54 protein-coding genes, 4 tRNA genes and 1 pseudogene (1 of these 59 running past the window's edge) are annotated in these 55,235 nt (G+C 66.2%); 37 read left to right on the top strand and 22 right to left on the bottom strand.

Features of this window, described 5'->3' with window-relative positions; translation table 11 throughout:
* The 9 genes from WS61_RS16590 to nagZ all read left to right on the top strand — a co-directional run.
* Position 1 carries a 1-nt sliver of a glutaredoxin family protein gene (locus WS61_RS16590; protein WP_006476497.1) on the top strand. The gene continues 236 nt to the left of window position 1, outside the view, so a 1-nt sliver of its 237-nt coding sequence is all that appears in the window; its start codon lies off the left edge, out of view; the stop codon is cut by the window's left edge — 1 of its three bases falls inside, at position 1.
* 196 nt (positions 2-197) lie between these two features.
* Positions 198-1,991 carry a translation elongation factor 4 gene (gene lepA, locus WS61_RS16585; protein WP_059501585.1) on the top strand — a complete coding sequence of 598 codons (1,794 nt, stop codon included), beginning with the start codon at positions 198-200 and terminating at the stop codon, positions 1,989-1,991.
* A gap of 15 nt (positions 1,992-2,006) precedes the next feature.
* Positions 2,007-2,900, top strand: a complete 894-nt coding sequence (gene lepB / locus WS61_RS16580) for a signal peptidase I (protein ID WP_059501582.1) — start codon at positions 2,007-2,009, stop codon at positions 2,898-2,900.
* A gap of 154 nt (positions 2,901-3,054) precedes the next feature.
* Complete coding sequence (rnc, locus tag WS61_RS16575; protein WP_059501580.1) at positions 3,055-4,281, top strand: ribonuclease III; 1,227 nt, start codon at positions 3,055-3,057, stop codon at positions 4,279-4,281.
* A 60-nt stretch (positions 4,282-4,341) separates the two neighbouring features.
* Positions 4,342-5,241: a GTPase Era gene (gene era / locus WS61_RS16570; protein ID WP_034206782.1), complete on the top strand. Its 900-nt coding sequence runs from the start codon at positions 4,342-4,344 to the stop codon at positions 5,239-5,241.
* The gene (recO, locus tag WS61_RS16565) at positions 5,228-6,064 is read left to right on the top strand and encodes a DNA repair protein RecO (RefSeq protein ID WP_059501578.1); all 837 of its coding nucleotides are present in this window, start codon (positions 5,228-5,230) and stop codon (positions 6,062-6,064) included. The genes era and recO overlap by 14 nt, the downstream gene beginning before the upstream one ends.
* On the top strand, positions 6,061-6,837 hold the full coding sequence (gene pdxJ / locus WS61_RS16560; protein WP_059501577.1) for a pyridoxine 5'-phosphate synthase: 777 nt from the start codon (positions 6,061-6,063) through the stop codon (positions 6,835-6,837). Before recO ends, pdxJ begins: the two co-directional genes overlap by 4 nt.
* Before the next feature lie 80 nt (positions 6,838-6,917).
* Positions 6,918-7,352 carry a holo-ACP synthase gene (gene acpS, locus WS61_RS16555; protein ID WP_059501575.1) on the top strand — a complete coding sequence of 145 codons (435 nt, stop codon included), beginning with the start codon at positions 6,918-6,920 and terminating at the stop codon, positions 7,350-7,352.
* A gap of 16 nt (positions 7,353-7,368) precedes the next feature.
* Positions 7,369-8,397, top strand: coding sequence for a beta-N-acetylhexosaminidase (gene nagZ, locus WS61_RS16550; RefSeq protein ID WP_059501573.1), 1,029 nt, complete (start codon positions 7,369-7,371; stop codon positions 8,395-8,397).
* Between the two features lie 176 nt (positions 8,398-8,573).
* On the opposite strand, the gene WS61_RS16545 is transcribed toward nagZ, so the two are convergent.
* From WS61_RS16545 to earP, 3 genes are all read right to left on the bottom strand, one after another.
* Positions 8,574-9,959: a sigma-54 dependent transcriptional regulator gene (locus WS61_RS16545; RefSeq protein ID WP_059501572.1), complete on the bottom strand. Its 1,386-nt coding sequence runs from the start codon at positions 9,957-9,959 to the stop codon at positions 8,574-8,576.
* Between the two features lie 267 nt (positions 9,960-10,226).
* A complete protein-coding gene (efp, locus tag WS61_RS16540) occupies positions 10,227-10,784 on the bottom strand; it encodes an elongation factor P (protein ID WP_034206788.1) in 558 nt (185 codons plus the stop codon).
* A gap of 136 nt (positions 10,785-10,920) precedes the next feature.
* Entirely contained in the window at positions 10,921-12,114 is a 1,194-nt protein-coding gene (gene earP, locus WS61_RS16535; protein WP_059501570.1) for an elongation factor P maturation arginine rhamnosyltransferase EarP, read from the bottom strand.
* Positions 12,115-12,190: 76 nt separating this feature from the next.
* Here earP and uvrC point away from each other — a divergent pair, with 76 nt between their 5' ends.
* The 6 genes from uvrC (at position 12,191) to WS61_RS16505 (ending at position 15,546) form a co-directional block, all read left to right on the top strand.
* On the top strand, positions 12,191-14,224 hold the full coding sequence (uvrC, locus tag WS61_RS16530; RefSeq protein WP_059501568.1) for an excinuclease ABC subunit UvrC: 2,034 nt from the start codon (positions 12,191-12,193) through the stop codon (positions 14,222-14,224).
* 91 nt (positions 14,225-14,315) lie between these two features.
* Complete coding sequence (gene pgsA / locus WS61_RS16525) at positions 14,316-14,903, top strand: CDP-diacylglycerol--glycerol-3-phosphate 3-phosphatidyltransferase (RefSeq protein ID WP_059501566.1); 588 nt, start codon at positions 14,316-14,318, stop codon at positions 14,901-14,903.
* Positions 14,904-15,041: 138 nt separating this feature from the next.
* Positions 15,042-15,117: transfer RNA gene (locus WS61_RS16520), tRNA-Gly, on the top strand.
* A 53-nt stretch (positions 15,118-15,170) separates the two neighbouring features.
* A tRNA-Gly gene (locus tag WS61_RS16515) sits at positions 15,171-15,246 on the top strand.
* Positions 15,247-15,297: 51 nt separating this feature from the next.
* A tRNA-Gly gene (locus WS61_RS16510) sits at positions 15,298-15,373 on the top strand.
* Between the two features lie 99 nt (positions 15,374-15,472).
* Positions 15,473-15,546: transfer RNA gene (locus WS61_RS16505), tRNA-Cys, on the top strand.
* A 51-nt stretch (positions 15,547-15,597) separates the two neighbouring features.
* Here WS61_RS16505 and WS61_RS16500 read toward each other — a convergent pair.
* Positions 15,598-16,218 carry an NADPH-dependent F420 reductase gene (locus WS61_RS16500; RefSeq protein WP_059501565.1) on the bottom strand — a complete coding sequence of 207 codons (621 nt, stop codon included), beginning with the start codon at positions 16,216-16,218 and terminating at the stop codon, positions 15,598-15,600.
* 112 nt (positions 16,219-16,330) lie between these two features.
* Between WS61_RS16500 and WS61_RS16495 the strand changes: the two genes are divergently transcribed.
* A complete protein-coding gene (locus WS61_RS16495; RefSeq protein ID WP_059501563.1) occupies positions 16,331-17,257 on the top strand; it encodes a LysR family transcriptional regulator in 927 nt (308 codons plus the stop codon).
* A 243-nt stretch (positions 17,258-17,500) separates the two neighbouring features.
* Here WS61_RS16495 and WS61_RS16490 read toward each other — a convergent pair whose 3' ends face one another.
* Entirely contained in the window at positions 17,501-18,049 is a 549-nt protein-coding gene (locus WS61_RS16490; protein ID WP_034206794.1) for a GNAT family N-acetyltransferase, read from the bottom strand.
* Between the two features lie 50 nt (positions 18,050-18,099).
* Complete coding sequence (locus WS61_RS16485; protein WP_059501561.1) at positions 18,100-18,717, bottom strand: helix-turn-helix domain-containing protein; 618 nt, start codon at positions 18,715-18,717, stop codon at positions 18,100-18,102.
* 146 nt (positions 18,718-18,863) lie between these two features.
* On the opposite strand from WS61_RS16485, the gene WS61_RS16480 reads away from it, so the two are divergent.
* Complete coding sequence (locus WS61_RS16480; protein ID WP_059501559.1) at positions 18,864-19,100, top strand: ParD-like family protein; 237 nt, start codon at positions 18,864-18,866, stop codon at positions 19,098-19,100.
* Positions 19,100-19,906, top strand: a complete 807-nt coding sequence (gene map, locus WS61_RS16475; RefSeq protein WP_059501557.1) for a type I methionyl aminopeptidase — start codon at positions 19,100-19,102, stop codon at positions 19,904-19,906. Before WS61_RS16480 ends, map begins: the two co-directional genes overlap by 1 nt.
* Before the next feature lie 103 nt (positions 19,907-20,009).
* On the opposite strand, the gene WS61_RS16470 is transcribed toward map, so the two are convergent.
* Positions 20,010-20,513 (bottom strand): GAF domain-containing protein, encoded by a 504-nt coding sequence (locus WS61_RS16470; protein WP_059501555.1) that lies wholly within the window; start codon positions 20,511-20,513, stop codon positions 20,010-20,012.
* A gap of 102 nt (positions 20,514-20,615) precedes the next feature.
* On the bottom strand, positions 20,616-21,533 hold the full coding sequence (locus WS61_RS16465) for a LysR family transcriptional regulator (protein ID WP_034206799.1): 918 nt from the start codon (positions 21,531-21,533) through the stop codon (positions 20,616-20,618).
* A gap of 110 nt (positions 21,534-21,643) precedes the next feature.
* Between WS61_RS16465 and WS61_RS16460 the strand changes: the two genes are divergently transcribed.
* Together WS61_RS16460 and WS61_RS16455 are read left to right on the top strand one after the other, a co-directional pair.
* The gene (locus WS61_RS16460; protein ID WP_059501715.1) at positions 21,644-22,510 is read left to right on the top strand and encodes a pirin family protein; all 867 of its coding nucleotides are present in this window, start codon (positions 21,644-21,646) and stop codon (positions 22,508-22,510) included.
* Between the two features lie 133 nt (positions 22,511-22,643).
* A complete protein-coding gene (locus tag WS61_RS16455; protein ID WP_034206801.1) occupies positions 22,644-23,135 on the top strand; it encodes a GNAT family N-acetyltransferase in 492 nt (163 codons plus the stop codon).
* Positions 23,136-23,160: 25 nt separating this feature from the next.
* Here WS61_RS16455 and WS61_RS16450 read toward each other — a convergent pair whose 3' ends face one another.
* Genes WS61_RS16450 through WS61_RS16440 form a run of 3 tightly spaced genes read right to left on the bottom strand, consistent with a single transcriptional unit; the run spans position 23,161 to position 25,131 of the window.
* Entirely contained in the window at positions 23,161-24,030 is an 870-nt protein-coding gene (locus tag WS61_RS16450; RefSeq protein ID WP_059501553.1) for a cytochrome c oxidase assembly protein, read from the bottom strand.
* Positions 24,031-24,040: 10 nt separating this feature from the next.
* Positions 24,041-24,487: a copper chaperone PCu(A)C gene (locus tag WS61_RS16445; protein ID WP_059501551.1), complete on the bottom strand. Its 447-nt coding sequence runs from the start codon at positions 24,485-24,487 to the stop codon at positions 24,041-24,043.
* A gap of 8 nt (positions 24,488-24,495) precedes the next feature.
* The gene (locus WS61_RS16440) at positions 24,496-25,131 is read right to left on the bottom strand and encodes an SCO family protein (protein ID WP_059501549.1); all 636 of its coding nucleotides are present in this window, start codon (positions 25,129-25,131) and stop codon (positions 24,496-24,498) included.
* A 408-nt stretch (positions 25,132-25,539) separates the two neighbouring features.
* On the opposite strand from WS61_RS16440, the gene otsB reads away from it, so the two are divergent.
* Both otsB and otsA read left to right on the top strand, forming a co-directional pair.
* A complete protein-coding gene (gene otsB / locus WS61_RS16435; RefSeq protein ID WP_034206805.1) occupies positions 25,540-26,292 on the top strand; it encodes a trehalose-phosphatase in 753 nt (250 codons plus the stop codon).
* Positions 26,289-27,674: an alpha,alpha-trehalose-phosphate synthase (UDP-forming) gene (otsA, locus tag WS61_RS16430; protein WP_059501547.1), complete on the top strand. Its 1,386-nt coding sequence runs from the start codon at positions 26,289-26,291 to the stop codon at positions 27,672-27,674. The genes otsB and otsA overlap by 4 nt, the downstream gene beginning before the upstream one ends.
* A gap of 83 nt (positions 27,675-27,757) precedes the next feature.
* On the opposite strand, the gene WS61_RS16425 is transcribed toward otsA, so the two are convergent.
* Positions 27,758-29,590: an ABC transporter ATP-binding protein gene (locus WS61_RS16425; protein ID WP_059501546.1), complete on the bottom strand. Its 1,833-nt coding sequence runs from the start codon at positions 29,588-29,590 to the stop codon at positions 27,758-27,760.
* A gap of 567 nt (positions 29,591-30,157) precedes the next feature.
* Here WS61_RS16425 and WS61_RS16420 point away from each other — a divergent pair.
* The 3 genes from WS61_RS16420 (at position 30,158) to WS61_RS16410 (ending at position 32,752) form a co-directional block, all read left to right on the top strand.
* A complete protein-coding gene (locus WS61_RS16420; protein WP_034186533.1) occupies positions 30,158-31,222 on the top strand; it encodes a glycosyltransferase family 4 protein in 1,065 nt (354 codons plus the stop codon).
* Positions 31,223-31,447: 225 nt separating this feature from the next.
* Positions 31,448-32,248: a hypothetical protein gene (locus WS61_RS16415; RefSeq protein WP_059501544.1), complete on the top strand. Its 801-nt coding sequence runs from the start codon at positions 31,448-31,450 to the stop codon at positions 32,246-32,248.
* A gap of 39 nt (positions 32,249-32,287) precedes the next feature.
* Positions 32,288-32,752 carry a DUF2214 family protein gene (locus tag WS61_RS16410; RefSeq protein ID WP_059501542.1) on the top strand — a complete coding sequence of 155 codons (465 nt, stop codon included), beginning with the start codon at positions 32,288-32,290 and terminating at the stop codon, positions 32,750-32,752.
* Between the two features lie 224 nt (positions 32,753-32,976).
* On the opposite strand, the gene gudD is transcribed toward WS61_RS16410, so the two are convergent.
* Entirely contained in the window at positions 32,977-34,329 is a 1,353-nt protein-coding gene (gene gudD / locus WS61_RS16405; RefSeq protein WP_059501540.1) for a glucarate dehydratase, read from the bottom strand.
* A 355-nt stretch (positions 34,330-34,684) separates the two neighbouring features.
* Between gudD and WS61_RS16400 the strand changes: the two genes are divergently transcribed.
* The gene (locus WS61_RS16400; RefSeq protein WP_034206811.1) at positions 34,685-35,434 is read left to right on the top strand and encodes a FadR/GntR family transcriptional regulator; all 750 of its coding nucleotides are present in this window, start codon (positions 34,685-34,687) and stop codon (positions 35,432-35,434) included.
* 138 nt (positions 35,435-35,572) lie between these two features.
* Here the strand turns inward: WS61_RS16400 and WS61_RS16395 are convergent, their stop codons facing one another.
* The 3 genes from WS61_RS16395 to pdxY form a co-directional block, all read right to left on the bottom strand.
* Positions 35,573-36,721, bottom strand: a complete 1,149-nt coding sequence (locus WS61_RS16395; protein WP_059501713.1) for a branched-chain amino acid ABC transporter substrate-binding protein — start codon at positions 36,719-36,721, stop codon at positions 35,573-35,575.
* 367 nt (positions 36,722-37,088) lie between these two features.
* The gene (locus tag WS61_RS16390) at positions 37,089-39,233 is read right to left on the bottom strand and encodes a phosphocholine-specific phospholipase C (protein WP_059501538.1); all 2,145 of its coding nucleotides are present in this window, start codon (positions 39,231-39,233) and stop codon (positions 37,089-37,091) included.
* 373 nt (positions 39,234-39,606) lie between these two features.
* Positions 39,607-40,467 carry a pyridoxal kinase PdxY gene (gene pdxY / locus WS61_RS16385; protein ID WP_059501536.1) on the bottom strand — a complete coding sequence of 287 codons (861 nt, stop codon included), beginning with the start codon at positions 40,465-40,467 and terminating at the stop codon, positions 39,607-39,609.
* A gap of 184 nt (positions 40,468-40,651) precedes the next feature.
* Here pdxY and WS61_RS16380 point away from each other — a divergent pair, with 184 nt between their 5' ends.
* Positions 40,652-41,713: an alpha/beta fold hydrolase gene (locus WS61_RS16380; protein WP_059501534.1), complete on the top strand. Its 1,062-nt coding sequence runs from the start codon at positions 40,652-40,654 to the stop codon at positions 41,711-41,713.
* Positions 41,714-41,749: 36 nt separating this feature from the next.
* Here the strand turns inward: WS61_RS16380 and WS61_RS16375 are convergent, their stop codons facing one another.
* Positions 41,750-42,748 carry an LLM class flavin-dependent oxidoreductase gene (locus WS61_RS16375; RefSeq protein ID WP_059501532.1) on the bottom strand — a complete coding sequence of 333 codons (999 nt, stop codon included), beginning with the start codon at positions 42,746-42,748 and terminating at the stop codon, positions 41,750-41,752.
* Between the two features lie 637 nt (positions 42,749-43,385).
* Here WS61_RS16375 and hpnI point away from each other — a divergent pair.
* The 5 genes from hpnI (at position 43,386) to WS61_RS16350 (ending at position 48,714) form a co-directional block, all read left to right on the top strand.
* Positions 43,386-44,561 carry a bacteriohopanetetrol glucosamine biosynthesis glycosyltransferase HpnI gene (hpnI, locus tag WS61_RS16370; RefSeq protein WP_059501530.1) on the top strand — a complete coding sequence of 392 codons (1,176 nt, stop codon included), beginning with the start codon at positions 43,386-43,388 and terminating at the stop codon, positions 44,559-44,561.
* Positions 44,562-44,694: 133 nt separating this feature from the next.
* On the top strand, positions 44,695-46,137 hold the full coding sequence (gene hpnJ, locus WS61_RS16365; RefSeq protein WP_306453344.1) for a hopanoid biosynthesis associated radical SAM protein HpnJ: 1,443 nt from the start codon (positions 44,695-44,697) through the stop codon (positions 46,135-46,137).
* Between the two features lie 3 nt (positions 46,138-46,140).
* Positions 46,141-47,025, top strand: coding sequence for a hopanoid biosynthesis-associated protein HpnK (gene hpnK, locus WS61_RS16360; protein WP_059501528.1), 885 nt, complete (start codon positions 46,141-46,143; stop codon positions 47,023-47,025).
* A complete protein-coding gene (locus tag WS61_RS16355) occupies positions 47,022-48,071 on the top strand; it encodes a lysylphosphatidylglycerol synthase domain-containing protein (RefSeq protein WP_059501527.1) in 1,050 nt (349 codons plus the stop codon). Before hpnK ends, WS61_RS16355 begins: the two co-directional genes overlap by 4 nt.
* Positions 48,072-48,159: 88 nt before the next feature.
* Positions 48,160-48,714: a lipoprotein gene (locus WS61_RS16350; RefSeq protein ID WP_034206821.1), complete on the top strand. Its 555-nt coding sequence runs from the start codon at positions 48,160-48,162 to the stop codon at positions 48,712-48,714.
* Between the two features lie 3 nt (positions 48,715-48,717).
* On the opposite strand, the gene WS61_RS16345 is transcribed toward WS61_RS16350, so the two are convergent.
* A complete protein-coding gene (locus WS61_RS16345) occupies positions 48,718-49,014 on the bottom strand; it encodes a BrnA antitoxin family protein (RefSeq protein WP_059501524.1) in 297 nt (98 codons plus the stop codon).
* Positions 48,998-49,609 (bottom strand): BrnT family toxin, encoded by a 612-nt coding sequence (locus tag WS61_RS35665; RefSeq protein WP_257127277.1) that lies wholly within the window; start codon positions 49,607-49,609, stop codon positions 48,998-49,000. The genes WS61_RS16345 and WS61_RS35665 overlap by 17 nt, the downstream gene beginning before the upstream one ends.
* Before the next feature lie 82 nt (positions 49,610-49,691).
* On the opposite strand from WS61_RS35665, the gene WS61_RS16335 reads away from it, so the two are divergent.
* The 5 genes and pseudogenes from WS61_RS16335 to WS61_RS36085 form a co-directional block, all read left to right on the top strand.
* Positions 49,692-50,381: an ABC transporter permease gene (locus WS61_RS16335; RefSeq protein ID WP_006488734.1), complete on the top strand. Its 690-nt coding sequence runs from the start codon at positions 49,692-49,694 to the stop codon at positions 50,379-50,381.
* Positions 50,378-51,091, top strand: coding sequence for an ABC transporter permease (locus WS61_RS16330; RefSeq protein WP_034206823.1), 714 nt, complete (start codon positions 50,378-50,380; stop codon positions 51,089-51,091). The genes WS61_RS16335 and WS61_RS16330 overlap by 4 nt, the downstream gene beginning before the upstream one ends.
* 20 nt (positions 51,092-51,111) lie before the next feature.
* Positions 51,112-51,912: an ABC transporter ATP-binding protein gene (locus WS61_RS16325; protein WP_034206824.1), complete on the top strand. Its 801-nt coding sequence runs from the start codon at positions 51,112-51,114 to the stop codon at positions 51,910-51,912.
* Positions 51,913-51,934: 22 nt separating this feature from the next.
* Entirely contained in the window at positions 51,935-52,975 is a 1,041-nt protein-coding gene (locus tag WS61_RS16320) for a GlxA family transcriptional regulator (protein ID WP_059501520.1), read from the top strand.
* Between the two features lie 71 nt (positions 52,976-53,046).
* Positions 53,047-53,118 (top strand): annotated as a pseudogene (locus WS61_RS36085) (ion transporter); the annotation flags it as partial.
* Between the two features lie 59 nt (positions 53,119-53,177).
* On the opposite strand, the gene WS61_RS16315 reads toward WS61_RS36085, so the two are convergent.
* From WS61_RS16315 to WS61_RS33555, 3 genes are read right to left on the bottom strand one after another with little or no spacing between them, the layout of a single operon-like run.
* A complete protein-coding gene (locus tag WS61_RS16315; protein WP_059501518.1) occupies positions 53,178-53,516 on the bottom strand; it encodes a hypothetical protein in 339 nt (112 codons plus the stop codon).
* A complete protein-coding gene (locus WS61_RS16310) occupies positions 53,513-54,145 on the bottom strand; it encodes a type VI secretion system amidase effector protein Tae4 (protein WP_059501516.1) in 633 nt (210 codons plus the stop codon). Before WS61_RS16310 ends, WS61_RS16315 begins: the two co-directional genes overlap by 4 nt.
* 3 nt (positions 54,146-54,148) lie before the next feature.
* Positions 54,149-54,718 (bottom strand): PAAR domain-containing protein, encoded by a 570-nt coding sequence (locus WS61_RS33555; protein ID WP_095211756.1) that lies wholly within the window; start codon positions 54,716-54,718, stop codon positions 54,149-54,151.
* Between the last annotated feature and the right edge of the window lie 517 nt (positions 54,719-55,235).

Genomic DNA, 55,235 nt, shown 5'->3' with positions numbered 1-55,235 from the left:
AACCGGGCCCGCCGCGGGCCGGCGCCGCTTCGCACGGGGCACGATCCGGCGGTCGGCTCGGCCGGGCTCCCGCGTGGCAGGGCGTCCGAAATCCCGCCCGGCGTAAGCCTTTTCGGCTAAAATAAGCCGTTTTTTCACCGACTTACAAGGCGTGCTCCGCAGTCGTGAGCGCGCCTTTTTCGCTTGATCGGCACTGAATGGATCATATTCGCAATTTCTCGATCATCGCCCACATCGACCATGGCAAGTCGACGCTCGCGGATCGCATCATCCAGGTATGCGGCGGCCTCGCCGACCGTGAAATGGAAGCGCAGGTGCTCGACTCGATGGATATCGAGCGCGAGCGCGGCATCACGATCAAGGCGCAGACTGCCGCGTTGTCCTATCGCGCACGCGACGGCAAGGTCTACAACCTGAACCTGATCGACACGCCGGGGCACGTCGACTTCTCGTACGAGGTCAGCCGTTCGCTGTCCGCGTGCGAAGGCGCGCTGCTGGTCGTCGACGCGAGTCAAGGCGTCGAGGCGCAGACGGTCGCGAACTGCTACACGGCGATCGAGCTCGGCGTCGAGGTCGTGCCCGTGCTGAACAAGATCGACCTGCCGGCCGCGAACCCCGAGAACGCGATCGAGGAAATCGAGGACGTGATCGGCATCGACGCGACCGACGCGACGCGCTGCAGCGCGAAGACGGGCCTCGGCGTCGAGGACGTGCTCGAGTCGCTGATCGCGAAGGTGCCCCCGCCGAAGGGCGATCCGGCCGCGCCGCTGCAGGCGCTGATCATCGATTCGTGGTTCGACAACTACGTCGGCGTCGTGATGCTCGTGCGCATCGTCAACGGCACGCTGCGTCCGAAGGACAAGATCAAGATGATGGCGACCGGCGCGCAGTATCCGGTCGAGCACGTTGGCGTATTCACGCCGAAGTCGCGCAATCTCGAGTCGCTGTCGGCCGGGCAGGTGGGCTTCATCATCGCGGGCATCAAGGAACTGACGGCCGCGAAAGTCGGCGATACCGTCACGCACGCGACCAAGGCCGCTGCCGAGCCGCTGCCGGGCTTCAAGGAAGTGAAGCCGCAGGTGTTCGCGGGGCTGTATCCGGTCGAGGCGAACCAGTACGACGCGCTGCGCGAATCGCTCGAGAAGCTCAAGCTGAACGACGCATCGCTGCAGTACGAGCCGGAAGTGTCGCAGGCGCTCGGTTTCGGGTTCCGTTGCGGCTTCCTCGGGCTGCTGCACATGGAAATCGTACAGGAGCGGCTCGAGCGCGAGTTCGACATGGATCTCATCACGACCGCGCCGACGGTCGTCTACGAGGTCGTGCAGAGCGACGGCTCGACGATCATGGTCGAGAATCCGGCGAAGATGCCGGAGCCCGGCCGCATCGCCGAAGTGCGCGAGCCGATCGTCACCGTGAACCTGTACATGCCGCAGGATTACGTCGGCTCGGTGATCACGCTGTGCGAGCAGAAGCGCGGCTCGCAGATCAACATGCAGTATCACGGCCGCCAGGTGCAGCTCACGTACGAGATCCCGATGGCCGAGATCGTGCTCGACTTCTTCGATCGCCTGAAGTCGGTATCGCGCGGCTATGCGTCGATGGATTACGAGTTCAAGGAGTACCGTTCGTCGGACGTCGTGAAGGTCGACATGCTGATCAACGGCGACAAGGTCGACGCGCTGTCGATCATCGTGCACCGGTCGCAATCGCAATATCGCGGCCGCGAAGTCGCCGCGAAGATGCGCGAGATCATCCCGCGCCAGATGTACGACGTGGCGATCCAGGCCGCGATCGGTGCGCACATCGTCGCGCGCGAGAACATCAAGGCGCTCCGCAAGAACGTGCTCGCGAAGTGCTACGGCGGCGACATCACGCGGAAGAAGAAACTGCTCGAGAAGCAGAAAGAAGGTAAGAAACGCATGAAGCAGGTGGGTTCGGTCGAGATCCCGCAGGAGGCGTTCCTCGCGATCTTGCGCGTCGAAGACAAATAACAGGACTGATCCTTTATGAATTTTGCGCTGATTCTTTTTGTGCTCGTCGTCGTGACGGGCGTAGCGTGGGTGCTGGACAAACTGGTGTTCCTGCCGCGGCGTCGCAAGGCGGCCGACTCGGCGATCGAGGAGTTCGATCGCCAGCAGTCGCGCATCGACAAGCGTTTCGCGGACGAAAATGCAGCGCAGACGCGTTCGAAGCTGCGTGACGAAAAGCTGCGCCAGCCGTGGTGGCTCGAGTACACGGCGAGCTTCTTCCCGGTGATCCTGGCCGTGTTCGTCGTGCGTTCGTTCGTCGTCGAGCCGTTCAAGATTCCGTCGGGCTCGATGGTGCCGACGCTGCTCGTCGGCGACTTCATCCTCGTCAACAAGTTCGAGTACGGGCTGCGCCTGCCGGTCACGAACACGAAGATCACGCAGGGCAGCCCGCTGTCGCGCGGCGACGTCGTCGTGTTCCGCTATCCGAAGGACGAGTCGGTCGATTACATCAAGCGCGTGATCGGCCTGCCGGGCGACACGATCGCGTATCAGGACAAGCAGCTCACGATCAACGGCCAGCCGGTGCCCGAAACGCCGCTGCCCGATTTCTTCGACGACGAGCGCCAGAATTACGCGAAGCAGTTCGAGGAAACGATCGGCAACAAGAAGAACGCGATCCTCAACAACCCGGCCGTGCCGCCGTTCGTGATGGGCGCATACGACTATCCGTATCGCGACAACTGCACGTACAACAGCCGCGGCGTGATCTGCAAGGTGCCGCCCGGTCACTACTTCATGATGGGCGACAACCGCGACAACAGCGCGGACAGCCGCTACTGGGGTTTCGTGCCGGACCGGAACATCGTCGGCCGCGCGTTCTTCATCTGGATGAACTTCGGCGACCTGAAGCGCATCGGTTCCTTCAACTGATCGCATTCGATTCACACGCAATACACGACGCACGGGCCGCGTCGCGTATTGCCGAACTACTTTAAGAACCGGCGGTAACACCGCCTCGACACGCCTTTTCGCGTCCGGCCGTGCCGTTTCGGCCCGACCGGGCGCCCGCGTTATACTCCTGCACATGCCCCTATCCCAGTTGGAAAGCCGGCTGCGCTACGAATTTCGCAATGCGGAATTGTTGCGCCAGGCTTTGACCCATCGCAGTCACAGCGCCACGCACAACGAACGGCTCGAGTTTCTCGGCGATTCCGTTCTGAATTGCGCGGTGGCCGCCCTTTTGTTCCAGCGTTTCGGCAAGCTGGACGAAGGTGATCTGTCGCGCGTACGCGCCAACCTCGTCAAGCAGCAGTCGTTGTACGAAATCGCTCAGGCCCTGAATATCTCGGACGGCCTGCGGCTCGGCGAGGGCGAGCTGCGCAGCGGCGGATTCCGCCGCCCGTCGATCCTCGCGGACGCGTTCGAAGCCATCATCGGGGCCGTATTCCTCGATGGCGGCTTCGAAGCCGCCCAAGGGGTCATCAAGCGGCTCTACATCCCGATTCTCGACCACATCGATCCGCGCACGCTCGGCAAGGACGCGAAGACGCTGCTGCAGGAATACTTGCAGGGGCACAAGATCGCGCTGCCGACCTATACGGTCGTCGCGACGCATGGTGCGGCGCACAATCAGCAGTTCGAGGTCGAGTGCACGGTGCCGAAGCTCGACGTGAAGGTATCGGGTTCCGGCGCGAGCCGGCGCGCGGCCGAGCAGGCCGCTGCGAAGAAGGCGCTCGACGAAGTGATGGCGGCCGCGCCGATGCTGGCCGCGAAGCCGAAGCGCTCGAAAAACGCACGCGGGTCCAAGCATGTCGAACCCGAGATCGTGCCGGGCGTGAAGGGCGTGCAGGAAGCGCTCGACCTGCGCTCGCCGGAGCGCAAGGAACGTGCGGCGGCGCGCGAGGCCAGGGCGGCCGGCGCGGCGCCGGCTGCAACCGCTGCGGCTGCGGCCACGGGCGAGCCGGCCGTCGCGCCGATGGCGGCGATTCGCGCGGCGCATGTCGAGCCTGCCACGGACAAGGGCGAGCGGGCGGCGAAGCCGGCGACCGACAAGGTGGCCGACAAACCGGCCGAGCGGCCCGACAAGGCTGCAGAAAAACCTGCCGAAGCCGCGTCGCGCGCAGCCGACAAGCCGGCCGGTCACGCAGCCGATTCGGCAGCGTCGTCGGCTGACAAGGCTTCCGCGAGTGCCGACTCCGCCGCGCGCACGCCGGCGCGCGCACGCGATGCCGCGGCGCCCGACGCCGATGCGCCGCCTGGCGGCGCGAGTCTTGCTGCCGCGCAGGCGCGCGTGGCCGATGCCGGCCACTGAATTGCCCATCGATCGTGCCGCGCGCCGCGCGGCCGTTTCCGAACCTGTCTCCCAAACGATATGAACACTCCCGCTCCTACCGGTTTCCGTTGCGGCATGATCGCGATCGTGGGCCGCCCGAACGTCGGCAAGTCGACGTTGATGAACGCACTCGTCGGCCAGAAGATCAGCATCACGTCGCGCAAGGCGCAGACGACCCGTCACCGCATCACCGGCATCAACACGTTCGACGACGCGCAATTCGTGTTCGTCGACACGCCTGGCTTCCAGACGCGTCACAGCACCGCGCTGAACCGTTCGCTGAACCGCGCGGTCACGTCGACGCTGACGTCGGTCGACGTGATCCTGTTCGTGATCGAGGCCGGCCGCTTCGGGCCCGACGACCAGAAGGTGCTCGACCTGATCCCGCCCGGCATGCCGACGCTGTTGATCGCGAACAAGATCGACCGCGTGAACGACAAGGCGTCGCTGTTCCCGTTCATGCAGAAGGTGAGCGAACTGCGCGAATTCACCGAGCTCGTGCCGCTGTCGGCGCAGCGGCCGGAAGACATCAAGCGCCTGCTGGATACGATCAAGCCGTACCTGCCGGAAGGCGAGCCGATCTACGGCGAGGACGAGCTGACCGACCGTAGCTCGCGTTTTCTCGCGGCCGAAATCCTGCGCGAGAAGGTATTCCGCTGGACCGGCGACGAACTGCCGTACACGAGCACCGTGCTGATCGACAAGTTCGAGGAAGAGGGCCGCCTGAAGCGCATCTTCGCGACGATCCTCGTCGAGCGCGATTCGCACAAGGCGATGGTGATCGGCAAGAAGGGCGAGAAGCTCAAGCAGATCAGCACCGAGGCGCGGATGGACATGGAGAAGCTGTTCGACGGCCCCGTCTACCTCGAAACCTTCGTGAAGGTGAAGAGCGGTTGGGCCGACAACGAGGCGGGGCTGCGTGCCTATGGGTACGAATGACGCGCTGACGTCGACCGAAGACGCGGTGAGCGCCGGCGCGAACGACGCGCCGTTGCCGGCACCGCCCGAACCGCCGCGCAAGGTGCGGCGCGCGGCGTCTCGCACGTCCGATTTCCGCGTCGCCGAGCAGCCGGCGTTCGTGCTGCACAGCTATCCGTATCGGGAAACGAGCCTGATCGTCGATGTGCTGACGCGCGACCACGGCCGGCTCGCGCTCGTCGCAAAGGGCGCGAAGCGCCCGCACTCGGCGTTGCGCGGCGTATTGCAGACCTTCCAGCCGTTGCTGCTGTCGTGGTCCGGCAAATCCGAGGTGCGCACGCTGACGGGCGCCGAGTGGGTTGGCGGGATGCTGCCGCTAAGCGGCGACGGGCTGTTGTGCGGTTTCTACGCGAACGAGCTGCTCGTGAAATTCTGCGCGCGCGAGGATCCCCAGCCGCCGCTGTTCAATCATTACGTGCTGACCCTCACGCGCCTCGCGCACGGCGAGCCCGCGGTGCAGGTGCTGCGCTCGTTCGAGCGTGTGCTGCTGCGCGAGACCGGGTATGCGATGGCGCTGAACCGCACGGTCGCGCGCCGCGCGGTCGAGCCCGAGCGCCGCTACGTGTTCGATCCCGAGCGCGGCGTGCGCAATGCGGACGACGACGTGCCGTCGCACTGGCCGGTCATCACCGGACAGACGTTGCTCGACATGGAGCAGGACGATTACCATCGAGCCCAGACGGTTGCGCAAAGCAAGACGCTGATGCGCTTCCTGCTGAACACCTATCTCGGCGGCACGCCGCTCGCCACGCGTCAGATCCTGATCGACCTGCAAAACCTATGAGCTTCTTCCTGACAACGCCCACCGCCATCGACCTCGGCGTGAACATCGACCACGTCGCGACGCTGCGCAATGCGCGCGGCACGCGCTATCCCGATCCGGTCCGCGCGGCGCTCGCCGCCGAAGAGGCGGGCGCGGACGCGATCACGCTGCACCTGCGCGAGGATCGTCGTCACATCGTCGACGCCGACGTGCGCGAACTGCGCCCGCTGCTGAAGACGCGCATGAACCTCGAATGCGCGGTGACGGCGGAGATGCTCGACATCGCGTGCGAAGTGCGTCCCCACGATGCGTGCCTCGTACCGGAGAAGCGCGCGGAACTGACGACCGAAGGCGGTCTCGATGTCGCCGGCCATTTCGAGGCCGTGCGCGCGGCGTGCAAGCAGCTCGCCGACGTGGGCGTGCGCGTGTCGCTGTTCATCGACCCGGACGACACGCAGATCCGCGCCGCGCACGAAGCGGGCGCGCCGGTGATCGAGCTGCATACGGGCCGCTACGCCGAAGCGCACGACCAGGCCGAGCAGCAGCGCGAATACGAGCGTATCGTCGCGGGCGTGCAGGCCGGCGCGCAGCTCGGCCTGAAGGTCAATGCGGGCCACGGGCTGCACTACACGAACGTGCAGCAGATTGCCGCGATCGACGGTATCGTCGAGTTGAACATCGGTCACGCGATCGTCGCGCACGCGATCTTCGCGGGCTGGGACAACGCGGTGCGCGAGATGAAGGCGATCATGGTCGCCGCACGCGTCGCCGCGCTGCACGGCGGCGCGCGCTGAGATGCGAGGCCGCCGCGCCCCGCACGCCGTTTGCGACGCACTTGACCCGGCCTCGCCGGGCCACCCCGGCGGAGACTGACATGGCGATCTACGGCATCGGTACCGACATCGCGCAGGTGAGCCGCGTCGCGGCGGTGCTCGAACGCACGGGCGGCCGGTTTGCCGAGAAGGTGCTCGGCCCCGACGAGCTGCGCATGTTCCACGCGCGGCGCGCCCGCTCCGAGGCGCGCGGCATCGCGTTTCTCGCGACGCGCTTCTCCGCGAAGGAAGCGTTTTCGAAGGCAATCGGACTCGGCATGCACTGGCCGATGACGTGGCGCGCACTGCAGACGCTCAACCATCCGAGCGGCGAGCCGTACGTGGTCGCTTCGGGCGAGCTGGCCGACTGGCTGGTCGCTCGCGGCATCACGGCGCGCGTGACGGTCAGTGACGAACGCGACTACGCGGTGTCGTTCGTGATCGCCGAAACGGACGCCGCGCCTGCTCCCGGACCTGTTTCCCGAACCCCCTCCTGACGGAATTCCCGATTCGATGAAAACGACTCCCGGCCCGGTCATGCTCGACGTCGTCGGCACGACCCTGTCGCGCGACGATGCGCGGCGCCTCGCGCATCCGAATACCGGCGGCGTGATCCTGTTCGCGCGGCACTTCCAGAATCGTGCGCAACTGACCGCGCTGACCGATTCGATCCGCGCGGTGCGCGAAGACATCCTGATCGCGGTTGATCACGAAGGCGGGCGCGTGCAGCGGTTCCGCACCGACGGCTTCACGGTGCTGCCCGCGATGCGCCGCCTCGGCGAACTGTGGGATCGCGACGTGCTGCTCGCGACGAAGGTCGCGACCGCTGTCGGCTACATCCTGGCTGCCGAATTGCGCGCGTGCGGGATCGACATGAGCTTCACGCCGGTGCTCGATCTCGACTACGGGCACTCGAAGGTGATCGGCGATCGTGCGTTCCATCGCGACCCGCGCGTCGTCACGCTGCTCGCGAAGAGCCTGAACCACGGGCTGTCGCTCGCCGGCATGGCGAACTGCGGCAAGCATTTCCCCGGGCACGGCTTCGCGGAGGCCGATTCGCACGTCGCGCTGCCGACCGACGATCGCACGCTCGATGCGATCGTCGAGCAGGACGTCGCGCCGTACGACTGGCTCGGGCTGTCGCTGTCCGCGGTGATTCCGGCGCACGTGATCTACACGCAGGTCGACAAGCGGCCGGCCGGGTTTTCGCGCGTGTGGTTGCAGGACATCCTGCGCGGGAAGCTCGGCTTCACGGGCGCGATCTTCAGCGACGACCTGTCGATGGAGGCGGCGCGCGAAGGCGGCACGCTCACGCAGGCAGCCGACGCCGCGCTCGCCGCCGGTTGCGACATGGTGCTCGTCTGCAACCAGCCGGACGCGGCCGAAGTCGTGCTGAACGGATTGAAGGCGCGGGCCTCGGCCGAGTCGGTGCGGCGCATCAAGCGGATGCGTGCGCGCGGCAAGGCGCTCAAGTGGGAGAAGCTGGTCGCGCAGCCCGAGTATCTGCAGGCGCAGGCGCTGTTGAGCAGCGCGCTGGCGTAAGCGGCCACGGACGGCGCGCATCGCGCCGTTTGGGTCGCCTCAAACAGAAAGCCGCGCAATAGCGCGGCTTTTTTTGCGGGTCGCGACCGCCCGATCAGGGCAGTCGCCGGGACGAGCTTAGGCGATACGCAACTAACGGTCAGATCCCGTCAGCGCCCGCATTCAGGGCCGCCCGCTCAGTTCACCTTCATCCGCTGCAGCTTGTTGTACAGCGTCTTCGGGCTGATGCCGAGCAGCGTAGCCGCGCGGTGGCGCGTACCGCCGACCGCGTCGAGCGTCGCGCGGATCAGCAGATCCTCGACGTCGGACAGCGGCGTGCCGACCTTGATCTGCACGCTGCTGCCATTCAGCGCGGCGCCGGCGGAGAAGCTGGCTTCGCCCGCGCGCAGCGTCTCGATGAAGTCGCCCGATGCGTCGTACGCGAAGCGCACGCGCTCCTGCAACTCGCGCACGTTGCCCGGCCATTCGTAGGACAGGCATTCGCGCACGAAACCCGGCGCCGCCCGCTTGTCGGTCGTGCTGCGGCCGGTTGCGCGCGCTTCGCGGTTCAGTTCGTCGATCTGCGCGTCCGCGATCGCGAGCGCGTCGCCGTCGCGCTCGCGTAGCGGCGGCATCGTGATCGACGCCGCGTCGAGGCGCAGCCACAGATCCTCGCGCAGCGTGCCGTTCGCCACCGCTTCGCGCGCCGGGCGGCGCGTGGCCGCGATCAGCCGGAAATCGCTGGTGATCGGGCTCGTGCCGCCGATCCGCATGAAGTTCTGCGAATCGAGCGCGTGCAGCAGCGCTTCCTGCAGCACGAGCGGCAGCGCGGTGATTTCGTCGAGGAACAGCGTGCCGCCGCCGGCCTGCTCGAACAGGCCCGATTCGCGGCGCTCGGCGCCGTCGAACGCGCCGCGTTCATGGCCGAACAGCACGCTGTCGAGCGACGCGCCGTGCCGGCCGGCCTGCGCGAGCATGCGGCAGTCGAACGAGACGAACGGCCCCTTGCGGCGCCGGCTCAGTTCGTGCAGCGTGCGCGCCGCCAGCTTCTTGCCGGTGCCGGCTTCGCCCGAGAACAGCACGGCCGTTTCGGTGCGGGCGTTGTGCTCGATCATGTCGTACACGTGCTGCATCGCATCGCTGCGGCCCACCAGTGCGCCGAAGCGGCCGAGATGGCGCAGCGACGCACGCAGCGACTGCACTTCGTCGATCAGTTCGTACGGGCGGGGGATCCGCGCGAGCAGGCTGCGCAGGCGCGGAATGTTGATCGGCTTCAGCAGATAGTCCCAGATGCCGTGGCGCAGGCCCTCGATGGCGCTCTCGACCGTCGCGTTGCCCGTCAGCACGATCACCGGCAGCGAGCCGTTCGGCTGTTGCTGCGGCAGGTGCTGGAGCAGGTCGAACCCGCTGCCGTCCGGCAGGTTCAGGTCGACGAGCACGACGTCGGGAATCGAGCGGCCGAGCGCCGTGCGCGCTTCGGCGAGCGACGTGGCCGTGTCGACCGAGAAGCCGTCTGCGGCGAGCAGTGCGGTGAGGCCTGACAGGCTGTTGGGATCGTCTTCGACAATCAGGGCGTGTGGCATGGTGGACGCGAGTCGAGTCAAGAGAGGCGGGCTGTCGGCCAGCGGGCCGCAGCCGCATGTCGGATTAAAGATTGATTTTATGCCCCGCCGAACGCATCACGCGCATTATTTCTCCGGCGCTATAAAACAGTTACCGATGATACAAATTGAATATCTTTACCGGTGGCTTTTGTGCTGCTTATGGCTCTGGCTCGTGGTAGCTGTTGGCGCCAGACAAACAAAAAGCGCCCCGAAGGGCGCTTTGTTCGATGCGGGTATCGCTGACGATTACGCGCGGCTGCGGTATTCGTTCGTGCGCGTATCGATTTCGATCTTGTCGCCGGTGTTGCAGAACAGCGGCACTTGCAGTTCGAAGCCGGTCGCCAGCTTCGCGTTCTTCAGCACCTTGCCCGACGACGTGTCGCCCTTGACGGCCGGTTCCGTGTAGGTGATTTCGCGAACGAGGATCGTCGGCAGTTCGACCGAGATCGCCTTCTCGTTGTAGAACACGACTTCGCAAGCCATGCCGTCTTCGAGGTAGTTCAGCGCTTCGCCCATCATTTCGGCTTCGACTTCGTACTGGTTGTAGTCGGCGTCCATGAACACGTACATCGGGTCGGCGAAGTACGAGTACGTCACTTCCTTGCGATCGAGCACGACGACGTCGAACTTGTCGTCGGCCTTGTAGACCGATTCCTGGCCTGCGTTCGTCAGCAGGTTCTTCATCTTCATCTTGACGACGGCGGCGTTACGGCCCGACTTGTTGTATTCCGTCTTGGCGATGACCCATGCGTCGCTGCCGATCTGCACGACGTTGCCTACGCGGAGTTCCTGTGCGGTCTTCATAAAAAACTGTCCTGATCCAATCGAATAAATAGGTGCCTGAGCGTTGCACAACGGGTGAGGCGCCAAGCAGATGCGTTCCGGTGGGCCCCCCAAGCTCAAACGCGAGCGCTTGCATGGTCAGCCGTCGGATAACCGCTTATTTTAACTGAGATTTTGCGTATTCCGCCAGCTTTCCGGCGAGATCGCCGACGGTCGCGAGCGCGTCGGCCCAGCGGGCTGCATTGGCGTCGAGTGCGGCGCGGTGCTGCCATAAATCGGCCCAGTCGGGTATGCCGGCGCCGTTCCAGGCATGCCAGAACCGCTCGAGCGCTGCGCGCGGCGCATCGGCGAGACCGGCCGACAGGTGCGCGAGCGCGGCGTCGAGCTTCGGCAGGTGCGCGTCGTCGGCTTGCGGGTAGATGTGCCACGCAAACGGCTTGCGCGCCCACTGTGCGCGGACGAACGAATCCTCGCCGCGGACGAAATTGAAATCGGCGACCCACAGCAGCGGGTCGTAGTCGGCCTGCGGAACGAACGCGAGACCATGGGCGGTCAGGTTGCCGCTGCGCACCCGTGTGCCCGCCGCGAACGATTCGACCCCGAAAAAATGGGCGACGGCGGGCGACAGACGTCCGGCCGGCACGAGCGCGACGACCGGCGACGGGCCGTCGCGCCATTGCGCAAGCAGCGCGTCGACGGCCGGGTTTTCGTAGGCGAACAGGCTGACGACCGTCGTGCCGGGCGCCGGCGGCGCGCCGCCGGTCGCGCGCTGCCACCACGCGGCGCGTGCTGCCGGATCGGTGTCGAAGGCCGTGCGGCGCGCGTCGAGGTCGCGCTCTTTCGGCACGCCGCCCGTGCCGGCCGACAGGCCCGGGAAGAAGAACGTCTTCAGCAGCGGGTAGCGTGGATGCGGCGATGGCCGCAAATGGAAATCGGCGACCCAGTCCTCGGCGCTCAGGTATTCGAGGTTGATCCACACGGGGCGCCGCGCGCGCCGCGCCATCGCCGCGAGATACGCGCCGGGCAGCTCGCACGCGAACGCCTCGATCACGACGTCGGCGATTTCCAGCGCATCGCCGACTTCCGCATGCCAGTGCTCGATCACGATCGTGTCGACCGTCTGCCGCGTCGCGCCGGGATCGACCTGCGGCAGCAGGCGTGCGAACGTGTGCAGGTCGTCGACGAACAGGCGAACCTGCCAGCCGTGCTCGTGCGCGAGCTGGCGCGCGACGCGCCAGCACACGCCGATGTCGCCGAAATTGTCGATCACCGTGCAGAAGAGGTCGCAGGCGATCGGTTCGCCCGGCGCGAGCGGCACGGCGGAGAGGGGGGCAGCGGAGGAGCGTGGCATCGAAGCAAGCCGGTGAATGCTCTAAACTGACGATTCTAATAGACCCGTTCCGCGTTACAAGGCGCCCGGATCACGCATGACATCCCCAGAAGCCTCCGATACCCCGTTCGAACCGAAGAAGATCCTTGCGCAGTTGCCGCACATGCCGGGTGTCTATCGCTATTACGACACGGCGGGCGCCGTCCTCTACGTCGGCAAGGCGCGCGACCTGAAAAAGCGCGTGTCGAGCTATTTCACGAAGACGCAACTGTCGCCGCGCATCGCGATGATGGTCACGCGCATCGCGCGCATCGAAACCACCGTCACGCGCTCGGAAGCCGAAGCGCTGCTGCTCGAGAACAACCTGATCAAGGCGCTCGCGCCGCGTTACAACATCCTGTTTCGCGACGACAAGTCGTATCCGTACCTCAAGCTCACCGCGCACCGCTTTCCGCGGATGGCCTACTACCGCGGCTCGGTCGACAAGCAGAACCAGTATTTCGGGCCGTTCCCGAGCGCGTGGGCGGTGCGCGAGAGCATCCAGATCCTGCAGCGTGTGTTTCAGTTGCGCACCTGCGAGGATTCGGTCTTCAACAACCGCACGCGGCCGTGCCTGCTGCACCAGATCGGGCGCTGCACGGCGCCGTGCGTCGGCGCGATCTCCGACGAGGATTACGCGGTCGACGTGTCGAACGCCGCGCGGTTCCTGCTTGGCAGGCAGTCCGAAGTGATGAAGGAGCTCGAGCAGAAGATGCACGCGTTCGCGGCCGAGCTGAAATTCGAGCAGGCGGCAGCCGTGCGCAATCAGATGAGCTCACTTGCGACGGTGCTGCACCAGCAGGCGATCGAGGTCGGCAGCGACCGCGACGTCGACGTCCTGGCCGTCGTCGCGCAGGGCGGACGCGTGTGCGTGAACCTCGCGATGGTCCGCGGTGGCCGGCACCTCGGGGACAAGGCGTATTTTCCGACACACGTCGAAAGTGCGCTGACGCTCGCCGAAGGCGGTCTCGGTGACGAGGCCGAGCCGGCGGAAGCGGTCGATGCGCCGCTCGACACGGTGCCTGACCAGCCTGTGGAAGAGGCCGGCAGCGCGCGCGGCACGGCGGCGGCGTCGGTCGAGGCCGAGGTACTCGATGCGTTCATCGCGCAGCACTATCTCGGCAATCGCGTGCCGCCCGTGCTCGTCGTCAGTCATGCGCCCGCGAGCCGCGACCTGCTGGAGCTGCTGTCCGAGCAGGCTGGCCACAAGGTGTCGCTGGTGCGGCAGCCACAGGGGCAGCGGCGCGCGTGGCTGTCGATGGCCGAGCAGAACGCGCGGCTCGCGCTCGCGCGGCTGCTGTCCGAGCAGGGCTCGCAGCAGGCGCGCACGCGTGCGCTGGCCGACACGCTCAGCTACGACAGCGACGATCTCGCGACGCTGCGGATCGAATGCTTCGACATCAGCCATACGATGGGCGAGGCGACGCAGGCGTCGTGCGTTGTCTATCACCATCACAAGATGCAATCGAGCGAATATCGCCGCTACAACATCACCGGCATCACGCCGGGCGACGATTACGCGGCGATGCGGCAGGTGCTCACGCGCCGCTACGAGAAGATGGTGGAACAGGCCGCGCAGGCGGCGGCCGCCGACGAAGCGGCCGGCATCGACGGCGAGTCGACGCGCCAGGCCGAGGCGTCGAGCCTGCTGCCGAACATCGTGCTGATCGACGGCGGCAAGGGTCAGGTCGAGATCGCACGGCAGGTGTTCACCGAGCTCGGCCTCGACACGTCGATGCTGGTTGGCGTCGCGAAAGGCGAGGGGCGCAAGGTCGGCCTCGAGACGCTGGTGTTCGCGGACGGTCGCGCGCCGCTCGAACTCGGCAAGGAGAGCGCCGCGCTGATGCTCGTCGCGCAGATCCGCGACGAGGCGCACCGTTTCGCGATCACCGGCATGCGGGCGAAGCGGGCGAAGGCGCGGCAGACGTCGCGGCTCGAGGAGCTCGAGGGCGTCGGCGCGAAGCGCCGGCAGCGGCTGCTCGCGCGTTTTGGCGGATTGCGCGGCGTGGTGGCCGCGAGTGTCGAGGAGCTGGCGAGCGTCGAGGGCATTTCGCACGCGCTCGCCGAGCAGATCTACAAGCAGCTTCACTGACGCGGCCGTGCGGCCGGCGGCATTTGCCAGCATTCTTGTGGCAGGCCGGTCGACACGGCACAATTGCGAATCCTTTACTGTCCCGCATGCCATGCCGTTCAATTTCCCGATTTTCCTGACGTGGGTACGGATCGTGCTGATTCCGCTCGTCGTCGGCGTGTTCTATCTGCCGGACACGGTGATGGACGGCGCGCACCGCAATCTCGCGGCGGCGGCGATCTTCATCCTCGCCGCGCTGACCGACTGGTTCGACGGCTTTCTCGCCCGCAAGTGGAACCAGACGTCGTCGTTCGGCGCGTTTCTCGACCCGGTGGCGGACAAGCTGATGGTGACGGCCGCGCTGCTGATCCTCGTGCAGATTTCGCGGGTCGACGCGGCGATCGCGCTCGTGATCGTCGGTCGCGAGATCGCGATTTCGGCGCTGCGCGAATGGATGGCGCAGATCGGCGCGTCGAAGAGCGTCGCGGTGAATCAACTCGGCAAGTTCAAGACCGCATGCCAGATGGTCGCGATTCCGATGCTGCTGTTCTACGGGCCGCTGCCGCTCGGCGTCGTGACGATCGATACGCGCGTGTGGGGCGAGTGGCTGATGTATCTCGCCGCGGTGCTGACCATCTGGTCGATGCTGTACTACATGAAGCTCGCATGGCCGCAGATCCGCGAGCGCGGCGGCGCGTGATCCGCGCCGCATGGGCGGCGGTTTTTGTAAAAAGGGCTGGAAAAGCCCTTGACACACGAATGTGCCTTCGACATAATCTCGCTTCTCCGCTGCACGACGAAGTAAGTGTGTGACGGGGAAGCAGTAGCGTAGCGATACGCGGGAGTAGCTCAGTTGGTAGAGCGCAACCTTGCCAAGGTTGAGGTCGCGAGTTCGAGACTCGTCTCCCGCTCCAGATTTTCTCTGGCAGCGTGTAGTACGGCGAAGCGCTGCAGATGCAGGACACATGCGGGAGTAGCTCAGTTGGTAGAGCGCAACCTTGCCAAGGTTGAGGTCGCGAGTTCGAGACTCGTCTCCCGCTCCAGATTTTTCTGGCAGCGTGTAGTACGGCGAAGCGCTGCAGATGCAGGACAATGCGGGAGTAGCTCAGTTGGTAGAGCGCAACCTTGCCAAGGTTGAGGTCGCGAGTTCGAGACTCGTCTCCCGCTCCAGGTAACGGGGAAGCCACGCTTCCCTTTTTATTTGATGGACTTCCGGTCCTCGAATAAAAATCTGTCGCTTGCCTCACGGCATCCGGACAGTCCGCTTTTGGCGCGATAGCAAAGCGGTTATGCAGCGGCCTGCAAAGCCGTTTAGGCCGGTTCGACTCCGGCTCGCGCCTCCAGAAAAAGCCCCGCTTCGGCGGGGCTTTTCTTTTTTCTGCGTCGCTTCGTCGTTACTGATCCAGCTGGGTGAGGTTAATCACTGCGAGCGGCCCACCCGGAAACTGGATAAGCCGACCTTCGTCCACACCACCGAGATCGACCGGCGCGAAACCGAGGCGAACGATCAGGTCGCTGACGGATTTCTTTGCATCAGCATCTTGTCCGGCCAAGAACAGCACGCGTCGACCACCGTCAACCTTGGGGCCAGAGGCCAGCGGCCCGGCACTCAAATGGTTGAACGCCTTCACAACCCTTGCTCCAGGCGCCCACTGCGCGACTAGCTCGCTGGAAGCGCGACCGCCAAAATCGATAGCATGGAACGACGGTACGTTGTCGACACCGATTCGTACTTCTACCGCGTTGTTTGCGTCGACCAGAACGCGGGCGTTCCACGGGCCGAGATCCTTCAAGACAGTCGCCACCTGATCCCAAGGCACCGCGAGAAACACGATGTCGGCGCGTGCGGCCTCTTTTACGCTCACGGCTCTGATATAGGGGCCGAGTTCATTGGACAGTGCCTGTAGTGATTGCGGTCCACGGCTGTTGGCAATGGAAGCCGAGATGCCACTACGAGCGAGATTGCGCGCGATGGCCGAGCCGATGGCGCCGGCCCCAATGATTGCGATACTCATACTGGTTCCCTCTGGTTGAAAGTCATTTCGTAGAGGGACTTTATGCTCGTTGAGCCTTTACAGGTAGTTGAATGCAAGTAGAATCAGTTTCAATCAATATTTGAAGCCCATCATGGAAAGCCTTGCCAACCTGGAATGCTTCGTCCGGAGCGCAGAGTCAGGAAGCTTTTCGGCGGCTGCACGCAGGCTCGCGCTTACGCCTGCAGCGGTCAGCCGCAACGTTGCGCACCTTGAGCGCAACCTGGGCGTCCAACTGTTTCAACGTAGCACGCGCGGCCTGACCCCCACCGAAGCGGGCGACCGCTTTCTGCTGTCGGTGCGGAGCGGTCTCGACAGTATCCAGGGTGCGATTGCGGATCTCATGGTCAATGCCACCAAACCCTCGGGCGTTCTGAAGCTGAGCGTTCCAGCGGGTTTCGGAATGGACTATCTGTTACCGCTGATGCCTGCTTTCCTGGAACGCTATCCTGAGGTGAGGCCGGATTGGTTTTTCGATAACCGGCCGGTGGATCTCATCGGGGAAGGATTCGACGTGGCAATTGGGGGCGGTTTCGAGCTACCTGCCGGTATGGTGGCTCGCGAGTTGGGCCGGATTCATTTGATTGCGGTGGCATCACCGGCATTCATGGTCGGTAAACGTCCCCCGAAAGATCCCGCTGATCTCGCGAGACTGGGAAGCGTGACGATGCGTTCGCCTCTAAGCAGTCGTCAGCGCGCGTGGGTCATGCGCGACTCGGTCGGCACCGAGATGGCCGTAGCAGAAAAGCCAGTGATGCTGGTCAACGACCCCGATGCGGTATGTCGGTCGGCTCTACTGGGTATTGGCGTCGGTGTGGTTTCGCTACTACATGCAGCGCCACACCTCGCCAGCGGCGCCCTGGTGCGAGTGCTGGAAGATTGGCATGTCGATGCTGGGCCATTGTCGTTGTATTTTTCGAACCAAAAACTCTTGCCGGCCAAAACACGCGCGTTCGTGGATTTCATCACCGAGTCATTTCGGGCGCAGAAGTTGCCGAGGATTGAGCGCAATCGGAGGTAGCGTAGAAGATGGTGAAGCCGCCATGCAAAGACTCGCATTCAGGAAGCGGCTGCCTTGGCGGTTAAACCGTATAAGTAATTGAAGTAAAGGAACTCATCGCGGCCTGCAAACCGTTTAGGTCGGTTCGATTCCGCCTCGCGCCTCCAGGTAAAACGAGATAATGCCTCGCTTCGGCGAGGCTTTTCTTTTTTTCGCGTCGCTTTGAAACAATCGCGCACGATGCATACGACGGCCGCCAACCAATCACCCATCCACCGGCTGCACCGGCGTCTCGAGCTTCAACTGATAGAACGCCGCATCGAGCCAGCGGCCGAACTTGAATCCCGCCTCGGCGATCGTGCCCGCGTGCACGAATCCCAGTTTCGTATGCAGCGCGATGCTTCCGGCATTGGTCGCGTCGATGCAGCCGACCAGCACGTGCACCTGCGCTTCGCGCGCACGGCGCACGACTTCGCGCAGCAGCAGTTCGCCGAGCCCGCGACCGCGCTGATCGTTGCGCACGTACACACTGTGTTCGACCGTGTACTTGAACGCCGGGAACGCGCGAAACGTCCCCCAGCTCGCGAAGCCGAGCAGCGTGCCCGCTGCGTCGACGGCGCCGAAGACCGGAAAGCCGCCCGCGCGCTTCGTCGCGAACCACGCGACCATTGCTTCCGGCGGCCGCGGCCGGTAGTCGTACAGTGCGGTCGAGTTCACGATCGCGTCGTTCAGGATCTCGAGAATCGCCGCTGCGTGTTCGGCCTCGCTGCAATCGATCAGGCGCACGTCGTCGCGCTGTGACGGGGAGTTCATATGGATTCCTTCCTGTTGGCTCTAAATCGGTTGCGCACACGCCGTGCGCATCACGCGCTCCGCACGGCGGCGGATGCGTCGCAGATCGCGACGACATAGCGCGCGGCATGCGACGACGGATTGCTGAAGATGAGCGGCCGGTCGAGCCGCATGGCCAGGCAGTCGCCTTCGCGAAGCTCGTGAAGCGCATCGCCCAGCGTGACGTCGACGCGGCCGCTGATGATCCACACCTGCTGATGCAGCGCGCTTTCGCGCCCGCCGCTGTCGTACGCGACGCGCGCGCCGGGCGGGAAATCGACCTCGACGAGCTGGAGCGGCGACGGCCAGCCGGCCGGCGACAGGTTGCGTCGCACATAGCCGGACGCCGGGTCGCGCCATTCGGCCTGCTGCGCGCGGCGGGCCAGCGGCTGCGCGGGCGCGTCGTCCCGGTCGCCACCGAACAGCCCGGCGAGCGACACGCCGAGGCCGGCGGCGAGCTTGTCGAGCACGACGGCCGTCGGGCTGGCCGACGCGCGTTCGATAAGCGAGATCATCGAACGGCTGACGCCGGAACGCGCGGCCAGCGCGTCGAGCGTGTAGCCTCGAACGGCGCGCAGGTCTCGCACGCGCCGGGCAATGCGCTCGTTGATACCGGCGTCGTCGGCCGTAGGGATCGCTGATTCTTTCATGATGGATTTATTTTCCAGCAAGATGGAATTCGATGTCAACGGCATTCCCCGAGGAGGTTGAAGAGGGGCGGAAGCCAAACGGCTTGCCCGGTCACCATGCGCGGCGTAATATACGAAACAGCTACGTTTCGTTTAATTGGGGATATATGGGCATCATCAAGATTTCCGAGCACATGCATGAACGGCTGCGCTCGACGAGCACGGCGCTGAGCCGTTCGATCAACGCGCAGGCCGAACACTGGCTGCGCGTCGGAATGCTGGCGGAACTCAATCCGGCGCTGTCCTATGGCGACATCTGCAAGATGCTGATCGAGGCAGAGGCGCGTGGCGGCGACATGGGGCCGGCGGAACCGGTCGCGCAGCACATCGAGCAGGTGGCGTAATGGCGAAACGCGAAATCCCGATCCGCGGTGCCGCGGAAATCGCCAAGTCGCGCGAAGCCGCGAAGCTCGCGTCGCAGGTGCTGACGATGATCACCGAGCACGTGAAGCCGGGCGTCACCACCGACGAGCTGGACGCGCGCTGCCGCGAATACATCGTCGACGAATTGGGCGCGATTCCCGCGAACATCGGCTACCACGGCTATCCGAAGACGCTGTGCACGTCGGTCAACCATGTGGTCTGTCACGGCATTCCGACGTCGCGGCCGATGCGCGACGGCGACATCGTGAACCTCGACATCGCGGTGATCAAGGACGGCTGGTTCGGCGATACGAGCCGCATGTATTTCGTCGGCGAACCGAACGCGCTCGCGCGGCGGCTCGTCGCGGCGACCTACGAGGCGATGCATGCCGGCATCCGCGCGGTGCGCCCCGGCGCGACGCTCGGCGACGTCGGCTATGCGATTCAGCAGGTCGCCCATCGCGAGGGGTTCAGCGTGGTGCGCGAATATTGCGGGCATGGCATCGGCGACGTCTATCACGACGAACCGCAGGTGCTGCACTACGGTCGCCCGGGCACCGGCCTGCCGCTGCGGCCGGGGATGATCTTCACGATCGAGCCGATGCTGAATGCGGGCAAGCGCGATACGCAGGTGCTGGCCGACGGCTGGACGGTCGTCACGAAGGACCATTCGCTGTCCGCGCAATGGGAGCACATGGTCGTGGTGACGGACACGGGCGTCGAGGTGCTGACCGAGGATGCGAAGCCGCAGGCGTTCGCGGCGCTTTCCGGCACGCACGCGGCCTGACGGCGACCGTGCGCCGCATACGGCGGCGCGGCGTTGCAATGAAACGGGCTCCTTCGCGGAGCCCGTTTCGCTTGCCGCGGCCAGCGCCGCGGCGCCGCCGAGCTTAACCGCGCGCCTTCTGCCACGCGTGTTCGACGAACACGCGGCACAGCGCTTCCATGCCACGGCGGTCTTCGTCGTCGAAGCGCGCGGCGACCGGGCTGTCGACGTCCCATACGCCGATCAGCGTGCCGTCGCCGGCCACCAGCGGCACGACGATTTCCGATTCCGACGCCGCATCGCAAGCGATATGGCCGGGGAAGTCGTGCACGTCGCGCACGACCTGCGTTTCGCGCGTCTGCGCGGCGGTGCCGCACACACCCTTGCCGAGCGCGATCCGTACGCACGCGGGCTTGCCCTGGAACGGGCCGACCACGAGTTCGGCGCCGTCGAAGAAGTAGAAGCCCGCCCAGTTCAGGCGATCGAGCGAGTGATAGACGAGCGCGGAGAAATTCGCCGCGTTCGCGGTCAGGTCGCGTTCGGATTCGACGAGCGCGCGTGCCTGCTCGACGAGCGTCGCGTATTGATCGGCCTTGGAGGCGGTAGGGTCGTTGGACAGCGTGAACATGGCGGGAAAGCGATAAGGGTTGTGAAATGCGCATTGCGCGTACCGCAGTCTACGGCACCCGCGCGCGGTCTGCAGCGCTGGGTCGTGCGCGATGCGGCGTGCTCAGTCGGGTTCGAGTTCGGCGAACCGTTCGGCCAGAAAGTCGAGCAGCGCCCGTACCGCGGGCAGCAGCCCGCGGCGCGACGCGAACACCGCGTGCACGATTTCGCGGCGGGGCGCCCAGTCGGGCAGCACCGTGACCAGTTCACCGCGCGACACCTCGTCGCGCACCATCATCGTCGGCAATTGCACGACGCCGACGCCTGCGGCGGCCGCCGCGCGCAGCGCGAGCATGCCGCCCGTCACGAAGCGCGGCTGGTGATGGATTTCCGCGTGCGCGCCGTCGGGGCCGCGCAGCCGCCACACGTGCGTGGACTGCGGCACGCCGTGATCGAGGCTCGGCAGGCGCGCAAGGTCGGCGGGAACGACCGGTACGCCGTGCTCGCGCAGCAGCGCGGGGCTCGCGACGAGACACTGGCCGCGCTCGGCGAGCACGCGCAGCGCGAGATCGCTGTCCTCGAGCGGCGGCGGGCGCACGCGGATCGCGACGTCGATTCCTTCGCCGACCACGTCGACGCGCCGATTCGTGGCTTCCAGGTGGATCTCGACGCGCGGGCACGCGGCCATGAACGCGGCGATCATCGTGCCGACCAGCGAATCGAGCAGCACGATCGGGCAACTGACGCGCACGATGCCGCGCGGCTCCTCGTGCAGCAGCGCAATCGCCTCGTCGGCGGCATCGGCCTCGACGAGCATCGCGCGGCAATGTGCGTAATAGGTCTGGCCGACGTCGGTGACCGTGAAGCGGCGCGTCGAACGCTGGATCAGCCGCATCCCGAGCCGCGCCTCGAGCAGCGCGATGCGGCGGCTCAGCTTCGATTTCGGCATGTCCAGCGCGCGCCCGGCCGGCGCGAAGCCGCCGTGTTCGACGACCTGCACGAAGTAGTAGAGATCGTTCAGATCCCGCGCTTTATCGTTCATGAAATGGAACGCTGAGTGCGATTTTGGCAGTCTACCGGATCGATCGTTCCATCTCTATATTGTCATCCATGGATGCGAAACACGGGTTTCGCCGCAATACGGAGAAGGCAATGAAGAAGATCCAGGGTGTGTACAGTGCGCCGCGCGGTCATTGGGTCGGCGACGGTTTCCCGGTGCGTTCGATGTTCAGCTATCAGTCTCACGGCACGCACCTGAGCCCGTTCCTGCTGCTCGATTACGCGGGCCCGGCGACGTTCGAACCGACGAGCACGCCGCGCGGTGTCGGCCAGCATCCGCACCGCGGGTTCGAAACGGTGACGATCGTCTATGACGGCGAAGTCGCGCACCGCGACTCGACCGGCGCGGGCGGCACGATCGGCCCGGGCGACGTGCAGTGGATGACGGCCGCGAGCGGGATCCTGCACGAGGAATTCCACTCGGAGGCGTTCACGAAGCGGGGCGGCCCGCTCGAGATGGTGCAGCTGTGGGTGAACCTGCCCGCCGCGGACAAGATGGGCGCGCCCGGCTATCAGACGCTGCTGAACGCCGATATCCCGGTGGTCGAGTTGCCGGACGGCGCGGGACGGGCGCGGATCATCGCCGGTGAGCTCGACGGGCGACGCGGCCCGGCCCGCACGCACACGCCGATCGACGTGTGGGACGTGCGGCTCGTCGCAGGCGGTCATGCGCGGTTCCCGGTCGCCGAAGGGCGTACGCTCGCGGTGGTCGTGCTGAGCGGCACCGTGCAGGTGAACGGCGAGACGGTGGCCCGCGAAGCGCAGTTCGTGCAACTGGGCCGCGACGGCAGCGACGTCGAGATCGAAGCGAACGGCGACGCGAAGCTGCTGATCCTGAGCGGCGAGCCGATCGACGAGCCGGTTGTCGGCTACGGTCCGTTCGTGATGAACTCGCAAGCGGAGATTCGTACCGCGATCGAGGATTTCAACAGCGGCCGCTTCGGCCAGATGCCGGTATGACGGCATGACGAGCAGGCCCCGCGATGCGGGGCCTTTTTTTCGGGCGCGGGCAGGCGGTCGCGCGCGAGGCGCGCTTCGAGGCATAATCGACGGTTGCCGCGCGCCGGTCGGCGCGCCCGACTCAGGACCGCACATGAACGCATCCGCACCTGCCGCATCCCCGAGCACCGCCGATCTCGACTGGCGCTGGAAATCCTTCGACGCGCTGACGGCGCGCGAAATCTATTCGATCCTCGAAGCGCGCAGCGCCGTATTCGTCGTCGAACAGAACTGCGTGTATCGCGACATCGACGATGCGGACCAGGCCGCGTGGCACCTGGCGGCCTTCGATCCGGCCGGCCGTCTGGCCGGCTATCTGCGCGTGCTGCTGCCGGACGCGCAGCACACCGACGTGCGCATCGGCCGCGTGCTGACGACCGCCGCGTTTCGCGGCGCGGGGCTCGGCAACGGGCTGCTGTCGCGCGCGCTCGAGCATATCCGCGCGCAGTGGCCGGATACGCCGGTGAGCCTGCATGCACAGGCTCACTTGCAACGTTTCTACGGAGCATTCGGCTTCACGCCGAGTTCGGACGTGCACGACGAGGACGGCATCCCGCACGTCTGGATGAGCAGCGCGCGCGCGTGATGACGCGCGCCGCGCTGCGCGGCAGTCAGTGCGCGCCGCGTGCGACGCGCGGTTCGTCCGTGCGCCGCGCGGCCCGTTCGCCGATCAGGCGCCCGCGCGCGGACAGCCGTAGCCAGTGCCGCAGCGCGATCAGTGCGCCGATCACGCTCATCATCGAACCGGGAATCCACAGCAGCAGGCCGCCGATCTGCTGGTCGCGCAGCGGGCTCAGCCACGTGAACGCGCGGCCGCAGATCGAATAGATCGGATACAGCTCGTGCGGCGTGAAGAAGATCAGCGCGCCGAGCGCGATCTGCGGCGGGATCGCCGCGACGACGATCAGGATCCGGCGGCCCGGCGACAGCCGCGCGGGCGGCGCGGGACGTGGATCGACGACGAGCCACCAGAACAGCAGCCCGTCGATCACCATGCTCCAGTTCATCACGCGATAGAGACGCCAGTCGAGCATCGCGATGAAGTGGATCGGCGACAGCAGCCAGAAATAGATCAGCCCGACGAACAGCACGACCGCGACGACCGGATGGAATACCACGTCGAGCGTCGCGCGCACCGGCACCCACGCGAGCGCGGGGCGCACGAAGCGCTGTCGCCAGCGGAACGGAATGCCTGCGCGGATCGCCGCGCCCGGATAGGACAGCGCGATGAAGAACGGCCCGAGGTGATGCAGCACCAGGTGCTGCGCGCGGTGCATGAAGAATTCGTGCTCGAAGAAGTAGTCGAGCCGCGTATGCAGCGCGATATAGAGCGCCGTCAGCCCGAACCAGAACGAGAACTGCCGCAGCGGCGACACCTTCGCCTTCTTCGCACCGCGTGCGAACAGCACGGCGGCCGCCAGCACCGCGACGACCACGGTCGGCGACGGTTCCCACGGATCGAGCCAGTACAGGAGGTTCATCGTGCGTGCATCACTTCGCCCGGGCCGGCGATTTCACGGCGAACGGCGCATCGACCGTTTCGCCGTCGGAGAACTTCAGGCGCAGATGCACGGTGTCGCCCGGCTTGATCGCGTGCTTCGGCTCCTCGAGCATGAAGTGATAGCCGCCCGGCGCGATGTCGACCTTGCCGCGCGCGGGGATCGTCAGCTTGTCGACCATCTCCATCTTCTGCGTCGAGCCGTTCGATACCGTCTGGTGCAGCATGGCCATTCCGTAGTCGGGGCTGTCGACGTCGACGAGGTCGATCGGCTTGTCGCCGGTGTTCACGAGCGTCACGTAGCCGCCCGCGGGCAGCTTGTTCGGCAGCCAGCGCACCCAGGCGTTCTGCGCGCTGATCGCGCCGGCGGCATAGGCGTGAGCGCCGGCGCACAGCGCGGCGAGGAGGGCGAACGTCTTGAGGGTCGTTTTCGTGTTCATCGCGGAATTCAGGTCGTGGAGGCAGGGTCGATGATCCGGCGCACATCGGCGGCGATGGCGTCGGGCGAATCGCGATCGGTCGCGAGCAGGCGCGCGCGGCCGGTCGCGTCGAAGATGTAGACGGCCGAGCTGTGCGTCACTTCGTAGCCGCCGGACGGATCGCGCTTTTCCATCTGGTACGCGACGCGATAGCGCTTCGCGAGCGATTCGATCTGGCTGTCGGTGCCGGTCAGGCCGCGCGCGTGCGCGGCGTCGAACGCGGCGACATAGGACTGCATCGCCTGCGGCGTGTCGCGCGCCGGATCGACCGAGACGAACAGGATGCGCACGTGGTCCGCCTGCGGGCCGAGCTTCGCCAGCACTTCCATCAGCCGCGCCAGGGTTTCGGGGCAGACATCGGGGCAGTGCGTGTAGCCGAAGTAGACGAGCGCGACGCGGCCGCGGAACGCATCGGCATCGACGGGATGGCCGTCGCCGCCAGTCAGCTCGAACGACAGGTCGGGCAGGTGGCCGGTGACGTTGGTGAGGTTCCAGCGTGGCTCGTCGTGCGTGCACGCGGCGAGCGCCAGGGCGGCGGCGAGGGCCGCGGCCGTGTGGATGAGGCGGGAGAAGCGCCGGCGCGGCGCGGGACAGGCAGACGGCATCTCAGGGACTGTTTCCATATGGAACGCGCATGCGCTGCCACGAGAACGGCCGCTCGCGAGGCGCGTGACGCTGACCGTATCCGCAAGGGGCGCAACGCGGCGAGCGGACGTTGTCGTGGCAACCCCAAATTAAAAAACATTCTACGGGAATGTCCGAAATTGCCCGTATGGCGGCGTCGCGCGGCAGGCGGTTGCGACTGTAGCGCAATTCGCGCGCCTGCGTCCTTTCGAAACCCGTACGGCGCGGGCGAGCGGGGCAATATGTCGCAGTTGGCGCAGCGGGCGGCGCGATGTCCGTGCTGCCCGCGGTTTCGCCCATCTGGACGCGCAGGCGCGGTAAGATGCGCACAACTCCATTCGCGCAGCGGCGGCCGGCATGTGCCGGCCGCCCCTCAGACTATCGAATCGATGCAATCCGTTCCGGCTTCCCTGTCCCTGACCGATACCGCGTTCTTCTTCGACTTCGACGGCACGCTCGTCGAACTGGCGCCGACGCCCGACAGCATTCGCGTTCCGCCGTCGTTGCTGACGCTGCTCGACGAGTTGTCGCGCCGCTCGCACGGCGCGGTCGCGATCGTGTCCGGGCGCGGCATCGACAACCTCGACACGTTCCTGAAGATGCCCGGCCTGCCGATCGCCGGCCTGCACGGCGCGGAGCGCCGCGATGCGAACGGCGACACGCAGCGCATCGGCTTCAACGACGAACGCCTGCTGCGCATCGAGCGCGAGCTCGCGGACGTCGTCGACCGCCATCCGGGCATGCTGCTCGAGATCAAGGGCGCGGCCGTCGCGCTGCACTTTCGCAATGCGCCCGAGCGCGAGGCGGTGGCGCGCGAAGCGGCCGAGCGCCTCGTCGCCGACTATGCGGATGCGTACGTGCTGCAACCCGGCAAGATGGTGTTCGAGATCAAGCCGAAGGGCGTCGACAAGGGCCGCGCGCTGGCCGCGTTCCTCGACGAGCCGCCCTTTGCGGGCCGCGTGCCGCTGTTCGCGGGCGACGATCTGACCGACGAGAAGGGCTTCGCGGTGGTCAACGCGCGCGGCGGCCTGTCGATCAAGGTCGGTGCGGGCGAGACGTCCGCGCGCATGCGGCTCGATTCGGTCGACGCATTGCATGAGCAGATCGCCTGCTGGCTCGGCGCGGGGCAGCCGCACGCATGAGCCGGCTCATCATCGTTTCAAACCGCGTCGCGCCGATTTCGGAAGGCGAACCGGCGGCGGGCGGCCTCGCGATCGGTGTCTATGACGCGCTGAAGGAAACCGGCGGCATGTGGTTCGGCTGGAGCGGCGAAGTGGTCGCGTCCGGCGCACCGCAGCCGCAGATCCGCATCGAGGAGCGCGGGCCCGTGACGTTCGCGACGGTCGGGCTGTCGCGCCGCGATTACGACCAGTATTACCGCGGGTTTTCCAACGCGACGCTATGGCCCGCGTTCCATTACCGCGCGGACCTGATCCAGTACGATCGCCACGAATTCGACGGCTATCGCCGCGTCAACGTCTGGCTCGCGCAGCAGCTCGTGCCGCTGCTGCAGGACGACGACGTGATCTGGGTGCACGACTATCACCTGATTCCGTTCGCGCGCGCGTTGCGCGACGCCGGCGTGAAGAACCGCATCGGCTTCTTCCTGCACATCCCGTTTCCGGCCGCGCAGGTGCTCGTCAACGTGCCGCCGCACCGCGAGCTCGTCGAGTCGCTGTGCGCATTCGATCTGCTGGGCTTCCAGACCGGGCCCGATCTGCGCGCGTTCTGCGATTACGTCGAATTCGAGGCGGACGGCGAGGTCGAGCACGACGGGCACACGGTGCGCGTACGCGCGTTCGGCCAGACGCTGCGCGCGGCCGCCTATCCGATCGGCGTGTACCCGGACGAGATCGCGTCGCTCGCGCAGGCGGGCGAGCACGGCAAGGCGGTGCGCACGCTCGCGACGTCGCTGCGCGGGCGGCAACTGATCATGAGCGTCGACCGGCTCGATTATTCGAAGGGGCTCGTCGAACGATTCCGTGCGTTCGAGAAGCTGCTCGAGCACCAGGCGTCGATCCGCAACCGCGTGTCGTTCCTGCAGATCGCGCCGTCGACGCGTGCGGACCTGCGTGCGTACCAGGACATCCGCCTGCAGCTTGAAGCGGAGTCGGGACGTATCAACGGGCGCTACGCGGAGCTCGACTGGGCGCCGATCCTCTACATTCACCGTCAGTACGACCGTCAGGTGCTGGCCGCGCTGTACCGGCTCGCGCGCGTGGGTTTCGTGACGCCGCTGCGCGACGGGATGAACCTCGTGGCGAAGGAATACGTGTCCGCGCAGAATCCGGACGATCCGGGCGTGCTGGTGCTGTCGCGCTTCGCGGGCGCCGCGCGCGAGCTCACGGGCGCGCTGATCGTCAATCCGATCGATATCGACGGAATGGCCGATGCGCTGTCGCAGGCGCTGACGATGCCGCTCGCCGAGCGGCGTGCGCGCTATGCGGACATGATCGCGCAGCTTCGCGAGAACAACGTGTCGGTGTGGCGGGACAATTTCCTGCGCGATCTGCAGCAGGTCTGATCCGATTCGTTGCTGTCGGCGCAAATGAAAAAGCCGCCGTGCGGGAAGCGCGGCGGCTTTTTCGTCGGCGCGATGCCGGCGCGTCAGGCCACGCGTTCGCCGGTCGGCGTGTTGCCGTCGGGGGCCGCATGATGGCGGCCGTGCTGCTTCGCGAGCAGGTCGCGATACAGGCCGGGGCGGTTGCGCAGCACGTCGGGCGGGCCGTCGTCGATCACCTTGCCGTTGTTCATCACGATGATGCGGTCGAAGTTGCGCAGCGTCGACAGGCGGTGCGCGATCGCGATCACCGTGCGGCCGACCATCAGGCGGTCGAGCGCGCTCTGGATCGCTTCCTCGGACGCGCTGTCGAGCGCCGACGTCGCTTCGTCGAGCAGCAGGATCGGCGCATCCTTCAGGATCGCGCGCGCGATCGCGATGCGCTGGCGCTGGCCGCCCGACAGCTTCACGCCGCGGTCGCCGACGATCGTGTCATAGCCTTCCGGCATCGCTTCGATGAACTCCGCGCAGCGCGCGTCGCGCGCGGCGGCGAGCACTTCGTCGCGGGTCGCGTCGGGGCGGCCGTACGCGATGTTGTCGTAGATCGTCCGGTGCAGCAGCGAGATGTCCTGCGGCACCAGCGCGATCGCGTGGCGCAGGCTGTCCTGCGTGATGCCCTTCACGTCCTGGCCGTCGACCTTCACCGCGCCGTCCTGCGTGTCGTAGAAGCGCTGCAGCAGCGCGAGCACGGTCGACTTGCCGGCGCCCGACTTGCCGATCAGGCCGACGCGCTGGCCCGGCTCGATATGAAGGTCGAAGTGGTCGAGGATCGCGCGGCGGTGCGGGTACGCGAACGTCACGCGCTCGAAGTCGACGCGACCGCCCTTGGCCGACAGCGGCTGCGCGTCCGAGCGGTCCGGCATGCCGTGCGGTTCGAGCAGCGTCTTCACGGCTTCGGACAGGCGTGCGACGTGCTGGGTGACGTCGACGAGCGCGACCGCGAGATCGCGCGTGCCGTGCAGGATCGTGAAGCCGAGCGAGCTGACGAGCACGATGTCGCCCGACGTCGCGCGGCCTTGATCCCACAGCCACAGCGCCCAGCCGAGCAGGCCGGCGGACAGCATCGCGGTGATCACTGCGTGCAGCAGGCGCAGCTTTTCGAGATAGAGCAGGCTCTGCTGGCGCGCATCCATCTCGGCCTTCACCGTCGCGCTGAAGCGCTTCTGTTCGCGCAGCGTCATCCCGAACGCGCGCACGAGGCCCATGTTGCCGATCACGTCGACGAGCTCGCCGTCGACCGCCGCGGCCTTCGCCGCGAACGCATGGTGGCGCGCGGAGCCGCGGCCGGCGAGCTTGAACAGGATGACGGACAGCACGGCCGAGCAGCCGAGCAGGCCGGCCGCCATCAGCGGATTGACGACGATGATCATCAGGATCGCGCCCATCACCGCGATGCACGGCGGCAGCACGTTCCACGCCATCGTGTTCTCCGACGTGTAGACCGCGTTCGACGTGGCCGTGATGCGGCTGGCGAGCGTGCCCGGCTGCTTCTCCGAGTAATACGTCGGCGAATGGCCGATCAGGTACTGGAACAGGTCGCGCCGCAGGTCGCCCGTGACCGCGACGAACGTGTGCGCGGCGACCCAGCCGCCGACGCGCCACAGCAGGTTGTCGGCCGCGATCAGCCCGACGAGCAGCGCGAACGCACTCCACAGCGGGCCCGGATGATGGCGTCCGGTCGCCAGCACGTCGATCAGGTGCTTGATCGCATATTGCGAGCCGAGCGCGCAGCCCACGGCGGCCAACACGCTGCAGAGCACGACCAGGTGCGCGACGGGGTGGAGGCGGATGTAGCGGAACAGGAACGCGATCGGCCGATGCGCGTAGCTCGACAGCTTCGCGTTGTGGGCGTTGCGCTGGGCGGGGGTGAGAGATTCCAAAATATGCGTGCGGTGATTCGGTGAGTGAGCGTGGCGGCTGGGTCGCAGGCCGGCGTTCGCCCGGACTGAATAATCCGGCATTGTAAACAACGCCGCGCGTCGCGCTGCGCGAATCTTGCCTTGGCCAGGGGCTCGCGCTCGATTTTGAGATAAAATCCGGCATCCCGTCCTGCGTCGTATGCCGGAATCGCGCTGCCGGCAGCTGCGGGTTAACAAGGATCGCCAAAACGGCCTTCCACTCTAGAACGGACGCCCGAGTCCGCGGGTTGCAAAGTGTTGCGCCTTTGTAACAAAGTAAAGTGTTTGAAATGTCGTGCGCCGTATCGGGATTAACCCTAGATAATCGGCTCCGGGTTCGATTCCAGGTTTTTTTACGAACCCCTGTCAACGGGTCTTCGTTTCAAACGTTCTATGCCTGTCGCGTCGCCGACGCTCCTTGAGCAGCGCGGGTTTCGACGCTCCCGGCAGGCCGATTCGTCCGATGTTCGGGCGACGCGCAGCCAGCCCGGACCGCCGGCAGGTTGCCGACCCATACCTGGTTTTTTGCCGATTTTTTAGGAGTTACGCATGCGAATCGCCCAAATCGCTCCGTTGCACGAAGCGGTGCCCCCGAAACTGTACGGTGGTACCGAGCGAGTGGTGTCCTACCTCACCGAAGCACTTGTCGAGATGGGGCACGACGTCACGCTCTTCGCGAGCGGCGATTCGCAAACGTCCGCGAAGCTCGAAGCGTGCTGGCCGCAGGCGCTGCGCCTCGACCCGACGATCCGCGACGTGATGGCCCCGCACATGCTGCTCCTCGAGCAGGTGCGCCGCCGCGCGGAAGAGTTCGATGTCCTGCACTGCCACATCGACTACTACCCGTTCTCGCTGTTCTCGCGCCAGCCGGTCCCGCATCTGACGACGATGCACGGCCGTCTCGACCTGCCGGAACTGCAGCCGATCTTCAATGCATTCAGCGACGTGCCGGTCGTGTCGATCTCCGACAACCAGCGCATCCCGCTGCCGCAGGCGAACTGGCTGTCGACCGTCTACCACGGCCTGCCGGAAAACCTGCTGACGCCGATCCCGAACGTGAAGCCGAGCTACCTCGCGTTCCTCGGCCGTATCTCGCCGGAGAAGCGCGTCGACACGGCGATCCGCATTGCCGAGCAGGCCGGCCTGCCGATCAAGATCGCCGCGAAGCTCGACAAGGCCGACCGCGCGTACTACGAAGAGAAGATCAAGCCGCTGTTCGCGCTGCCGCACGTCGAGTACATCGGCGAAATCAGCGAGGCCGAGAAGACCGAATTCCTCGGTAACGCGCATGCGCTGCTGTTCCCGATCGACTGGCCGGAGCCCTTCGGCCTGGTGATGATCGAGGCGATGGCCTGCGGCACGCCGGTGATCGCGTTCAAGCGCGGCTCGGTGCCGGAAGTGATCGACAACGGCGTGTCGGGCTTCGTCGTCGAAGACGAACTGTCGGCCGTCGCCGCACTCAAGCGCCTCGATACGCTGCCGCGCGAGAAGGTTCGCGCCGCGTTCGAAGCCCGTTTCTCGTCGAAGGTGATGGCGCAGAATTACGTGAAGGGCTACGAGGAACTGCTGCGCCAGAAGCGCCGCACGGTGCTCCGCGAAGTCAACGCGAGCTGATTGCGGGCCGTCGCCGCGCGGCCTTCATGACGCCCCGTCCGGGTTTGCCGGCGGGGCGTTGTCACATCCGCGGCGCGGATCTGTTGTATTCTCGCCGCGCCCGGCGCCGCGAACGGCCCCCGAAGCGGCCCGCCACGCCATCCGGCCATCTGTCCAGACGGTAATGTCCCTATAATGGCCGTGCCGTGAAATCCGGCCGGTACGAATATCCAGAGGAGAGCAGTCTTGGCGAGAACGAAAACCACGCGCGCAGCGCCGGCCCCCGGCGCCGGCGTGATCTTCGCGTTGCGCGCGATCGGTCTCGTGCTGCTCGCGCGCTGGCTGTTCTCGATGTCCCAGATGGGCTATCGCTCGTCGCTGTCGGCGATGGTGTCGTCGCCGTGGGCGTTCATCTACCTCATCCTGATCTTCCTGCTGCTCGCGCTGCCGGGCGCCGCTGCACGGGCCGAGCGGCCGTTCCATCCGCTGCCGCAGTGGTTGCGCCAGGCGCTGCGCGTGTTCGCGCTGATCGGTCTTCTGTTCGCCGTGTGGTCGATCGGTGCATTCACGTGGGCGGCCGGCTGGCGCCGCGCGCTGCATGCGGTGACGGCGACCAACGGCTGGCTCGTCGCCGCGCCGGCGCTGTACGCGGCGATCGTATGGATCTGCCGGCCGCGGCCGCTGTGGCGGACCAACGTGGCCGCGCGCCGCTTCGCGGTTGGCCGGTATGCGATTTCGCTCGACGTGCTGACGCGTACCGCGATCGTCTGGATGGAAAGTCGCAAGGTCGGCCAGTACGACGCGCGCGAACTGTCGGTGCGCTGGCCCGGCCACGCGGCGCCCGCCGCGGGCGAGCAGGGCGCGCAGCCGGCGGTCGTGCCGCCGCGCCGCGGCAGCCTGTTCAATCGACCGAAGGTCGAGCTGCTGTGGGATTCGCCGGCGGCTGTCGGTCACAACCGGCAGACCGTGATGCGCACGCCGCTCGCGACCGAAGGCGACCGCGTCGCGGTGCTCGCGCTCGACGCGGCGCTCAAGCAGATCGTCTGACAGGGCTCGCGCACCGGGTGCGGGCGACAAGGAGGCGCGATGATCGTCCATTGGTTGCTGGCCGCCATTCACCTGAGTGCGTTCGGCGTCGCGTTCGCCGCGATCGCGGGGCGCAACCGCGCGTTGCGCCGGCTCGTCGCTTCGTCGCAGGCGGCCGATTTGCCCGGCGTGTTCAAGGCCGATGCGGTCTGGGGGCTGTCCGCGCTCGTGCTGATCGCGACGGGGCTTGTACGAGCGTTCGGCGGTTTCGAGAAAGGGACCGCGTACTACCTGCACGAACCGTTCTTTCACCTGAAGATGACCGCGCTCGCACTGATCCTGCTGCTCGAGATCGCGCCGATGCTGGGGCTGATCCGCTGGCGTGTCGCCGCGCGGCGGCAGCAGATGCCCGATATCGGCCGTGCGCGCACTTATGTGCGGATCGGCCACTGGCAGGCGGTGCTGGTGATCGTCATCGTCTTCGCCGCGTCGGGGATGGCGCGGGGGATAGGGGCGCCCGGTTAGGGGCGCCCGGCTAGGGACGCCCGGTTAGGGGCGTCCGGCCGGACACCCGGCTAGGACTGACCGGCTAGGCGCGGCCCGCCTGTCCGGCACGGCGGCAGCCATCCGGATCTCGTCCCACTCGCGAGGCGTTTCGAGCCCGACGCCAGCCGGCCCGGCCACGCACGGCGTCGTGCCTGCCGATCCCCGTCCGACCGGGCGGTTCCGCCGCCCGGCTTGCCCCATGCTCAGCGCACGAGGCAGGGGCGCTTGTTGTCGAACGTCCAGCCCGGGATCAGATACTGCATCGCCGCCGCGTCGTCGCGGGCGCCGAGGCCGTGCTGCTTGTACAGCTCGTGTGCGCGTGCGACCGCGTCCATGTCGACGTCGATGCCGAGCCCCGGCCGCTTCGGCACTTCCACCAGCCCGTTCTCGATCTTCAGCGGCTCGCGCGTCAGCCGTTCGCCGTCCTGCCAGATCCAGTGCGTATCGATCGCGGTGACCTGGCCCGGCGCCGCGGCCGCGACGTGCGTGAACATCGCGAGCGACACGTCGAAGTGGTTGTTCGAATGCGAACCCCACGTGAGGCCCCAGTCGCGGCACATCTGCGCGACCCGCACCGACCCCTGCATCGTCCAGAAGTGCGGATCGGCGAGCGGGATGTCGACGGCGTGCAACTGCACCGCATGGCCCATCTGCCGCCAGTCGGTCGCGATCATGTTGGTCGCCGTCGGCAGCCCCGTCGCGCGGCGGAATTCGGCCATCACCTCGCGACCCGAGTAACCGTTCTCCGCGCCGCAAGGATCTTCCGCATACGCGAGCACGTGATGCTGGTCGCGGCACAGCCGCACGGCCTCGTCGAGCGACCATGCGCCGTTCGGATCGAGCGTCACGCGCGCGTCGGGGAAGCGCTCGGCGAGCGCCGTCACGGCTTCGATCTCGCGTGCCCCCTCGAATACGCCACCCTTCAGCTTGAAGTCGTTGAAGCCGTAGCGCGCATGCGCGGCTTCGGCGAGCCGCACGACGGCTTCGGGCGTCAGCGCGGCTTCGTCGCGCACGCGCGTCCAGTCGTCGGTCGCGCCGCGGCCGTCGCGGTAGGGCAGTGCGGTCTTCGTGCGGTCGCCGATGTAGAACAGGTAGCCGAGCATTTCGACGCGCTCGCGCTGCTGGCCCTCGCCGAGCAGCGCGGCGACCGGCACGCCCAGATGCTGGCCGAGCAGGTCGAGCAGTGCGGCTTCGAGCGCGGTGACCGCGTGGATCGTCGTGCGCAGGTCGAAGGTCTGCAGTCCGCGGCCGCTCGCGTCGCGGTCGGCAAAGGTGCGCCGCACGTCGTTGAGCACCGCTTGATGGTTGCCGACCGGCTGGCCGACGACCAGTGCGCGCGCGTCGTCGAGCGTACGGCGGATGCTTTCGCCACCGGGCACTTCGCCGACGCCCGTGCGGCCCGCGCTGTCCTTCAGGATCACGAGGTTGCGGGTGAAGAACGGGCCGTGCGCGCCGCTCAGGTTGAGCAGCATGCTGTCGTGGCCGGCGACCGGAATCGCTTGCAGGTCGACGATGCGCGGCGTGTCGTGGGAGGGCGAGGCAGTGACGGCGTTCATGGGCGGCGATGGCGAAAGAGTGGGCGATGCCGTGCGGCAAAAGCTTTGCCGCGCGCGGCGGGAGGTGCGATCATTCGACAACCGACGTGCGCGGCGCGCAAGCCCGCATGCCGACGCAACCCGAAACGGGGTGGGAGCGACAGCCGGCCAGCGGAGCGCAGAACGCGAACGCGGGTCGATCGTCGCGCATGGGACCAGATGTGCTGAACAGCCGATCTGAGTCGACAGGAGATCCATGCGCCGATCATCAGTCGTCGGATGACTTGTGACGCAGTATAATGAATCATCGGCTTTCGCTCAAACCCCGCGTAAACCCTCGGCTCACATTACGATCATTCAAAAAGGAACCGGCCACATGTCCGTGCCTACGCTTCCCGCAGCGCCGCGCCGTCGCGCACGCAGCCTCGCACAAGATGTCGTCGACGCGCTGACCGCGCAGATCGAAAACGGCACGCTGCGTCCCGGCGACAAGCTGCCGACCGAAACCGAAGTCATGGCGGCACAGGGCGTGAGCCGCACGGTCGTGCGCGAGGCGATCTCGCGGATGCAGGCGAGCGGCCTCGTCGAGACGCGCCACGGCATCGGCAGCTTCGTGCTGGAGCCGTCGCGCCGCCAGACGCTCGGCATCGATCCCGCGACGATCACGACGCTGCGCGACGTGCTCGCGGTGCTGGAGTTGCGCATCAGCCTCGAAAGCGAGTGCGCGAGCCTCGCCGCGCAGCGTGCGAACGATACCGACCTCGCCGCACTGCGGCGCGCGCTCGACGCGATCGCGACGGGCGCGGGCAGCGGCCGCGACACCGCGCAGCTCGATTTCCAGTTCCACCTGCAGATCGCCCAATCCACCGGCAACCGCTATTTCGTCGACATCATGACGCAGCTCGGCACGTCGATCATCCCGCGCACGCGCGTGAATTCGGCGCGCTTTGCCGGCGACGACCTCGAGCGCTACGTCGGCCGGCTGAACCACGAGCACGAGGACATCTACGAGGCGATCGCGCGCCACGATCCGGAAGCCGCCCGCGCCGCGATGCGCACGCACCTCACGAACAGCCGCGAGCGGCTGCGCCGCGCGCACGAGGCAGCCGAGGCCGAGGCAGGTTGACCGTCAAGTCTCGCGGGACTCGCATGGATGCGTGTCCCGCCGCATGGCATTAACATCAGTCGTCATATAAGGTCGGCATGACCGCCTCGATGTCGGCGGCCACGCGGCATTTCCGCCGCCGGCCGCTTCCCTCGCCGCTCAGCCCCCCTTCGTCACGATCGTCTTCCACGCGCCGTTCTTCACCTGGTACAGCGTCGACATCCCGCTCTTCAGCGAGCCGTCGTTCGAGAACGAGATACGGCCGGTCACGCCTTCGAAGTCGATTTTCTTGAGTGCCGGGCGATAGGCCTTCGGGTCGGTCGAACCGGCCGCCTGCATCGCCTTGATCGCCGCCCATGCGGCGTCGTAGCCGAACTGCGCGTACGACAGCACGTCGACGCCGAAGCGCTTCTTGAAGCGCGCCTCGAAATCCTTCCCCTGCGGCAGCTCGTCGAGCGGCCGGCCATATTCCCACGCCATCGCGCCTTCGGCGGCCGGCCCCGCGATCTTGATGAACTCGTTGTCCTTCACGCCGCCGCCGCCGACGAACTGCGCATTCAGCCCGAGCTGCCGCATCTGCTTGATGAAGTTCGCGGCGAGCGAGTCGAGGCCGCCGAAGAAGATCAGGTCGGGATTCTTGGCCTTCAGGCTCGTGATCTGCGCGCGGAAATCGACCGCCTGGTTGCTGGTGAACTCGCGCCCGATGAGGTTGCCGCCGGCGGCTTTCACCGCCTTCTCGAATTCGTCGGCCTCGCCCTGGCCGAACGCCGTGCGGTCGTCGATGATCGCGATGCGCTTCGCCTTCGTCACGTCGACCGCGTACTTGCCCGCGTTGCCGGCATTCTGGCCGTCGGTCGCGATCACCATGAACATGTTCGCGAGCCCGCGCGACGTGAGCGTCGGATTGGTCGCGGCCGGGTCGATCACCGGAATGCCGGCCTTGTCGTAGACCACCGATGCCGGGATCGTCGTCCCCGAGTTGAAGTGACCGACCACGACCGACACGTTCTGGTCGACCAGCGCCTGCGCGGCCTGCACGCCGATGCGCGGGTCGGCCTGGTCGTCCTGCACGACGAGATTGAAACGGGCAGGCTTGCCGGCGATCAGCACCTTCTGCGCGACCGCATCGTCGAGCGCGAGTTGTACGCCGTTTTGCAGATCCTTGCCGTAGCCGGCATTCACGCCCGTGAGCGGCGCGGCGAAGCCGACTTTCACGTCGGTTGCGTCGGCGGCCTGGGCGGCCTGTTGCGAGAGGAGGGCAAGCGCGGATGCAATCGACACCGACAGCAGGGAATGACGGAATTTCATGTTGTTCCTCTTGTTCGACACCTGCGAGTAGGTACCGCACGCGTTCGGCGGGCAGGCGCGTGCGACGGGCGGGCGGTTCGACCGCTTCTCGGAATCGGGCGGGGAGGTCGGCATCGTGATTCTCGGAAACATCTCCCGTCAGGCTCCGCGAAGAGCCCCGATTGCCTCGATATATAGGTCGCCGATATGCACGGGTCTTGGAAATTTGTCGCGCATTCGATGCGGATTTGCGCATAGCTTCCGCGCGTGCGCGGGCGGCCGGTATCGGGAATTTCCCGTCGCGAACGGAATGGCCGGGGGAGGAAGGGGGCGGAGCGGGGCAACGCAGCGGCGCGGCCCGCCGGGGCCGCGCCGCGTTGGGTCGACGTCAGTCGGACAAGGCGTCCGATGCGGCTTCGGCGTCGTCGTGCGACGCGGTCGTGCGGATCAGCGGGTCGCTGGTGCTTGGGCGGCCCGTTTCGACGTGACCCGCGAAGCGGCGCAGGAAGCCGAGCAGCCGGCCGTCGCTGACGGTCAGGTCGTACCAGCCGTGGCTGCCGCGCAGGTCCCAGTAATCGTCGACGTGCGCGCCCGGCGCGAGGTCGAACGTGCGCGCTTGACCGTGGCCGTACGCGTTCGTGACCTTGAGCCGCACGGCCTTGTGGCCGCGGTTCATCAGGCGCAGCGTGATGTTGCCGTTCGCGACGTCGTAGCCGTAGATCACCTCGGGGTTCACGTTCGCGCTGCCGACACCGGTCGCGAACGGGCCGCGGAAATGGCAGTAGAAGCCGTTCGGGCCGTACACGTCGAGGTCGTACAAGCCGAGCGACGCGGCGGCGCTCCACGTGTCGGCGACGCGCTTGCCGGCTTCGACCGTGTACGCCCACGGGCCGTCGACGCGATTGCGCGACTGGACCTGGAACGCCGCGCCTGCCCGGCCCGTGTTCGCGAAGGTCAGCCGGAACTGGCCGTTCGCGGCTTCGACGCGGCCGTGCACGAACAGCTCGTACGGCAGCGCACGCGCCGGACGCAGCCCGGCCTCCTGTTTCGGCAGCTTCTGCAGCACCGGCGGCACCGGGATGTAGTCGGGATGGCGCGCGCGGTCGGGCGGCGCGTAGCCGCTCGTGTCGGGCAGCGTCGGCCAGGCGGCGTCCGCGGTCGCGAAGTCGAACGCCGACGTCAGGTCGCCGCACACCGCGCGACGCCACGGCGACACGTTGGCGGCCGTGACCGGATACTGCGCGCCGAACCGCGCCTCGATGAATTGCAGCAGCGACGTGTGATCGAAGGTCTGCGAGCAGACCCAGCCGCCCTTGGTCCACGGCGACACGACCAGCATCGGCACGCGCGGCCCCAGGCCGTACGGGCCGGCCATGTGCGATGCGTCGCCGGCGTATACCTCGTTGGTCGTCGCGACCGTCGACAGCCCGTTGTCGCGCGACTGCGGCGCGAACGGCGGCGGCACGTGATCGAAGAAGCCGTCGTTTTCGTCGTACGTGATGAAGAGCGCGGTCTTGCTCCACACGTCGGGATTCGACACGAGCACCTTCAGCACCTGCTCGATGTACCACGCGCCGTAGTTGGCGGGCCAGTTCGGATGCTCGGAATATGCTTCCGGCGCGCAGATCCACGACACCTGCGGCAGCGTGCCGTTCTTCACGTCCTGCTGCAGCACGTCGAACAGCGTGCCGCCGGCGCTGATGTTGGTGCCGGTGCGCGCCTTGTCGTACAGCGGCGTGCCGGGCAGCGCGGTGCGGTACTGGTTGAAGTAGAGCAGCGAGTTGTCGCCGTAGTTGCCGATGTACGGGTTTTGCGTCCAGCCCCACGAGCCGTTCGCGTCGAGCCCGGTGCCGATGTCCTGGTAAATCTTCCATGACACGCCGGCCTGTTCGAGCACTTCCGGATAGGTCGTCCAGCCGTAGCCCTTTTCGTCGTTGCCGAGCACCGGGCCGCCGCCCGTGCCGTCGTTGCCGACGTAACCCGTCCACATGTAGTAGCGGTTCGGGTCGGTCGAGCTCGGGATCGCGCAGTGGTACGCGTCGCAGATCGTGAACGCGTCGGCGAGCTGGTAGTGGAACGGGATGTCGTCGCGCTTCAGGTACGCCATCGTCGTGGTGCCCTTGTTCGGCACCCACTGGTCGTAGCGGCCCTTGTTCCAGGCGGCGTGCATGTCCTGCCAGCCGTGCGGCAGGTCCTGCAGGAACTGCAGGCCGAGCTTGTCGGCGCCCGGGTGGAACGGCAGCAGTTCGGCCGGGCCGACCGGCTGGTGAAACACCGATTTGCCGTTCGCGAGGCGCAGCGGGCGCGGGTCGCCGAAGCCGCGGACACCGCGCATCGTGCCGAAGTAGTGGTCGAACGAACGGTTCTCCTGCATCAGGATCACGATGTGTTCGATATCGCGGATCGTGCCGGTGCGGCGGTTCGCGGGAATCGCGAGCGCATCTCGGATCACGGGCGGGAACAGGTTCAGCGCGGCGGCGCCGGCAGTGCCGGCGGCGACGCGCAGGAAGTCACGACGGTTCGATCGGGTCATGGTCGTTATCGTGCGGAAAAGGGGGAGCCGATTGGCGGGACCTGCGGGAACGGCGCGCGCCGGGTCGCAGGATGCGGCTGCGCCGGTTCGTGCCGCCGCGAGCATAGCGAGGAATCGGTGTCATTCATGTGAAGTCCGGAAACGTTTGCACGCGCGGATCGGATAGCGGGCGACGGCACGCCGCCGTACGAACCGCGAGGAAGCGGCGACGGTCGAGGCGGGCGGCGCGTGGCACGCCGGAGGAGTGGGGAGCGGCGGGACGGGTGCGGGGGCGGCAGAGGGACGGCAGAGGGAAGGCAGAGGGCGGTAGAGAGCGGCAAAGGTGCAGAGGGTGCAGAGGGGCGGCAGCGGCGACGATCGCGATGCGCATGCGTCAGGCGTCGGTCACCCACGCGCCGAACCATTCGCTCGGCCGCGCGATTTCGTCCTGCGCGGCGACGAGTTCGAGCTCGTAGCGGCGGGCGTCGTAGGTGGCCTTCACGACCGCATGCACGGCCGCGAGCGTGTGCTCGAACGCGGCGCGCACCGAGTCGCCGCGCAGCCGGCACGCGACGAAGATCGCGCTAGTCAGGTCGCCGACGCCGACCGGATGGCGCGGAAACGCATACAGCGGCCGCTGGCCGATCCACGCTTCGGTTTCGGTGACGGCGAGCATGTTGAAACGGTCGGCCGGGCTGTTGCGGTCGTGCAGGTGCTTGACGAGGATGATCTTCGGGCCGCGGCGGATCAGCGCGCGGCAGGCGTCGACGGCTTCGGCGACGGTCTCGATGCGTCGCCCGGCGAGCTTCTGCAGCTCGGTGTGGTTCGGCGACATGCCGTCTGCCAGCGCGGGCATCTCCTGGACGATGAATTCCTCGACGCCGGGCTCGGGCCGGATGCCGCCCGTCTGGCCCATCGCCGGATCGCAGAAGTACCATGCGTTCGGATTCATCGCCTTCACCGAGCGCACGATCTCGGCCGCCGCGCGCGCCTGCGGCGGCGAGCCGAGAAAGCCGGACAGCACCGCGTCGCAACGCTTGAGCGCGCCGATGGCGGCGACGCCGTCGACGAGCTGTTCCATCTTCGCGGCATCGATCGCGCTGCCGGCCCAGTGGCCGTACTGCATGTGATTCGACAACTGGACGGTGTTGAGCGGCCAGACGTTGATGCCGAGACGCTGCATCGGGAACACGGCCGCACTGTTGCCGGCATGGCCGTAGATGACGTGCGACTGAATGCTGAGGACGTTTTTCATGGGAATTCGCCTGCACGCGTTTCAGGGTCACGTCACACGATACCCGAGTTCGTCGTGCGCACGGAAGTCGCGCGGCCCCGGAGTGTTGCGCGTCGTCGTCATGCGACCGCGTAAAATCGCGGGGCGCGATGCAGCACGGGTGCAGCCCGACTGCCCGCGCGCGTCTCCAATCACCGTGATCGCCATGCTTTCGATTTGCAAGATGTTGTCCGTCGCGCGCGCCGCCGTGCTCGGCGCGAGCGCCGCCGCCGCGTGCGCGATACCCGTTGCGACCGTCGCCGCGACACCCGCCGCCAACGACGGGCCCGTGTACGGCCCGCGCCTCGAAGGGTTCGCGTATCCGGCGCCCGTGCACGAATACGCGTTCGTGTCGCAGCGCGAAACCCTCGAGATGGCGTACCTCGACGTGCAGCCTGCGCACCCGAACGGCCGCACCGTCGTGCTGCTGCACGGGAAGAATTTCTGCGCGGCGACCTGGGAGGACACGATCGGCGTGCTGAGCCGCGCCGGCTATCGCGTGATCGCGCCGGACCAGATCGGCTTCTGCAAGTCGTCGAAGCCCGAGCGCTACCAGTACAGCTTCCAGCAACTCGCGCGCAACACGCACGCGCTGCTCGAATCGGTCGGCGTGAAGTCGGCGACGATCATGGGCCACTCGACGGGCGGGATGCTCGCGATCCGCTACGCGCTGATGTATCCGAAGGCGACCGAGCAGCTCGTGCTCGTGAACCCGATCGGCCTCGAGGACTGGAAAGCGCTCGGCGTGCCGCCGCTGTCGGTCGACTACTGGTATGCGCGCGAACAGAAGACCACGGCCGACGGGATCCGCCGCTACGAGCAGGGCACGTACTACGCGGGCAAGTGGTCGCCGTCGTACGAGCGCTGGGTGCAGATGCTCGCCGGGATGTATCGCGGCGCCGGCCGAGACGCGGTCGCGTGGAACTCCGCGCTGATCTACGACATGATTCTCACGCAGCCGGTGGTCTACGAACTCGGCGCGATCCGCGTGCCGACGCTGTTGATGATCGGCGACAAGGATACGACCGCGATCGGCAAGGACGTCGCGCCGCCCGACGTGCACGCGAAGCTCGGCCGCTATCCGGAGCTCGCGAAGCGCACGCAGGCCGCGATTCCCGGCGCGCAGCTCGTCGAATTCCCGGCGCTCGGACACGCGCCGCAGATCCAGGACCCGGACGCGTTCCACAAGGCGCTGCTCGACGGGCTGGAGGCCGTGCACCCGCAGTGATGCGGGGCAGGCGGCCGGCCGCGCGCGGTCGTGCCGTCAGCTTGCCTCGTTCGCGAGCTCGTCGCGGATCTGGGCGGTCAGCTCGAACGAGCGCAGCCGCGCGGCATGATCGTAGATCTGCGCGGTGACGATCAGCTCGTCGGCGCCCGTCTGCGCGATACGGTCGCGCAGCTTGTCGCGCACCGTGTCGCGCGAACCGACTGCCGCGAACGACAGCGAATGCGCGACGGTCGCGAGTTCGAGTTCGTTCGCCTCGAGCACGTCGACGGGCGGCGGCAGCTTGCCCGGCGTGCCGCGCCGCAGGTTGATGAACTGCTGCTGCAGCGACGTGAACAGGCGCCGCGCCTCGTCGTCGGTGTCGGCCGCGAACACGTTGACGCCGACCATCGCATGCGGCTTCGGCCACGCGGCCGACGGCCGGTACTGCGCGCGATAGATCTCGAGCGCCCGCATCAAATAATCCGGCGCGAAGTGCGACGCGAACGCGAACGGCAGCCCGAGCATCGCCGCGAGCTGCGCGCTGAACAGGCTCGAACCGAGCAGCCACACCGGAACGTCGAGCCCGGCGCCCGGCACCGCCCGCACGCGTTGACCGGGTACCGGCTCCGCGAAGTAGCGCTGCAACTCCGCGACGTCATCCGGAAACGAGTCCGCGCTGCCGATCAGGTCGCGGCGCAGCGCGCGCGACGTGGTCTGGTCGGTGCCCGGCGCGCGGCCGAGGCCGAGATCGATGCGCCCCGGATACAGCGACGCGAGCGTGCCGAACTGCTCGGCGATCACGAGCGGCGCGTGGTTCGGCAGCATGATGCCGCCCGACCCGACCCGGATCGTCTGCGTGGCGCCCGCGACGTGGCCGATCACGACGGCGGTGGCCGCACTCGCGATCCCCGGCATGTTGTGATGCTCGGCCAGCCAGTAGCGCCGGTAGCCCCAGCGCTCCGCGTGCTGTGCGAGATCGACGGTGTTACGGAACGCTTGCGAGGCGTCGGCGCCGGCCGGAATGGGGGCGAGATCGAGTACGGAAAAGGGTGTCATCGGGGGACCTTCGAAACGGGGTGGCGTGGTGATGCGATTACGCAACAAACGCCAAGGATTTTGCCAAAGGGTTCCGGAACGTGCTGGCAACGCGCGGATACCCATGCGCCTTACAGGGGCGCAGGGTTGCTTGCGACGATCGTTGCAAAAATCAATCTAATCGTCGATTAATTACCAAACTTTACGGCGATTGGAAGTGATACCGCATCGACACACAAATTTGCACGAAACGTTTGATTTTCAAGACTGCAATACGCCTGCAAAGTGCTTACGCTAATGTGAACGTGGCCGGACCGATCGGGTTCGTCGACCGCTCAGCTTTGCCGGAATTGCACTAGTCCGTTTCTCGTAGCGCCGAGCGCGGGGGGGCGCGGACTGCTAAAATCCGGCGCCTGCCCATGTTGTGCCGATGGAGCCATTCGAGTCTTCCCGCATGCCGTCCTGGCGCTGCGCGGGGATACGCCACGCGAAGCCGGGCATGGCCGAACCCGAACAACGGGTCGTGCCTCCCCCTTACAGACGCTGCTGGAACAAGGAGTCGGGTCGTGCCCGCGTTCGTCGTTGTCGGAAAACCGCATCACGCTCAATCGCGCTCAAGCGTTTGCCATGGCGCCCATGCCGCCGGGAGGCGTCGCGCATGACGCCCACCGTCACGCTGCTCGACTGGCTCCTGATCGCGTTCACGCTGGCCGCGGCCGGTTATGCGCTCGTCGCGGCCTTCGCGCCGCGGCCGCGCACGCCGCGCACGGCGGTGCGCGACGGCTTCGAGCCGGTCAGCGTGCTCAAGCCGCTGTGCGGCGCCGAGCCGCACCTGTACGAAAACCTCGCGACTTTCTGCGCGCAGCGCCATCCGCGCTATGAGGTGCTGTTCGGCGTCGCATCGTCCGCCGATCCGGCGATCGCCATCGTCGAGCGGCTGCGCGCCGATCATCCGGAGTGCGACATCACGCTCGTGATCGACGCGCGCGTGCATGGCAAGAACCTGAAGGTCAGCAACCTGATCAATCTCGCCGAGCGCGCGAAATACGGTCGCATCGTGATCGCGGACAGCGACATCGCGGTGCAGCCCGACTATCTGGAGCGCGTGACGGCGCCGCTCGCCGACGCGTCGGTCGGGGTCGTCACGTGCCTGTATCATGCGCGCAGCGTCGGCGGCTTCTGGACGCGGATCGGCGCGCAGTTCGTCGACGCCTGGTTTGCGCCGTCGGTGCGGATCACGCACCTCGGCCGCTCGAGCCGTTTCGGCTTCGGCGCGACGCTCGCGCTCACGCGCGACACGCTCGACCGGATCGGCGGTCTCTTCGCGCTGAAGGACGAGCTGGCCGACGATTTCTGGCTGGCCGAGCTGCCGCGCCGCCTCGGGCGGCGCACCGTGCTGTCGGAGGTCGAGGTCGCGACCGACGTGATCGAACCGTCGTTCGGGCCGCTATGGCACCGCGAGACGCGCTGGCTGCGCACGATTCGTTCGCTGAACCCGGCCGGCTTCGCGTTCCTGTTCATTACGTTTACCGTGCCATGGCTCGCGATCGGCGCGGCGCTCGCATTGCGCCTCGACGGCACCTTCGCCGGCTGGCTGGCGGGCGGAGCGGCTGCGGTCGGCGCATTCGGGCGGCTCGTGCTGCATGCGCGCGGCGAGGACGGCTGGCGCGCGTTCTGGCGCGACCTGCCGCTCGTCGCGGTGCGCGACACGCTGCTCGCGCTCGAGTGGCTCGCGGCCGCGTTCGGCACGCAGGTCGTGTGGCGCGGCGCAAGGATGACGGTCGTCGGCGGCGAGCGCGCGACGGCGGCCGTGGAAGCAGTGGACGGCCGCTAGGGCTGTCGATCGAACCGGCCCGCGGGCCGAGACGCGTCGCACGGCGAAGCCGCGCGGCGCGACATGACGGAGAGGCGGGCGCCGGCATGGCGGCCCGCGGTTTTTTGACTGAATCGTTGTAACGAAACGAACTATGCAGGCTACCGGAGCATTCATGAAAACGCTGTTCTTGCAGGCCCCTTCGTATGACGGCTTCGACGGCGGAGCCGGCTCGCGCTATCAGGCGAAGCGCGAAATCCGTTCCTTCTGGTATCCGACCTGGCTCGCGCAGCCGGCCGCGCTCGTGCCGGGCAGCCGCGTCGTCGACGCGCCGGCCGACGGCCTGTCGGTCGAGGAGACGCTGAAGATCGCCAACGACTACGATCTCGTGATCATCCACACGAGCACGCCGTCGTTCCCGACCGACGCGATGTTCGCGCAGGATCTGAAGAAGATGAAGCCGTCGATGCTGGTCGGCATGGTCGGCGCGAAGGTGATGGTCGATCCGCACAACTCGCTCACGGCGAGCGACGCCATCGACTTCGTGTGCCGCGAGGAGTTCGACTACACCTGCAAGGAACTCGCCGAAGGCAAGCCGTTCCCCGAGATCAAGGGCTTGAGCTGGCGCGCGAAGGACGGTTCGATCGAGCACAACGAAGCGCGTCCGATCCTCGAGAACATGGACGAGCTGCCGTTCGTCGCGCCCGTCTACAAGCGCGACCTGAAGATCGACAACTATTTCATCGGCTATCTGAACTATCCGTACGTGTCGATCTACACGGGCCGCGGCTGCAAGTCCCGCTGCACGTTCTGCCTGTGGCCGCAGACGGTCAGCGGCCATCGCTACCGCACGCGCTCGGTCGAGAACGTGCTCGCGGAAGCGAAGTGGATCCGCGACAACATGCCGGAAGTGAAGGAACTGATGTTCGACGACGACACCTTCACCGACGACCTGCCGCGCGCCGAAGCGATCGCGATCGGTCTGGGCAAGCTCGGCATGACCTGGTCGTGCAACGCGAAGGCGAACGTGCCGTACAAGTCGCTGAAGGTGATGAAGGAGAACGGCCTGCGCCTGCTGCTGGTCGGCTTCGAATCGGGCGACGACCAGATCCTCGTGAACATCAAGAAGGGCGTGCGCACCGATTTCGCGCGCCGCTTCAGCGCGGACTGCAAGAAGCTCGGCATCAAGATCCACGGCACCTTCATCCTCGGCCTGCCGGGCGAGACGCAGGAGACCATCAAGAAGACGATCGAGTACGCGAAGGAAATCAACCCGCACACGATCCAGGTCTCGCTCGCCGCGCCGTATCCGGGCACGACGCTCTACAAGCAGGCCGTGGAAAACGGCTGGATGGAAGAGAACAAGACCATCAACCTGGTGAGCAAGGAAGGCGTGCAGCTCGCCGCGATCGGCTATCCGCACCTGTCGCGCGACGAGATCTATCACCACCTCGAGCAGTTCTATCGCCAGTTCTACTTCCGTCCGTCGAAGATCTGGGAGATCGTGCGCGAGATGCTGACGAGCTGGGACATGATGAAGCGTCGCCTGCGCGAAGGCGTCGAGTTCTTCCGCTTCCTGCGCGCGCACGAGGCCTGATCCGTGGCGACGCAGCGGGCGGCGCAGGCGCTGATTTTCACCGCGGACGACTTCGGGCTGCATCCGCGCGTCAACGCGGCGGTCGAGCGCGCGCATCGCGACGGCGTGCTGAACGCCGCCAGCCTGATGGTCGGTGCGCCCGCGGCGCAGGATGCGATCGAACGCGCGCGGCGGCTGCCGTCGCTCGCGGTCGGCCTGCATCTGGTGCTCGCGGACGGGCCGGCCACGCTTCCCGCGCATGACATTCCCGCACTCGTCGGCCCCGACGGGCGATTCGGCGACGCGATGGCGAAGGACGGCTGTCGCTTTTTCTTCCTGCCGCACGTTCGCGCGCAACTGCGCCGCGAAATCCGTGCGCAGTTCGATGCGTTCGCGGCGAGCGGCCTGCCGCTCGACCACGTGAACGCGCACAAGCATTTCCACCTGCATCCGACCGTGCTGTCGATGATCGTCGAGATCGGCCGCGACTACGGGCTGCGCGCGGTGCGGCTGCCGTACGAAACCGGCGCGCCCGCGTGGCTCAAGCCGTGGATCGCGCTGGTGCGCGCTCGGCTGAACCGGGCCGGGCTCGCGCATAACGACTACGTGGTCGGCATCGAGCGGACGGGCGCGATGGACGAGGCCGTGCTGCTCGACGCGCTCGCGAAGCTGCCGCCGGGTGTCGGCGAGATCTATTGCCATCCGGCCGAAGCCGGCGACGGCCCGATCACGCCGACGATGGCCGGCTACCGTCCGGTCGACGAACTGGATGCGCTGCTGTCGCCGCGCGTCGCGGCCGCGCTGAAGGCGGCGGGCGTCGCGACCGGCGGCTTCGCCGCCGTATTCGGCGAGCCCGCGGCACGGCGCGGCGCGCACGCGTCGCGGGCGCCGGGAGCCCAGCCGTCATGAGCAAGTGGATCAAGTGGCTCGGCTGGCCGATCGGCGTCGGCATCCTGCTCGCGCTGGGGCTGCACGAAGGCGTCGGCGACGTGTCGCAGATGCTCGCGCGCGCCGGCTACGCACTGCTGTGGTTGGTGCCGTTCCACGCTCTGCCGCTGCTGCTCGATGCGTACGCGTGGCACCTGCTGCTCGACCGGCGCAGCTCGCTGCGGTTCCTGTGGTGGATCGCGACCGTGCGCGAGGCCGTGAATCGGTTGCTGCCCGTGGTCGGGATCGGCGGCGAGATCGTCGGCATCCGGCTCGCGCGCTGGCAGGTGCCCGACGCGAGCCGTGTGACTGCGTCGGTGATCGTCGAGGTGCTCGTGACGATCGTCGTGCAGTATGCGTTCGCGGCGCTCGGCCTCGTGCTGCTGCTCGCGGCAACCGACAACATGGGCGGCGGCACGATCGGCCTCGCGCTGTTGCTGACGCTGCCGTTGCCGGTGCTCGGCGTGGTGCTGATGCGGCGCGGCGGCATCTTCCATGCGATCGAGCGTTTCGCGGGCCGCCTGCTCGGCGATTCGCACCGGCTGCTGCAGGGCGTCGACGGCCGTCGGCTCGACGCCGACATCGATTCGCTGATGTCGCGCACGGGCCTGCTGTTCAGCGCCTTCTTCTGGCAACTGGCCGGCTACGTGCTCGGCGCGCTCGAGATCTACTGGGCGCTCGCGCTGCTCGGCCACCCGGTGTCGATCGGCGGCGCGATCGCGATCGAGGCGATGACGCAGGCGGTGCGGCATGCGGCTTTCATGGTGCCGGGCGGGCTCGGCGTGCAGGAAGCGACCGTCGTGCTGCTCGCGCAGATGTTCGGCGTCGACCGCGAGACGGCGCTGTCGCTCGCGGTGGTCAAGCGCGGCCGCGAGGTGCTGTTCGGTTGCCTCGCGCTCGGCTCGTGGCAGCTCGTCGAGCTGCTGCGCACGCGCCGCCGTCTGGGCGCGCCGCTGGCCGTGCCGCGCACCGCGCCGCCGGCGAATCGGGCGTCCGAAACCCGGGCCGAAACGGAAACGACGCATTGAATCCGGGACGGGTCGCACGGCCCGTCTCGCGCTTTCGGCGTCGCGCGGGTATCCTTGCCGCGTGTTTCCTACACGCGCAACTCTTCCGATGATTTTCCGTTTCCGGCTGCTTTCCGTGACGATGCTGGCCGCTGCGCTGGCGCTAACCGGTTGTGACGACCAAGGCCATCTCGACGTGCAACGTATCAGGGACTTCTTCAACGCGATCAAGCCCGCGCCGCTGCTGCTGAAGGGGCTGAAGGTCGGCGAATCGACCGAGGCCGACGTGCGCGGCACGATGGGCAAGCCCGAGACCGAGCGCACGTTCACCGACGGCTCGAAGCGTCTCGAATATCCGCGCGGCCCGATGGGCAACCAGACCTGGTTCGTCGACCTCGATGCGAACGGGCGCTACACGGGCGCGACGCAAGTGCTGACCGCCGAGAATTTTGCGAAAGTGCGCCCGGGGATGAACGAGGACGAGGTGCGACGCCTGCTCGGCAAGCCTGGCGACATCGCGCAATACCCGCTGAAGCCCGAGACGGTCTGGAGCTGGCGCTGGCTCGAGGACGGCGTCAACACCGATGCGTTCTTCAACGTCCATTTCGGCCCGGACGGGCTCGTCTATACGACTTCGCGCTCCGACATCCTGAAAGGGCGGTGACGTTTACGCGCGGCGCTTCTTCAGCCAGTCGCGCAGCGCGTCGTTCATGCGCGTCTGCCAGCCGGGGCCGTCCGCCCGAAACGCGGCGAGGATGTCGGCGTCGTAGCGGATGCTGACCTGTTCCTTCGGGTGCTCGAGCTTCGGGCGCCCGAATTTCTTCGCGACGACCTCGACGAATGGCTCCATCGCATCGATTTCTTCGTCACTGAGTTCATGGGCGTCCGAATCGGCGGCGATGCCGCGCGCGATCGCCGCTTCTTCCTCGGGCGTGTTGCGTATGAATTTAACCGCCTTCTTCATATCGAATCATCTCTCGGTTGTTGGCTTTTCGCAGGCTGACGACACGCAGCGCGCGGCCGCGCGGGACGACGATCGCCGTGTGAAGGCGCGCGCCGATCGGCACCAGGCAGACCCAGCGCGTCTCGCCGTAATCGCGACGAACGTCCGGCCACGCGCACGCTGCGTCCCACTCGGCGAATTCGGCCATTCGCAGCGATATGCCATGTTTCAGTCGGTTCGACAGATCCTTGGCATCATCGAAAACGAACGGAATTCCGACTAATTGTGGATGCGAAAACATGAGGTGGCAAGAAGTTTTTGTAGATGCAAAAATGAGGCGTCGCCGCGGATGACATCGAATCGGCCCGCATCGCGTCGCGGGCATGAGCGAGCGATTGTGTGGCGTATGTCCGGACATGCCCATTCGGCTCGATGGCCAGTGCGGCGCTATATCGAAAAAGCGACCGGAAAATTGCAAAAAACCCGCTTCCCGACGTGTCATGAGACTGTCAGGAAACGGGTTTTTCCCTTTTGAAACAGCGGCGTAAGTCGTGCGCACAAATGGTGGGACGAATTGCTGCGACGCAGCAAACGCGCGCACGGTGATTTGAGGCAATCAATTTCGCTTGCGACTATCCGCGTCAGCCCGGCGCGGGACAGGCATACGCGTCGGCATTCATTCAATTCTGGAGACGCGCGTGTTCCTTTACGGCTTTGGTCCTGTCCTCTGGGCCGGCACCGTGCAGACCATCGAGCTGTCGGTGCTGTCGCTCGCCACTGCGGTGGCATTGGGACTGATCGGCGCGGTGGCGAAGCTGTCGCACAACCGGGTGCTGCGAGCGATCGCGACCGGTTATACGACGCTGATCCGCTCGGTGCCCGATCTTGTGCTGATGCTGCTGCTGTTCTACAGCATCCAGATCTGGCTGAACCAGTTCACCGACCTCGTCGGCTGGAACCAGATCGACATCGATCCGTTCGTGGCCGGCGTGCTGACGCTCGGCTTCATCTACGGCGCGTACTTCACCGAGACGTTCCGCGGCGCGTTCCTGTCGGTCCCGCGCGGCCAGCTCGAAGCCGGCGCGGCCTACGGGATGAGCGGCGCGCGCGTGTTCGCGCGGATCATGTTTCCGCAGATGATGCGCTTTGCGCTGCCGGGCATCGGCAACAACTGGCAGGTGCTCGTGAAGGCGACCGCGCTGGTGTCGATCATCGGTCTTGCGGACGTCGTGAAGGCCGCGCAGGACGCCGGCAAGAGCACCTTCAACATGTTCTTCTTCATCCTCGTCGCGGCGCTGATCTATCTCGCGATCACGACCGTCTCCAACCTCGTGCTGATCCAGCTCGAGAAGCGTTATTCCATGGGCGTGCGGCACGCAGAACTATGATCGAGATCCTCCAGGAATTCGGCAAGGCGTTCCTTTTCTGGGACGGCCAGCGCCTGTCCGGCCTCGCGGTGACGCTGTGGCTGCTCGTCGCATCGATTTCGCTCGGCTTCGTGTGCGCGGTGCCGCTCGCGGTCGCACGCGTGTCGAGGAACAAGTGGGTGTCGATGCCCGTGCGGTTCTACACGTACGTGTTTCGCGGCACGCCGCTCTACGTGCAGTTGCTGCTGATGTACACGGGCATGTACAGCCTCGAGTTCGTGCGCTCGCATTCGCTGCTCGACGCGTTTTTCCGCAGCGGCTTCAACTGCGCGATCCTCGCGTTCGCGCTGAACACCTGCGCATACACCACCGAGATCTTCGCCGGCGCGATCCGTGCGATCCCGCACGGCGAGGTCGAGGCGGCGCGTGCGTACGGGATGACGCCGTTCACGATGTACCGCCGCGTGATCCTGCCGTCGGCGCTGCGCCGTGCGCTGCCGCTGTACAGCAACGAGGTGATCCTGATGCTGCACGCGACGACCGTCGCGTTCACGGCGACCGTGCCGGACATCCTGAAGGTCGCACGCGACGCCAATTCCGCGACCTACATGGCGTTCCAGTCGTTCGGAATCGCCGCGCTGATCTATCTTGCGGTATCGTTCGCACTCGTCGCGGCGTTTCGCCGCGCGGAGCGCCACTGGCTCGCGTATCTCGCGGCCGCCCGTCATTGAATTCACTCGAGGAGAGCCAGTTGGCCGAGATCACTCAAACGAGCGCGTCCGCTTCCGTGAAGCTTGCCGCGGTCGACATTCACAAGCGCTACGGCGACAACGAGGTGCTCAAGGGCGTGTCGCTGGACGCGAAGGCGGGCGACGTCATCAGCATCATCGGCGCGAGCGGCTCGGGCAAGAGCACGTTCTTGCGCTGCATCAATTTCCTCGAGCGGCCGAATGCGGGGCAGATCGTCGTCGACGGCGAGGCCGTGCGCACGAAGGCCGACAAGACCGGCGCGCTGGAGGTGGCCGATCACAAGCAGCTGCAGCGCATCCGCACGAAGCTCGCGATGGTATTCCAGCACTTCAACTTGTGGGCGCACATGAACGTGCTCGAGAACGTGATGGAAGCGCCCGTGCACGTGCTCGGCATTTCGAAGAAGGAAGCCGAGGAGCGTGCGCGCGAGTACCTGGAGAAGGTCGGCCTGCCGCCGCGCGTCGAGAAGCAGTATCCGTCGCATCTGTCCGGCGGCCAGCAGCAGCGCGTGGCGATCGCGCGGGCGCTGGCGATGCATCCGGACGTGATGCTGTTCGACGAGCCGACCTCCGCGCTCGATCCGGAGCTGGTGGGCGAAGTGCTGAAGGTGATGCAGAAGCTGGCCGAGGAAGGCCGCACGATGATCGTCGTCACGCACGAGATGGGCTTCGCACGCAACGTGTCGAACCACGTGATGTTCCTGCACCAGGGGCGGACCGAGGAAGAGGGCGATCCTAAGGAAGTGCTGGTGCGCCCGCAGAGCGAGCGGCTCAAGCAGTTCCTGTCGGGCAGCCTCAAGTAACGCGACAGGGCAGGTTTCAACCGTGGTACCGGTGTCCCGTCCCGCAGGCGCCACCCGCACGACGCAGGTGGCGATCGTTGCATTGCCGCCCGTGTCGATGTCGGGTGTGGGTCCGATCGTCGATGCGCTGAATCTCGCGAACGAGATCGACGGGCGGCTTTTGTACCGCTGGCAGGTGTGTTCGTGGGATGGGCGGCCGGTGCCGCTCGCGGGCGGCGCGCAATGGCATGCCGATGCGGCGTTCAACGATGCGATCGCGTGCGACTGGTTGATCGTCGTGTCGGAGCGGTTTCAGCAGTTTGCCGATTACCGGCTGTTTCTCGCGAGTCTCGCCCGGGTCGGGCAGCGCACGCCCGTCGTGACCGGCATTCACCACGGCGTGTGGTGGCTTGCGATGGCGGGACAGCTCTCCGGGTATCGCGTGAGCGTGAACTGGGAGACGTACCAGCAGTTCGCCGAACAGTTCGAGCGGTCGATCGTCACGCAGCAGATTTTCGAGATCGATCGCGACCGGGCGACTTGTGCCGGTGGGCAGGCAACCGTCGATTTCATGCTGGCCATGATTGGCCGGGAGCATGGGGCGGACCTCGCGGAGCGGATTGCCGATGCGCTCGGGGTCGGGGCGCTGCGCAGCGGCGAGGAGCGGCAGCGGATTCCTTTTGTCACCGCGCCCGGCGAGCGGCATCCTCGGTTGAACGACGCGTTGCTGTTGATGGAGGCCAATGTCGAGGATCCGCTGACTACCGATGAGATCGCCGGGTTGGTCGGCGTGTCGCGCCGACAGCTCGAGCGGCTCTTTCGGCAGTATCTCGGGGCGATGCCCTCCAAGTATTACCTCAATCTTCGATTGCTCAAGGCAAGGACGCAGTTGCAGCGGACCAGCAAGTCCGTCGTTCAAGTGTCGCTCGCCTGTGGGTTCTCTTCTGCTGCGCATTTTTCCAACGCTTATCGAGAGAGGTTCGGCGTCACGCCGCGGGAAGATCGACGAGCCTGGCTCGAGAAGCAGACGGGTGGCGGTAGCGAGCCTCGGGGGGGAGCGCTCGTCGAGCGGGGGAAGGGGTGAGGGTGGTTTGGTTTGTTTGGCGGTTTGCTCGCGTTTTTCGTGAAATGCCTGTGATCGTGTCGGTCTGTTAGCGTCGCCCCTGCGCGGGGCGGCGGTCACTTTTCTTTGTCTTGCCAAAGAAAAGTAACCAAAAGAAAGGCGCTGTGAGCGCTAACGGCTAGGTCGCGCGGCGGGACTCAATTGGCTTTGCCTTAACGCAGTATTACTCGTGGGCAGGCCCAAATACGGGCATGGCGTAGGGGGCGACATAGAACAGAATCGCCAGCAGCGTCGCAACGCCGAAAGCGATAGACCACCTGCGACCCGACCATCGTTGATAGGCCACGGCGTTCAGCACACCGAACGCGACGGCAGGCCACAGGAGCGACGCAAGCAATTCGGCGACGAATCTCGCATGCGGCGCGCAGTGCTCCATATCGTTGCATCCTGTTGCGTCTGATTTCACCTCGGGCCAGTGAATATGATTCGCTGCATAGATGGACGCCCATGTGACGAACAAGCCCCATGCAATACCTAGAACCGCCAGTACCGTACGCTTCATTTCACTTCCCAAAAGAGAATTTCTTTCGAATTGGAAAGATCGGAAAACCAGTTATCGTCGCTGCCGGTCAGGTAGGAGTGAAGGCTGCGGAACTGCGACATGCCGACGCGAAATCGAAGGAAGCTCACGAGCGAAGGCGTGAGCGTGTCTTTGTTCCAGAGATCGATATGACCACCGCTCAGCGAGTCGGCTGAGTCGCCCTCCTGACGCCAATAGCCGAAAAAGTAGATGATACCGGTTCGATTCTTTACCTTGTCCTGCCAATCCGAACCGGTAATGTTTTCAGGTTTGCCGAGGCCGAGGAAAGGGCGAAGCTTCAACCATTCAGCGAGTTCGTAAGCGCGCGTCGCTGTCGCTTTTCCGCCAAGTACCAGGCGACCCAGTGTCTTCTTGCCGGGCATCGGCTTTAGCACGTTTTGAGAAAACGACTTCATATCGCTTCCAATGCCGTGAAACGCGACGCTCATGCGAATAGCGCATTGGTTAGCATATTCGCCAGTCGGGTCATCGTAGGGGTCTTTCTTCGGGTACGCGTTCCAAAGCGCTTGGAAGGACAATGCTTGTAGTTGCACGGGCTTCTTTGAATTTGGCGTGTCGTTCGTGCGGACCTTTGTAGGTCGATTAGGCATGACTCACCCTGCAATGTTTTTTGCAATGGCTTCGTCACCCCAATAGACGGTGTAGTTTCCCGATTCGTCGCCGGTGTTGATGCGCGGTAGCTCGCCGCTTGCATCGAGTACGCCAGAATGGATGCGGCCGTCGGCTGTCTCGATGTAATACGGGTAACCCTCCGGGCCGTCGGGAATACTGCCGTCAGCCGCCGCCTTGATCTGTTCGTCGAATGCACCCTTCTTGAGCGACCGGACACCTCCCGTTGCCGTGCGGCTAGAAACGACTTCCCCCAGACCCTTTAGCTGATCATCGCACCACGCTTGATCTGCAAGTACAGCAACGATGCTTGGTGGAGTCGAGCAGCCGCACAGGACAATATCGCCGTCGAGTGCAACTTCACCCTGGAACCTGAGTCGATAGGGGCCGCCCGCTTTTGCAATGATGCCGGTGCTTTGGCAGGCAGTGCAGAATGCACTACCGCCGATCAAGGCTACTTGATGCCCGCGGACCAGGAATCGTGGTCCATCATATGAGCCGATTGTTCCGCCGTTTGACAGGCTATCGCCGACGACTGCAATTCTTCTATTCATGTTGGGTCCCTCCCGGAAGTCTCGATCATAGTCGCCCGGCGCAAGGGGCCATCTCGATATTGTTCGAGACGTTTGAGATGGCACCACCCTGAGGGGCGAGCTTCAAGCGCGCGGGGAATCGTCATTTTTGGCATCCGGCGCCGCCGTCCCGCTGGTGGCAGTAAACTGATTGCGTTGTTTGAGGGTGTGTCCCTGTCGAGCGAAGCGAGGACGGAGCGAGCGAGCGGTATACCGCTCCGTGGGGTAGCGAGTGGTGTCGGAACCATTGCTCGAACCACTCCGTTGTCCTGACTGGCGCGGACACTTAGATGGTGGCCACTCTGATGGCCATGGCACCGGGAGGTCATGCGATTTCGAGCGCCTTTCTTTTGGTTACTTTTCTTTGGCAAGACAAAGAAAAGTGACCGCTGCCCCGCGCAGGGGCGACGCTAATGGACCGACGGGCCTGTCAGGAATTTTGTGTTTAAGGCATAACATGCTCCCAAGGAGAGTTTATGCCTCGCAAACCGAAAGCCCA

The sequence above is a fragment of the Burkholderia sp. ABCPW 11 genome (genome assembly GCF_001523445.1).
Taxonomy (GTDB): Bacteria; Pseudomonadota; Gammaproteobacteria; order Burkholderiales; family Burkholderiaceae; genus Burkholderia.
This window is presented reverse-complemented; position numbering and strand designations above follow the sequence as displayed.

Excerpts from the sequence above, each read along its gene's own strand:
- lepA (WP_059501585.1), top strand. The coding sequence starts at position 198 with ATGGATCATATTCGCAATTTCTCGATCATCGCCCACATCGACCATGGC.
- lepB (WP_059501582.1), top strand. The coding sequence starts at position 2,007 with ATGAATTTTGCGCTGATTCTTTTTGTGCTCGTCGTCGTGACGGGCGTA.
- rnc (WP_059501580.1), top strand. The coding sequence starts at position 3,055 with ATGCCCCTATCCCAGTTGGAAAGCCGGCTGCGCTACGAATTTCGCAAT.
- era (WP_034206782.1), top strand. The coding sequence starts at position 4,342 with ATGAACACTCCCGCTCCTACCGGTTTCCGTTGCGGCATGATCGCGATC.
- recO (WP_059501578.1), top strand. The coding sequence starts at position 5,228 with ATGGGTACGAATGACGCGCTGACGTCGACCGAAGACGCGGTGAGCGCC.
- pdxJ (WP_059501577.1), top strand. The coding sequence starts at position 6,061 with ATGAGCTTCTTCCTGACAACGCCCACCGCCATCGACCTCGGCGTGAAC.
- acpS (WP_059501575.1), top strand. The coding sequence starts at position 6,918 with ATGGCGATCTACGGCATCGGTACCGACATCGCGCAGGTGAGCCGCGTC.
- nagZ (WP_059501573.1), top strand. The coding sequence starts at position 7,369 with ATGAAAACGACTCCCGGCCCGGTCATGCTCGACGTCGTCGGCACGACC.
- WS61_RS16545 (WP_059501572.1), bottom strand. The coding sequence starts at position 9,959 with ATGCCACACGCCCTGATTGTCGAAGACGATCCCAACAGCCTGTCAGGC.
- efp (WP_034206788.1), bottom strand. The coding sequence starts at position 10,784 with ATGAAGACCGCACAGGAACTCCGCGTAGGCAACGTCGTGCAGATCGGC.
- earP (WP_059501570.1), bottom strand. The coding sequence starts at position 12,114 with ATGCCACGCTCCTCCGCTGCCCCCCTCTCCGCCGTGCCGCTCGCGCCG.
- uvrC (WP_059501568.1), top strand. The coding sequence starts at position 12,191 with ATGACATCCCCAGAAGCCTCCGATACCCCGTTCGAACCGAAGAAGATC.
- pgsA (WP_059501566.1), top strand. The coding sequence starts at position 14,316 with ATGCCGTTCAATTTCCCGATTTTCCTGACGTGGGTACGGATCGTGCTG.
- WS61_RS16500 (WP_059501565.1), bottom strand. The coding sequence starts at position 16,218 with ATGAGTATCGCAATCATTGGGGCCGGCGCCATCGGCTCGGCCATCGCG.
- WS61_RS16495 (WP_059501563.1), top strand. The coding sequence starts at position 16,331 with ATGGAAAGCCTTGCCAACCTGGAATGCTTCGTCCGGAGCGCAGAGTCA.
- WS61_RS16490 (WP_034206794.1), bottom strand. The coding sequence starts at position 18,049 with ATGAACTCCCCGTCACAGCGCGACGACGTGCGCCTGATCGATTGCAGC.
- WS61_RS16485 (WP_059501561.1), bottom strand. The coding sequence starts at position 18,717 with ATGAAAGAATCAGCGATCCCTACGGCCGACGACGCCGGTATCAACGAG.
- WS61_RS16480 (WP_059501559.1), top strand. The coding sequence starts at position 18,864 with ATGGGCATCATCAAGATTTCCGAGCACATGCATGAACGGCTGCGCTCG.
- map (WP_059501557.1), top strand. The coding sequence starts at position 19,100 with ATGGCGAAACGCGAAATCCCGATCCGCGGTGCCGCGGAAATCGCCAAG.
- WS61_RS16470 (WP_059501555.1), bottom strand. The coding sequence starts at position 20,513 with ATGTTCACGCTGTCCAACGACCCTACCGCCTCCAAGGCCGATCAATAC.
- WS61_RS16465 (WP_034206799.1), bottom strand. The coding sequence starts at position 21,533 with ATGAACGATAAAGCGCGGGATCTGAACGATCTCTACTACTTCGTGCAG.
- WS61_RS16460 (WP_059501715.1), top strand. The coding sequence starts at position 21,644 with ATGAAGAAGATCCAGGGTGTGTACAGTGCGCCGCGCGGTCATTGGGTC.
- WS61_RS16455 (WP_034206801.1), top strand. The coding sequence starts at position 22,644 with ATGAACGCATCCGCACCTGCCGCATCCCCGAGCACCGCCGATCTCGAC.
- WS61_RS16450 (WP_059501553.1), bottom strand. The coding sequence starts at position 24,030 with ATGAACCTCCTGTACTGGCTCGATCCGTGGGAACCGTCGCCGACCGTG.
- WS61_RS16445 (WP_059501551.1), bottom strand. The coding sequence starts at position 24,487 with ATGAACACGAAAACGACCCTCAAGACGTTCGCCCTCCTCGCCGCGCTG.
- WS61_RS16440 (WP_059501549.1), bottom strand. The coding sequence starts at position 25,131 with ATGCCGTCTGCCTGTCCCGCGCCGCGCCGGCGCTTCTCCCGCCTCATC.
- otsB (WP_034206805.1), top strand. The coding sequence starts at position 25,540 with ATGCAATCCGTTCCGGCTTCCCTGTCCCTGACCGATACCGCGTTCTTC.
- otsA (WP_059501547.1), top strand. The coding sequence starts at position 26,289 with ATGAGCCGGCTCATCATCGTTTCAAACCGCGTCGCGCCGATTTCGGAA.
- WS61_RS16420 (WP_034186533.1), top strand. The coding sequence starts at position 30,158 with ATGCGAATCGCCCAAATCGCTCCGTTGCACGAAGCGGTGCCCCCGAAA.
- WS61_RS16410 (WP_059501542.1), top strand. The coding sequence starts at position 32,288 with ATGATCGTCCATTGGTTGCTGGCCGCCATTCACCTGAGTGCGTTCGGC.
- gudD (WP_059501540.1), bottom strand. The coding sequence starts at position 34,329 with ATGAACGCCGTCACTGCCTCGCCCTCCCACGACACGCCGCGCATCGTC.
- WS61_RS16400 (WP_034206811.1), top strand. The coding sequence starts at position 34,685 with ATGTCCGTGCCTACGCTTCCCGCAGCGCCGCGCCGTCGCGCACGCAGC.
- WS61_RS16395 (WP_059501713.1), bottom strand. The coding sequence starts at position 36,721 with ATGAAATTCCGTCATTCCCTGCTGTCGGTGTCGATTGCATCCGCGCTT.
- WS61_RS16390 (WP_059501538.1), bottom strand. The coding sequence starts at position 39,233 with ATGACCCGATCGAACCGTCGTGACTTCCTGCGCGTCGCCGCCGGCACT.
- pdxY (WP_059501536.1), bottom strand. The coding sequence starts at position 40,467 with ATGAAAAACGTCCTCAGCATTCAGTCGCACGTCATCTACGGCCATGCC.
- WS61_RS16380 (WP_059501534.1), top strand. The coding sequence starts at position 40,652 with ATGCTTTCGATTTGCAAGATGTTGTCCGTCGCGCGCGCCGCCGTGCTC.
- WS61_RS16375 (WP_059501532.1), bottom strand. The coding sequence starts at position 42,748 with ATGACACCCTTTTCCGTACTCGATCTCGCCCCCATTCCGGCCGGCGCC.
- hpnI (WP_059501530.1), top strand. The coding sequence starts at position 43,386 with ATGACGCCCACCGTCACGCTGCTCGACTGGCTCCTGATCGCGTTCACG.
- hpnJ (WP_306453344.1), top strand. The coding sequence starts at position 44,695 with ATGCAGGCTACCGGAGCATTCATGAAAACGCTGTTCTTGCAGGCCCCT.
- WS61_RS16355 (WP_059501527.1), top strand. The coding sequence starts at position 47,022 with ATGAGCAAGTGGATCAAGTGGCTCGGCTGGCCGATCGGCGTCGGCATC.
- WS61_RS16350 (WP_034206821.1), top strand. The coding sequence starts at position 48,160 with ATGATTTTCCGTTTCCGGCTGCTTTCCGTGACGATGCTGGCCGCTGCG.
- WS61_RS16345 (WP_059501524.1), bottom strand. The coding sequence starts at position 49,014 with ATGAAGAAGGCGGTTAAATTCATACGCAACACGCCCGAGGAAGAAGCG.
- WS61_RS16330 (WP_034206823.1), top strand. The coding sequence starts at position 50,378 with ATGATCGAGATCCTCCAGGAATTCGGCAAGGCGTTCCTTTTCTGGGAC.
- WS61_RS16315 (WP_059501518.1), bottom strand. The coding sequence starts at position 53,516 with ATGAAGCGTACGGTACTGGCGGTTCTAGGTATTGCATGGGGCTTGTTC.
- WS61_RS16310 (WP_059501516.1), bottom strand. The coding sequence starts at position 54,145 with ATGCCTAATCGACCTACAAAGGTCCGCACGAACGACACGCCAAATTCA.
- WS61_RS33555 (WP_095211756.1), bottom strand. The coding sequence starts at position 54,718 with ATGAATAGAAGAATTGCAGTCGTCGGCGATAGCCTGTCAAACGGCGGA.